Source organism: Tissierella sp. (assembly GCF_031460495.1).
In the GTDB taxonomy this organism is placed as follows: domain Bacteria; phylum Bacillota; class Clostridia; order Tissierellales; family Tissierellaceae; genus JAVKTS01.
Genome location: NZ_JAVKTS010000006.1, coordinates 1 through 57,671 on the forward strand (window position 1 = coordinate 1; position 57,671 = coordinate 57,671).

The following is a 57,671-nucleotide window of genomic DNA, read 5'->3' on the forward strand; positions in this document are numbered from 1 at the left end:
TTTTAATGATTCTACTACTCCTCTTCTAACTTCTAGCTTAGTATTATATGGTGTCATTGAGGATGATACAGCTTTTCTTGTAGCTTGAGCTACCATTTCTGTATCTACCTGATCTTTCATATATACCAAAATCTCAACTAGGTCTTCTTTTTCAAGGTCTTCCTTAAGTTCTAATTCTATTTTGTCTGATGCTTTTTGTATTAGGTCTACTTTTGCTGAACTAAGTTGGTTGTCTTCTGCATAAACAAATGATGTCATATACCCTAATATCATTACCATTGTAATTAGTAGGGATAATCCTTTGTTAATCTTTTTGTTTCTTAACATCAACATTTACCTCCTTAAGTTTTTTAGTAATACTCTTATGATTTTGCACCTCCTTGTTTTTGATTATGTGAAAAGTAAGGCATGGTTACACCCCCTGAAATTATATATATGTCCCCTATCAAAATTTATCCCATAACCTTACTTCTTCCATTTATTAAAATGCTATTAAAAGGTTTAAAAATACTATTATATTTATTATTTTCCAATGATAATTTGCATTTTCCGTAATATTTTTGTCCTAAAGTATAGTAATTTGTCAATATTTTTGAGTAAAACACATTACCCCCAAAGCTTGTCTTTAGGGGTAATGTCTCTATTAGTTTGTTATTTTTCGAAAATCCTTGTTTCTCCAAATATATCATGGTGAATTAATCTAGTTGGTAGAGACTCAATACCTATTTGACGTCCACTATCATCCACTATTGTATTGTTATTAAGTTTGATATAAACTGGGCTTCCAGAATTATACCATTCAATCAGCTTAGATTGAGCATAAGCATCTGTATTTAGATAATCCATATCAAAAGCTTCATCACCTATGATGACTGAATTAACAGGAACTTCTTCCATAGCACCTATTACAGTTACTTTTCCAGCAGCTATTCCATAAGTTTGAACACCCTCTGCATCTACATATATTACTTCTACTTGTAAGTTGGAAGCAACAAATCCACTAGGAACGAACCAAGTAGCTGTATATAGTCCTGCTTCTCCCTCTGGCATTGGGGTTCCAAGGCTATTTGCTCTAAAACTATTTCCTCTTATATTTATTGGAAGTAGAATTCTATAGTATGCAGTACCCCCTGTTGGAGCATTAAAGCTTATATTAAATGATCCACCTGGTGAAAGCTCAACATCAGTTGATGGCTCAATATTTGATATAATAGGCTCTTCTGGATCTGGCTCTTCTCCCGTATCAAAAGGAATATTAGTAGTATTTACAGTTTCGTGCCCAGCCCCATCTCTTAAAGTGAATACAAAACTATTATCTCCATTAACTAAATTCACTGTATGAGTTATTGTTTGGTTAGCAGGCTCAACTATTACAAGTGGATAGTCGTATACATAAATCTGGCTATCACCTAAGAATAACTCAAGATATCCTAAATTATCTCTCATTGTAATTTCTAATTCTGCTGTTTTCTCTTCATTGTCAATACTATTTACACGAACTTCTAGTTCTGGTGCTCTTGTATCAACATAGAATCTTCTAACTAAACTACTAGTTGCTCCAGTTTGAGAAACAGCTTCAACCTTAATTTGTTGATATCCATCTTCAATAGTTACAGTCTTTTCAAACTTAAATGCTGGACCTGTGTATATAACTGTAGATGGATCATCTGGATGATATATAGTTACATTTTCCATAAATTCTACATCAGCTTCCACATTATTCACTAGAACCTTGTCTAGTAAAGATAAGTTTGCAACATAACCACTAAACAATATTTCAGAAGTATCATAGATTTCAAGAAGGCCTGGTTCCAAAATATAAATATATGGATGGGCATTATTTACAACAAAATCTAATGATCCAACATTAAAATTCAGTAATTTATCAGCAGCCTGAACCTTAATATTATAATTTCCAGCAGCTTGGATATATTGTTTTATATCTAACTCGTAGGTCGTCTTTCCTTCCTCTGCATAAACAATATCTTCTATTACAGTGTCATTAACAGTAAAAGTAAATCCATATACACCTATTCCACCATCAGTGGAATTCCATGTGATTTTGTTAGTCTGTGGATTAAATGTCAAATCTGTTACTTCTGGGCCCACAGTATCCACAGTTATTGGAATTCTCTTGGATTGTGTTTCAGCTCCATCATAGTGAATCTTTGCAGTAATTTCATAGAAATAGTCCCCATCTGGTACAACGCGACCATTTATAACTCCATCCCATTCTGCAGCAGAGACCATTCCAACAGGACCGTTATTGCCACCGTTGATATAGTTCTTTCTCTTATATTGTTGCATTAAAATGGTTCGAAGAAGATTCCCTTCACCATCTAATATATTGTAATTAACCGATTCTGCATTTCTCATAAATGACAAGTAAGGCATAATGTTTCCAGTACCTAATATATATCCAGATACAGTTCCTGGATTCATATAAATATGAGGTGTAGTATAGTAATAGCCATCACCTTCAGCAGTCCAATAAAGCATACCTGATGCATTAAAGTATGAAGAGCCTGCTGGGTCAATAAATCTCATACCATCAAGTATCTTTGGTTCTCCCCAATTACCATAGAAACCAAGATATGGTACTGAAAGAGTTGGATTTTCATCATTTAAATCTGTCAAAGTAACAAAGCCTTCAACAAACATATTTCTATAAATAGTAGAATCTGTGCCAATGTCTACTGTTACTTCAAATTCATATTCTCCATTTGCAGGAACAGTTATTGAATCTGGTGCATCTATAGTTGCATCATAAATATAATCTGATACTAAAAGATTTAGTCCTACTGGGTGAATGTAATCTGCTAAAACAGCCACATCTACAGCATAAGTTGCGTCTGTATTTGAATCATTTATAGCTCTAAATCTCATTGTAAATTCTGTATTTTCAAAGTCTTTTAATTCAACTTTAGCTTCATTAGTTGTAGCATCTACTACTCGAACTGGAGTAGATACTGCACCATAAAGATCCATTACCCCTGCACCCTGTCTTCTAGGTGAATATTCAGTGTCATACTGATCAAAAGTTACAATAGCTGTATTCATCAAAAGAACCTTAGCAAGTCTTGTTTGCTCTCCTAAGCTTAATCCACCATAAATGTCATGTTCCTTAATATATTCCATCACAAGAGCAGAACCACCTGATACATGAGGTGCTGCCATGGAAGTACCACTCATTGTTCCGTATTTATCATCATTTAATGTAGAATATATCTTTCCTCCTGGAGCAGTGATTTCAGGCTTTAATTCCAAAGATGGAGTAGTTCCCCATGAAGTAAAGGCTGACATTTGTCCTGCAGTTGGATTTGGAATACTTGCCATTTCATCTGAGAATTCAACTAACTTTTCCTCTAACCCTAATAATTCCATTCCTGCTGTATATCCAACAAATACTGCTGGTATAGTGTGTACATCTGGTGTAGCCATATTGATTAATTCTTCCCCACCAGCTGCATGATTACGCACTATTATACCTATAGCACCTGCATCTTGAGCATTTTGAATCTTATCAACAAATGGTCCAGTGTTACCACCACGAACAACTAAGACTACCTTTCCAGCTACATCAGTTAAGAATTGTGGACTTCCATCTTGCCCATCTACAAATTCTTGAGGTCCTTGTAATGTTGCTAATGGATCAATATTTCCTGCTATTGCCATTGGAGCATGTTTTTCTTCTCCATTTTTAATATAGGATAATTGGTTAGATTTTTGATAAGTATTTTCTATTGAAGCTACTTGTATAGTATTTTTATTCAATCCAGGAGCCCCTACTACACCTATATCTGGATTTTCTGGCCATGGATATCCTGAATTTGTTCCAGTCCATCCATAAGTCATTGAACCAGAGTTTCCTGCTGAAACTGAACATACGATTCCATTATTTGTAGCATTGGTTATAGCAATATCTTCAGCTGATTCAGGCATATAGAAAGAAGCAGTTGAACCTAAACTCATGTTCAGTACATCTGCGCCTAGTCTTATGGCTTCATCAATTGCCACTAAATATATATCACTAAAAGTAGTTGCATATATTGGGTCATTTGAGAATACTTTCATAGCTAGTAATTGGGATTCTGGAGCTACCCCTTTAATTCCACCATTTTCAGTATCTCCATTTGCTCCTGCAGTACCAGCCACATGCATACCATGCATTGAAGCATCTGGACCTAAATCTAATATTTCATTATTTAAATCATAATAGTTATATCCATAAGGAACTTTCTCAGTATAATATCTACCAAGTAAATTCTTGCCTACTAATGATTCAGTTGTAAGTCTTGGAAGAGTTTCTTCGCTTAATACCATATCTCTATGGCTTGGATCAATACCAGTGTCTATAATAGCTACAACAGTACCTTCCCCTTTATAACCCAAATCCCAAGTTGGCAATGATCCAATCATATCATGGGATGTGTCCATGTCAGGTTTTATTTCTGGTCTATTATATTCATTTGATATATAAACCTTGTTAACTTGAGGTAATGATTCGATTACTTTAATATCCTCAAACTTAACCTTACCACTAAATCCGTTAAAAGCAGTATTAAAGCTGTTTATAAACTCCATATCTACTTTTTTGGATAAAATTGCATTTTTAAGACCCTCTTGCTCTTTCATTATTTGGTTTTCAATACTATTTAGTGAAGTCTTTGACATTTCGCCATAGCTCATATTTCTTTCTGTAGCATAGACTATTGATGGATCAGATTTTAATTCTACAATAATCCTTACCTCATCATCATCATTGAAAGATTCCCCTAGCTTATCTTCTAGCTTTACTCTTTCCTCTTCTAATTTTGGTTGGAATTTCTCAATAATACGCTCTAATTCTTTTACCTGAGACATACTTGTGTTTTCCATGTTTTCTGCAAAGGTAAATCCAGGTATTATTAGAGTCAATACAAGTAATAATGCTAAAAATCTACTCATTCTCTTCAAATTACTTCCTCCCTTGATTTTTTATTTTTATACTTTGAAATTGATATATCAACCTATCCTAAGGAAGCCTTAGGATAGGTTAACTTTGGGTTAGTTGTTATGGTCGCACTAGTACTACATCTGTAAATGTGTGCAATATATTGGCACCAGTAGCATCATAGATTCTTATTGTTACTGTGTTATATTGTGCAGGGTCATAGAATATCAATCCAGCTCGCTCATTTAAGTTAACTATTGAAGTTTGTGTTATATTTACAGTACCACCATCATCATCAGATAAGTGATATACTACATCAAACTTAGCAGCACCTTCTACGTTCTGCACTACTACAGACACATTACCAAAGGTAGGTATAAAACCTGGGTGATATGTTGCAGTTATTTGTGCATTTGGATTTTGTGGGTCTTCTTTTTCTACTAAACTAGCCATTGCAGTAGTTAATACTGATAATGCATCATCAACTTCTATTTGAGTTGCGTCTACATTAGCATTCACTTCTATAGCTGTTGTTAAAGCTGCTGAGAATGGTGCCCATGATTCAGGAGTATAATCTTCTTCAAGCTTTTCATTTGCTGTAGCTATTGCTGCTGCTAATTCAGTTTTATCTACTTCTGGGTCTGGGTCCACTGGTTCTACTAATACTAAACCAGTCATTGAAGTTGTCAATTCTGATAATGCACTGTTAACCTGTTCTTGAGTTGCATCTACATTTACATTTACTTCTATTGCTGATGTTAGAGCTACTGAGAATGGAGCCCATGTTTCTTCTGTATAATCATCTTCATTTAAAGCTTGTGCTTCAACTATTTTTGCTACTAGTTCAGTTCTATCTACTTCTGGGTCTTCTGGCTTTAGCTCTAGGTCTGCCATTGCATCTGACAATGCTGATAATGCTTCATCAACTTCTGTTTGTGTTGCATCTTCATCATCTCTGACTTCTTCAGCTGCTACTAAAGCTACTGAGAATGGTGCCCATGATTCAGGAGTATAAGCTTCTTCAACCTTTTCATTGGCTAAAGCTATCTTTGCTATTAAAGCTGATTTGTCTACTTCTGGGTCTGGCTCTTCTATTATTGTTATTCTTCCTAGTGCAAATTCTCTTATCTCATTCTTTGCAATTTTAAATACTACTTCTACTTGAAATTCTTTTCCTAATACCTTTTCAGGTATTGTCCAAGTTCCAGTATATCTACCATCTATTTCAGTCATATCTATTCTATAATTACTAGTTGTTAATGTATCGAGTGAATTTTCAAATGGGAGAAGTACACTAAAATATCCTTCCCCACCAGTAGGTGCATTAAAGCTTACCTCTAATACCTCTCCAGCTCTTAATGTTTGATTTACACTAGGCATAATATTGGTAAGTTTTGGAACCACTGGTTCTTCTACTCCTTCTAAGTTATCCATTGCAGTTGTTAATGCCGATAATGCACCATCAACCTCTTCTTGAGTAGCTTCTGTATCATTATTTACTACTATTGCCTCAACTAAAGCGGCTGAGAATGGTAACCATGATTCAGGAGTATAATCTGCTTCAATTTTAGTATTCGCTTCAGTTACCTTTGCTGCTAATTCTGTTTTATCCACTTCTATTGGATCTGGATCTTCAGGGTCTGTTGGGTCTACTAATACTAAACCAGCCATTGCAGTTGTTAATTTCAACAATGCTGCATCCACTTCTCCCTGTGTAGCTTCTTCATCATTATTTACTACTATTGCTTCACCTAAGGCTATTTCAAATGGTCCCCATGTTTCTGGAGTATAATCTTCTTTATATACATCTTCTGCAACAGTTATTTTTGCACTTAATGCTGATTTGTTTACTATTGTTGGATCTGGATTTTGTGGTTCAGCTGCCTTTATCTCTATAGTATAAGTTGCTGTCTTCCCTCCAACTGTTACTGTCAATATTTGACTAGTTACTGCCACTTTGCTGTCAAATCCTGTTACATTAACTAGAGTTATTGTTTCTATTTTTTTACTACCATTACTGTATGCTCCTTCTATTACTAATCCAGTAATATCAAGACTATCCCCTACTGTATAGACTAACTTAGTTGCAGGAACTTTAATTGATATACTGCTTAATGTAACTGGTGTTGGTGTTGGTGTTGGCGTTGGTGTTACAGTTCCGCCGCCCCCACCACCATATCCACCTGATGAAGTAGAAGGTGCTGAAGTAGTTGTTTTCTCTTCATCTATGGTTATATCTTGGCTAAGTTTAGTAAGATTAGCTATTGATGTACCTTTTTTTATAACAAGGTTTACCTTTCCATCTAATTCCGCTAACTTTATTTGACTTCCTTTTATTAGTTCTATCTTTGCTTGCCTGAAAGTTCTTAATGATTCAACCGTTGTATTTTCCAATACGACTCTTACTAGCCCTTGATGTTTATCTACTAATAACTTATTAATCTTAGAATCTTTAATAACTATACTATTAGCTCCTCCACCCTTGACGCTTACTTCACCCTTTACCACTACATTGTCAAGAGTAATATCTCCTTCTCCTATGCCTTCTGTTAAGTACAAATTCCCTTCTATTGTCATATCTTTCAATACTACGCCTGCTGTATTTACTACAAGATTTGTATTTATGTCTTTACTTAATGTACCACTTACATTAACTATTTCCCCTGAAACACTATGCAAGATCTTTACTACCTCAGCCCTTGTAATCTCAGCCTCTGGTCTAAAAGTTCCATCAGGATATCCATTGATAAATCCAGTTTTCCTTAATCCCCCAATAACTCCTTTAAGTTCTTCAGGTAAAGTTAAACTATCAATAAAATAATCAGATGCAGCTATATCTTCCTCTATATCAAATACAATACCAATTATCCTAGCAACTTCTCCCCTGGTAATATTCTCAACAGCATTTAGTGATACTGCTGGAAGTATATAATTAGCTGCAAGGCCTTTTTGCACCTCTTTGTAATACCAATCTGTGGTACTTACATCAATAAAGGTTACCTCACTTTCATTAGTAAATCCCATTATGCCATTAATGACCTTATAAAATTCAGATTTACTCATGTTGTTAGTAGGTCTAAATGTTCCATCTGGATAACCTGAAATAATCATCTTATCCTTCATGTACTTAATCTCATTCTTCGCCCAATTGCTCTCGTAGTCGTTAGATTGTCCAATTGCAACATTCATACTTGACATAATCAATACAAAAGCAATTAATAGTGATAAAAATCTTCTCATCCAAATACTCCTCCTTAATAAAGTTTTTAGCTTGCTCTTTTTTATATAATAGTCTTAAACTTGTACCCAAGTCTACAAGCGATTTCCGACAGATTACATTCATGTCATCAATTGTCAATAGCCCATTAACTCAATATATTCTTTGATAACTATAGGTAATTATAGCCAACCCCTTGGATTTTATACACTAATCTTTATGCATATAAAGTCTTATTCATTTACTTAAGAAATATGTAGTTTGTAGTTTAAAAACAGAATTATCTGTCAATTTGTTGATTAATTTTTGGTAATATTTTTTATAACTAATTCAAAACTCTACTTTTATTGTGGCTCCCCAGTTGTTTTAAGGGGATTTTGTCTTACAATGAGTTTTCCCGGGAAATATAGTAGATTTTGTTGGATTTAATCATAGTAAAATTTCCCTATGAATTCTATTTATTTAATGTAAGGAGGTGATAGAATGGCAATTCAAACTATAAAGGAAAAGATGACATTAAAACTTGAGCTTGATGGGGGAATCGTAGCTGGAAAGCAAAAAGTTGATTCAAAATCTTTTTCACAAATTAAGACTACAGCTGTAGATGAAGATTTATACAATACAGCTACTGCATTATCTGGTCTGCAAGAAAAAAACTTGCTAAAAGTGAAAAAAATTGAAACAACTGACTTAATTAGTGAGTAGTAAAGGTGATAGGTCCTTCCATCTGTCAGATTAGCAGATGAGGTATCTACCTTTTGGAGAAAGGTGGTGAAAAAATGAATAAGACTAAATTGGAAATGGAGTTTTTAGATGCAGCTAACAAGAAATTTGTAATTAGCTTAGATGACCCTAGATCAGATATCACTCCTGAAGAAGTTGGAGATGCTATGGACACTATAGTTTCTTACAATGTATTCGCTTCCTCTTTGCAAGACTTAGTAGTAGCTAAAGAGGCTAGAATAGTAGCAACAGCAGTAAGCACATTAGAAATATAGTGGGACACAGGGACAGGAGTACTGTCCCTTTTTTAATATTATAAGGTGGTGATAAAGTGGATGAAATATATTCAAGTGTAGCTAATCTTGGTTTTCCTATTGTTATATCAATATACTTATTGGTACGAATAGAAGGAAAACTAAATCAGCTATCAGAGAGTATCATTGAATTATCTAAGACCATAGCAGCCAGTAAATAGACATGAGAAAGGGACAGTTCAGATTACTGTCCCTTTCTCATCTTCTCCAATGCATTGCCCTTTATATTCACTACAGTCCTATAGGATATCCCTAGTTTATCTGCAATATCTTGAATTCCCATATTTTTTATATAATAAAGCGATATTATTTCTCTTTGCCTATCAGTTAGTTTATATAATGCTTTCACTAATTTCTTATTATCTTCTTTAACTATGATAGATTCCAATATATCCTGTTCTTCAGATACTAATAGATCCAGTATCTCTGTTTCTCCATCAGCAATGGTTTCATTTAGACTAGTATGAATCTTTATCTTGTGTTTATCTAAATACAAATATCTAAGCATTGTCTTTACATATCCTAAGAAATATACTCCTTTAGTAGAATCATAATCATTGATACACTCTAATATCTTTATATTTCCATCCTGGATCAAATCCTCATATTCATTTCCCTTGTTAAAATACTTCCTAATGGAACTAAGTATTAAAGGCTGCAATCTTTTAATTATCTTCTCTTTTGCTTCCATATCTCCCACTCTAGCTTTCTCAAATAATTCATTAAACATATATCCATCTCCTTTATACTGGATTCCTCCCAAACTTTATAAATCCAATATATAAAATTATGGAGAATAAGGAAAAATCGGAGTTTACTTAAGTCTTGAAGTTAAATCTCTGGACTATACAAAAGTCCACAAAATTTTAAATGGACTTGCAAAGGAACATCTGTTCTGTTATTATAAGTCTAAGAGTTGAAATAATTTTGGGAATAGAAAAGGAGGTAGCTATGGAGAAAATATTTAATGGAGAACTTATGGCGTTCATACCACAATATGTAGAGGACAGGGGTAACTGTACTATTGTATATAGAAAAAATATGGAGCCAAATATAATTGAAAAAACCTTAAAAACTGTTATTCGCTCAATTGGAAAATACTATATGATAGATTTGAATGAAGCAAAGAAAAGATATAGACTTCTTGTTTCATCACCAAATTTAGTACCTATTCCCTTGAGCAAACAAGATGTATTTGTACCTATTAAGGTTAGAGTACCAATATGCAAAGGAGACGGAGCCTTTGGATATATAAATCTAAGATATATTGACAAGATTAAAAAAGAAAAGAAAAACACAATAGTTCTTCTATCAGATGGAACAAATTTAAAATGTCTAAGTAGCCTAGCTACAGTGAAAAATCATATAAGAAATGGGAATATAGTCAGCAAATGCTATGAGAATAGATCTATGAGGGTTTGTGAAAATGAGGAAATCTATAATGCCATGCTCCCAGCTACAAAAGCTGATATAGCTATGCTTAGACAAGAGTTACAAAGCAAAATCACCTAAAACTTTAGTCTTAGGTGATTTTATTTACTATTTATTTTGCTAGTTCTTCATCATAGTTTAAAATGGTGTTTGAACGACTGTCTGCCAGTTTTGGAACAAATACAGCAAACAGTATTGCTGCAATTATACCAATTACATATGATATAGCATAGCTTTCAGGTGCTAAACCAAACAATCCACCTATTCTAGATTCAAGCCCCAATCCAATACTTTCATGACAGATATACGCCGTTACTATGAATGTGTAGAAAGTACCTGGTAACAAGGTCATAAAATAATTTTTTCCAGCTGTCTTAAGATAAACAGAAATCATAGCAAGAGCAAATACTGCTACTAATTGATTTGTAAATCCAAAGTACCTCCACAGTAGGTTGAATCCACCTGGTGATAGTTTCGCGTACATAAGTATAAATACTGCAGGAATAAATATAATCAAGGATAAGCCTACCCTCTTCTTAGCATCTTTTTGATCTATGTTAAATTGTTCAGCTATCATAAGTCTTAATGCTCTAAATGCAGTATCTCCTGAAGTAATAGGTAATACTATAACTCCTGCTATTGCTATTAATCCACCTATACTTCCCATGAATTCTCTTGATATGATACCTACCATTGATGTAGCACCTGTAGTAAGTGCTGTACCTCTTCCAAATAGTACCATTGCTCCAGCAGCCCATACCATAGCAATCAATCCTTCAATTATCATCGTGGAATAGAATGTGCCGCGGCCTTCCTTCTCTGATTTAACTGTTCTTGATATAAGAGTTGCCTGACTTCCATGGAATCCTGACATTATACCACATGCTACAGTAATGAAGAATACAGGTATAAAGTTTTGTCCTGTTGGATGTTGGAATAATAATCCCTTTGGAAGACTTGTAAAACTTGCTCCTCCATCCATTAAAACTCCAGCAAGAACTCCAATAGCTGAAACAATTAAGACTCCTCCAAATACTGGATATACACGACCTATAATTTGATCTATAGGGAAGATCGTAGATATTATATAATAGCCTAATATGATTGCATAAACGATCCAAATAACACTGCTGTTAACATCCATATCTAGAATATCCCCAACTATTAAATCTCCAGGAGTATAGATAAATACAACTCCTACCAACAGCATAAGTAACCATATGATAACTGTATATACTTTAGTGATGCCATCACCAAGGTATTTCTTAATCATCTTTGGAACCTGAGCTCCTTTGTTTCTCATGGATATCATACCTATGAAATAGTCATGAGTAGCTCCTGCCAGTACACATCCTAAAGGTATTGTAATAAATGCTATAGGTCCAAATAAAATTCCTTGAATTGGTCCTAAGATAGGTCCTGTACCTGCAATGTTAAGTAATTCAATAAGCTTGTTTTTCCAAGGCTTCATTGCTACATAATCTACACCATCTGCCATTGTTACAGCTGGTGTTAGTCTGTCATCTGGAGCAAACACCTTTTCACAGTATCGTCCATAAATTTCACCACCAACAATTAAAATTATTAGTCCAATAATAAATGTTGTCACTATGATCCCTCCTAGCATATTTTGGATAAATCATATCATAATATTCGGAAAATTATCCCTATCTTGGAGTGAAGTGTATATTAAATGGTGTGAAATGTATATAAATGAGAATCAAATCTTTAGTAGTTCCTTTAAATCCTTGATTTTATTTCTACTTACTGATAATACTTCATCTTCAAAATATTTCATTCTCACACAATAGCTGTTGTTAAACCATGGGTATATTTCCATGATATATTTAGTATTCACAAGATAACTTTTTTGTATCCTAAAGAAACCATTGGATTTCAGCTTGTCTTCAAATACCTTCAGTGGAGTATTATCCACATACTTATCATTCATAGTATGGATAATGCAGTTCTTATTTTGAGATTCAATATAGATAATTGAAGAAACATCCACAAGAATTATCTTTCTGTCAATATTTATAGGTATCCTCGTAAGTTTCTTAGCTTTTGCATTTATTTCAAGCTCATGCTTTTTATTATATTTGTCCACCATTAGCTTAACCTTCTCTTCAGAAAAAGGCTTGAGAAGATAATCTAGAGCCTCTACTGCGAAAGCATCTTCAGCATGATTATTATAAGCAGTTGCAAAAACTATTTCCGCCTTAGGAAGTAGCTTTCTTGCTGTGGAAGCAAGGGTGATTCCACTAATATCTCCCAAGTTTATATCTATACATAGTAAGTCAAAGGACTGCTGAGATATCATATTTAAAGCACTTTCACCATTTGAAGCCTCCACAATATCTGCATGAGGCAAAACTTTGCTAATAAGGTATTTCAACTCACTTCTTGCAGGTTTTTCATCATCAATTATAGCTATTTTCATTTTATCAGTCTCCTATCCAGCCTGATATAATCATAGGCTAATTTTTAACTATACTAATATTTACTCTTGTCCCTGATGGAGTAGATACAATATCTAGCCCATTGGAAGATCCATACATATAGCAAAGTCTCTTGTGTACATTTGAAAGACCAATATTATTGTGCCCAGTGGTGTTGTTCTTTAATCCTTGGATAATGTCATCTGATATTCCATGTCCATTATCACTTACAGAAATAAGAAAATCTCTTTCTCTTTCCCTAACTTCGATATCTACCTTACCAATATTCTTGCTCATTGCACCATGGAAAACTGCATTTTCAACTATGGGTTGGACAATTAGACAAGGAACCTTACAATCTAATCCTTCAGGTAACTTTATTGAGATTTCTAACCTTTCATCAAATCTTGCTTTTACCAACTGTAGAAATGCTTTTACATATTCCATTTCTTCATATATACTTACCAGTGCATCCTTAGTCTTTATTGAATTCCTAAAATATGTAGCAAGAGCGATAAGTAGCTCCCTTGCCTCATTTGGTTTTTCTCTTACGAAGGAGCTAATAGTATTTAAAGAGTTAAAAATAAAATGAGGGTTAATTTGTGATTGTAATGCTTTGTACTCAGCCTTTACTAGTAATCCCTTCTGTCTTTCCATATCGGCAAGTTCGTACTGTGTAGAAAGCAATTTACCTAGTCCATCTGCAAATAAAATCTGTGAGTCATATGAAATCCTATACTTTTTCGAAAATATAATCATGGATCCAAATACCTTGTTGCTTTTAATCAAAGGAACAGCTATAGCTATCATATGCTTAAGTGGTTCGTAGAAAATATCCTCCTCTTTAGCATTTTCTGCAACTATTACTTCCTTTTTTTCAAAGACCAATTGGGTAATATCAGGTAAAGGATTTTTATTAGGTAAAAGATTTATATCTCCATTTATGCTAATTATTTCCTCTGTATTGGTAATTACCACTGCAAGATCATTTGAAAAATCCAGAATAATTTCCCCTATATTATTGCAATTTTTCTCATTATATTCACCCGTCTGCAAAATTGGTAAGCATTTGTGAGTTATTTCAAAAGTAAGATTTACCTTTTTCCCAATCTTTTGTTCCTGCTCCGTTATGATGTTTTTAAAAACACCAACAAATAGAACCATTCCTATGGAATTGAATATTGTCATAGGTAAAAATATATTTTTTACCAATAAAAATGCCTCATCAAATGGCCTTGAAATTAACAAAATAATTAACATCTGAAGGCTTTCAACTACAAAAGTGATTAAAAATAATTCTGAACTGTTATATTTATTTTCCTTAATATGTCTTGAGACCATTGCCCCAATTAAACCACCTAAAAATGTAGATATAGTGCAAGCAATAGTTGAAAATCCACTAATGTCTATGATAAATCTATGGATACCTGCAATTGTGCCAGTGACAATCCCAACAAGGGGCCCCCCTATAAAACTACTGGCCATTACACCTATGACTCTAGTATTTGCTATAGCACCACTGATGGCATAACCAGTATAGTTTGATATTATACCTATGGATGAAAAAATGATAATTAACAATAACTGATCCTTTATAGACTCATTTTCATATACGATTATTCTTCGTACAGCCTTAATCCTAGCCAGTACCTGAGCTAATAGGATCAATAATCCAATATTCACCAGCATTGCCTTGAAGATTTCTATATTCATTTTATCACCTTCTTTCTGGGACAGAGGGACAGGAGTTGTGTCCCACTTTCTTATTCCTTGCTTAATATACTAGTTTCTATTGCAATTGTAAGTCCCTTTACAATATAGTCTAAGGACATGCTAGGAGCCATTCCTTTGTTGATTACTTGCTCTGGAATATATGGTATATGGATAAACCCACCTACTATATTGTTATATTTCTTGTCAATATTATAAAGCAAGCTATACATAATATGATTACAGACATAAGTACCAGCTGAATTAGATATTTCACAAGGGATTTTATTTTCCTTTAATTTATTTAATATTGCTTTAATAGGTAAAGTTGAAAAATATCCTACATCTCCACCTTTAACTATGGTCTCGTCAAGAGGTTGATTACCTCCATTATCTGCTATTCCTGCATCATCAATATTGATGGCCACCCTTTCGATACTAATCTTATCTCTCCCACCTGCTTGCCCCACACAAATAACTATATCTGGATCTTCCTTTTCCAAGGCTATCTCCAATATTTCTCTAGACTTTCCAAATACTGTAGGCAATTCTAGTTTAACTATTTTAGCTCCTAATAACTCATCTTTTAGCATCTTTACTGCCTCAAGAGCTGGATTTACCTCTTCTCCTCCAAAGGGCTCAAACCCTGTAACTAATACCTTCATAATATCTCTCCTCTCATTTCTATAATATCCACTTTATAATTTGATTTATCAATTTTTAGATTGAACTTTCTTATTTCATTAAATTCAAAGCTATTATCCTTAACAATAGATTTAATTTCCTTAAATCTATTTTCATATTCCCTATATAATCTATGGGCTTCTTTCAGGGAAATAGCTGTAAAATTAATAGAATCACCCGGCCTCATTTGGGCTAATACGCTTAGGTCTGGAGTAATGACTGTAGCAATCTTAGTATATCCTCCAGTAGTAGCCCTATCAGCCATCATAATAATTGGAAATCCATGACCCGGCACTTGTATTGAACCAAAGACTATACCATCAGAAATAATATCCGCTCCTGAAATATGCTCAATTTGTGGTCCATTTAGTCTATATCCCATTCTATCAGCCTGGGAACTGATGGTATATTTTGAAGATAAAAAAGTCTCAATTCCCTTTTTTGTAAAGTAATCATCCTGAGGACCCATGATTACCCTAATTTCCTTTTCCTTGCCATATAGAGGTATAAATGAAGATGCTAAATAAGAACCTGTATTACTTAACTCCCCATTGCCTAAATTAATCTCATCACCATTTTCCAATTTTCTCCCCTTATATCCACCTAATTTGCCTCTAGTAAAAGTTGATCTGCTAGCCATTATCTCAGGTATATCCAGTCCCCTACTAAAGGATATATAGGATCTAAAACCACTACTTGCAGGAGAGAAGCTAAGAATGTCTCCTTCCTTTACCTTTATACTAGTCCACTTTGGTATTGGCTCTCCGTTGATTCTAGGGCTCATATTTCCCCCAGTAATACTAATGATTTCATCGCAATCAAAGATAATCTCAGGTCCTAAAAAAGTACTCTCAAGAACTGCCGAATCCTCAGGATTTCCCACTAAAATATTTGCAACTCTACTGGCAAAATCATCCATAGATCCAGCTACAGATATACCAAATCCTTCATATCCCCATCTACCCTTATCTTGAACAGTAGTAAAAGTCCCTGATTTAATGATTCTAATCTTTGTCATAGACTTCACCATCCTTAATACTCCTCAAATATTCAACCTCACCAATAGGCACAAATCTCACATAATCCCCTGCCTTTAACAATACTGGAGGATTTTCTGTAGGATTATATAGACTAAGAGGACTCCACCCAATTAGCTGCCACCCTCCAGGACTATCTATTGGATAAATTCCAGTTTGCTTTCCTGCTATACCAACAGAACCAGCAGCTATATTAACTCTTGGTACCTCAAGTCTAGGAGTCTCTATCCTTTCACTCATACCACCTAAATATCCAAATCCTGGGGTAAAGCCTAGCATATAAACAAGATAATCTGTTGAACTGTGTATTTTTATTACATCTTCCACACTAAGATTATTATATTTAGCTACAAATTCAATATCTGGACCATATTTCCCACCATAAATAGTTGGAATCTCTATAATCCTAATATCTGTAGAGCTATAGTTAGCTATATCTTCTTCCATCTCTTTAATAGCATTAATCAATTCACTGTATTTCAATACCATAGGGTCATAGATTATCTGAACTGACCGATAGGTAGGAAGTATCCCTATTATACCCTCCATACCAATATTATCAATAGACTTAACCATGTTACGAACCTTAGTATTAATCTCTGGGCTAATACCATTACCAAATTCAACTATTACAGCCCTATCACCTGCAGGAATATATTTTGTACTTTCATACATCTTATCACCAGCTTCTATATAAATTCTCCAAGCTTCTTAACTTGGATTCCTGACTTAATTAAGTTCTCTTTAATATATCTTACAAAATCAACAGCCATAGGATTATCTCCATGAACACATATAGAATCAGCCACTATAGAAATTTCTTTACCATTAATAGTATCTACTGATCCTTCTAAGACCATCTTTTTAATCCTTTGAAAAGCCTCTTCTTTATCATGGATAAATGCACCGGGCAAGTTTCTATTAACTAAAGTCCCATCATCATTATATCCTCTATCTGCAAATACTTCTTGAGCAACCTTTAGCCCCTTTTCAGCTGCCCGTTTAGCTAAATAACTACCACTTAAAGCAAGAAGGATGATATCTTTGTCCACATCTAGTATTCCGTTGATGATTTCCTCAGCTATTTCTGCTTTCACAGATGCCATATTATAGAAAGCTCCGTGCAGCTTCATATGTTGAACCTTACCACCATTGGCCTTAGCAAAAGCAGATAATGCACCCAATTGATAAATCATATAAGATCTTGCTTCTTTGGGACTAATGTCCATATTTCTCCTACCAAAGCCCATGAAATCAGCATATCCAGGATGAGCACCAATACCTACATTATGATTTATAGCTTCTATGACAGTATGCTCCATGATAAGTGGATCACCAGCATGCCACCCACAGGCAATATTCACAGAACTTACCTGCTGAATAATTTCATCATCCATACCTAAAACATAGGAGCCAAACCCCTCCCCAATGTCAGAGTTTAAGTCTACTACATTCCTCATCACAATCCCTCCATCTGACTTCTTACTGATATTATATCATTTTCTTGGTTTTATGGGTACAAAAAAGGGACAGTAATCACTGTCCCTTTGTCCCACTATATTTCCATATCTAATAAAAATGAACTTAAGCTTTTACCATGCTTGTCTAATGAAAGGCTTCTAGTTACTCCACCACCTAAAGCTTCTTGCATAACAAAGTTTAATGCTCCTAATTGAGGTAGTTCGTATCTAACTACTTCTCCTTTTACTATGTCTTTAAAATGTTTCTTTACTGCTTCAGCAGTGATTTTTTCCTTAACCATTTGAAAATCATCTATATTGTATACAATAAGTGAAAGATTGGAAATATTTCCTTTGTCGCCTGTTCTAGAATGTGCTATATCCCATAATTTCATTTATTTCACCTCCAACATATGGACTTGAATATCTACATCTTTTTTAGGAATTAGTATAGATGCAACTGATATAATCTCAGATACTTTCTTTGTTGCACCGCCACCTCCTGCTGGACCATTTGTATATAAAGTCTCTACTTCTTCTCCAATTTTTGCAGCTATGGCTTTATCTGTAGATCTAGCAGCTACTCTAACTCTTACTTCCTCGTAGGAAGTTGGAGACTTATCTGTATTCCAATAAAGACTATTTGCCCCCATAATATCATATTTAACTTCATCTAATTCTAATCCTCTTAACTTAAGTCTTTCTTTAACTATGTCTAAAGCAAGTAAGCCTCTTTCATAGGCCCCTGGTCCACCATAAGAGATTTCCCCTTCACCTATGAAGCAATCTTTATATCCTATAGATACCTTGTAAGAATCTGTTTTTTCCTTACCTGTTACTCCCTTTACTAAGACAACATCCTTTTCAACTTCCTCAAACTCTACCTTTGAAAAGTCTGCAATTACATCTGGTGTTATATAGTTTGCAGGGTCATGGATTTCATACAAAAGTTGTTCTGTAAGAGTATGTCTTGTTACCTCTCCACCTGAACCTTCTACTTTAGTTATAAAGAAGCTTCCATCCTCTGATACTTCTGCTATTGGGAACCCTAAGTTAGCAAGACCTTTTACATCTTTTTTACCAGGTTCCGCATAGTATCCACCTGTTGCCTGTCCACCACACTCAAGTAAATGTCCTACAGCAGTAGCTTTTCCTAGTAAATCATAATTATCTAAAGACCATCCAAATTCATGGATAAGTGGTGCTATAAATATTGCTGGGTCTGATACTCTACCTGTAATTACCACATCTGCACCCATTTCCAAGGCTTTAACAATTCCCTCTGCCCCTATATATGCATTTGCTGATATAATTTCTCCATCTAATAATTCAAGTTTTTCTCCTGTTTCCCAAACCTTAACATCATTATAAGAATTTATATTGTTACCTACATCGTCTCCAGTTACAGCTGCAATTTTCAGACCTTCAATACCTAAAGATTTAGCTATTTTATATACGGCTTCTGCTCCTGCTTCTGGATTTGCAGCTCCCATATTAGTTATTACTTTTACCTTGTTTTTCCATGCTAAAGGTAGAACATTTTCCATTCTATATTCTAATAATCCGTTATATCCTTTTTGGGGATTCTTTAACTTTTCCTGTTGAGCAATTGCAATTGTTCTTTCTGCTAAACATTCAAAGCTTATATAGTCTAAATTACCTTTTTCTAGAAGCTCTAAGGCTGGTTCTAATCTATCTCCAGCATATCCAGCTCCACTTCCTATTCTTAACTTTTTCATAGTTATCCTCCTTAAATGATAATTGCACCTACTACTATTGAAACTATAAGCATTACTATAGTGATTGTAAATGCATATGGTATTGTTTTCTTTTGATGCTCACCAAAGTCAACTCCTGCAAGACCTACTAGTAGGAAAGTTGCTGGTGTAAGTGGTGATACTGGGAATCCTGTTGTCATTTGTCCTAACATTGCTGCTCTTGCTATACTTGGCACATCAACTCCGAATCCACTTGCTGTAGATGATAATACTGGTAAAACTCCAAAGTAGAATGAATCTGGATCAAACAATAATGATGCAGGCATAGCAATAATTCCTGTAATTACTGCAAAGTATTTAGCTACTGAGTCAGGGATTATAGCAACTAAAGACTCTGACATGGCAGTAATCATTCCTGAACCTTTCATTATTCCTGTAAAAGCTCCTGCTGCAAACAATACAGAAGCCATTAGGATTGCAGATTTAGCATGAGCATCTACCCTTGCTTTTTGAGTTGATACATTTGGATAGTTAATTACCATAGATAATACAAAGGAAATCATAAATACTACCTCTGGTTTAATTCCATAGTTTCCACCAACTATCAAGCCTACTATTGCTAATAATATCAAGCCTACATTCACTATAAATAAATGTGGTCTTAGAAGTGCTTCCTGATCTTCTGTTAATGCTGGTAACTCTACTTTGCCAACATTTACTTTAGTAATTCCAAGTCTTTTCTTCTCTTTATTTCCTAATATAAATGCGAAAACAAATACAGTTGCTAATCCGAAAAGTAATGGTATGATAACTGGTGAAAATAATTCCATTACATTCATCTCAATAGCAGTTGCTGCCCTAATTGTAGGTCCACCCCATGGTACAATATTCATAGTACCAGCTGCTAGAGCTACTATTGTTGCTAATGTTGTTTTACTCATTCCAACCGCGTCGTATACTGGTAATAATGCAGGAATACAGATTAAGAAAGTAACCGCTCCTGAACCATCAAGGTGAACAATCATTGCTAATACAGCTGTTCCTAAAGCTATTTTCACAGGATCTACACCTATTATAGAAAGTATCTTTTGAATTATAGGTCTAAAAGTTCCTGCATCTGTTAAAATTCCAAAGAACAAAATTGAAAAAATAAACATTACTCCTGTCGCTGCTACAGTACCTATACCAGAGGATATAAAACCTCCAATATCTACAACACTAAAATCAGAGAAAAATGATGCTACTGTTCCTACTGCAACTGGTACTCCTATAAGAGCCACCGTTGGTGAAGCCTTTTTGGTCATTACTAAAATCAGCATAATAATAACAGTTAAAAATCCTAATAATGCTAACATCTTATACTACCTCCTTAAAATTTTTATCACCTATACATATAGCAATTTCCGTGCCAAAGTATAAACACCTTGAAATAGCTATTTGAAGAAAAAAGATTTAAAAGTTTTTCTAATATTTTAGAAATACTTTTAAATCTTTTCTTTAATCCATTGTTGATGCATCATTATAGGGTTTCTAGTTTTTTAGAATAATTCTAGATTTTTAGAATCATTCTGCTAACTTATTATATAAAGTTGCTAAAGAAATTCCTAATTTTTCTGCTACCTTTTTCTTTCCATCTGTTGTATCCCCATATTTGCCCAATTCTTTGAGTATTTCTTTTTTCTCAAATTCCTTTACTCTGTGAGATAAACTACTACTTCTATCAATTTCTTCAAACTCATCTAATAGTTCTGGTAGACACTCTATTGTAATTACTCCATCTTTAGCCTTGAAGGCTGAAAATTCAAGTACATTCTTTAGTTCTCTAACATTACCTGGCCATTTATATCTTTTTAATACCTTCATGGTTTCTTGATCTATTGTAATCTGTCTCTTTAGTGTCTTAGAGATTCTATTTAACTCCTCTAAAACTATAGCTGATATATCTTCTACCCTTTCTCTTAGGGGTGGTATTCTTATAGGGTAAACATTTAACCTATAATATAAATCTGCTCTAAATTTACCTTCCTTTATATATTCCTTAAGATTAGCATTTGAAGCGCATATTATTCGTACATCTACAGGAATGTCTGTAACACTGCCTACTGGTCTAATTATCTTTTCCTGTAATGCTCTTAAAAGTTTTGCTTGAAGTGCTATATCCATTTCAGATATTTCATCTAAAAATAGGGTTCCCTTATTGGCAGCTTCAAAAAGTCCCATCTTACCACCTTTCTTAGCTCCAGTGAAAGCCCCTTCCACATATCCAAATAACTCAGAGTCTAGAATTTCTCCCCTAAAATTAGCACAATTAATAGCTATAAATACTTCATTTTTTCTTAAGCTGGCATTGTGTATGGCATTTGCAAATAGTTCCTTACCAGTTCCCGTTTCAGATTGAAGTAACACAGTCATATCTGTTTCTGCTACTTGCATGGCTGAGCTTTTTATTTCTATCATCTGGTCACTAACGCCTGTTATGGAATCAAAGGTATATCTGGCGCTATTAGCCTTATTTATTCTGATTAACCTCTTTTCCATTCGTTTTTCAAGTTGTTCAATTTGCTTTTTAAAATTAATTGCTTCATTTACAAAAGTAACTATGGAAAGCCCACCTATTACTTTTCCTTCTGAAAAGATAGAGTACATGTTTACAAAATATGATTCATCTTCTTCACTTCTTTCCACATGAAGTAAATTTTCTCCCATTTTTACTATTTCAGGCAGTTGTGCATTTGGCCTTATTTTTTTTAATTCTTGCCCTATTAATTCTTCACGGCTTATTCCAAGAAATTTACAATAGGCTGTATTACCAAAAACAATTTTTCCATTTATATCAATTATATTAATTCCTTCTAACATAGAATCTAAAATTACAGTTAGATTTTCATCTATTATAAGCTTATCCATATTTCTCCTCCATCCAACTTCTTACTGATATTATAGCATTTAGTTGGAAAAATTTAAATTATCCTTTATATTCAGCTAATAAAAACATAATAGGCATTCCCTTAGAAGTAAACTTTTCTTCATATTCAGTTCTTATATTGCCTTCAAAATCACTTTTATGCAAATCATATGAGTGATATTTAATGGTAAATCCACTTGATTGAAAATACTTTATAGAATCCTCAAATATTCCTTTATCATCGGTTTTAAACCAGATTTCAGAGTTTAATTTTAAAAACGATTTATATTTTTCTAAAAAGCTAATATGAGTTAGTCTTCTTCTATGTTGACCTCTCTTTGGCCAAGGATTACAAAAATTAATATAGATTCTAGATATTTCATCTTTATCAAATATATTTTTTATAAAATCTATCTCCATAGGTATCAATCGAACATTTTCAATAGGTTTGTCAACTAAACTTGCTTCTTCTACTGTCCTCTTTGCATAAACAAGAATTTCATCCTTTAAATCTATACCTATAAAGTTTTTATCTGGATTGTTTATAGCATTTTCAGTTATAAACTTTCCTGTACCACAGCCTAACTCAAGATAAATAGGATATGTATTGTTAAATTCCTTGTTCCAGTTACCTTTATACTTATTTAAATCCTCAAAGGGATCTGTTATTACAAAGTTTGCGCTTTCTAGTTCTGGTCTAGCCCATTTCTTTTTACGTACTCTCATATTCCCTCCAATAATATATGTCTTTGAACCACAGGGACGGTTCTCGTGGTTTCCCTGCGGTTACATGTCTTTAAGTATTGTCATATTCTTACCTATCCTTTTAGCTCTATAAAGCTCCCTATCAGCATTCTCCATTATATCTGATATTGACTTGAAATCTGATTTTATACCCATTACTCCCCCTACACTTATGGTTACAGGCTTCTTCTCTTCTCCATCCATATAGTAAAGACCCATATCTTCAACTTCTGTACGTAAAAGATTGCCTAGTGCCAAGGCATCATCATAATCTAGAGCAATAGATATATATACAAACTCCTCTCCTCCATATCTCCCAAAAGAATCACCTCTACTATTCTGAATCCTTGTTATACACTCTGCTATCTTTTTTAAACATATATCTCCTTCAGAATGTCCCCAATAATCATTATATTTTTTAAAATTATCTATATCTATCATAAATAAAACTATAGAGTCTTCCTCTGAGGATATCTCTTCTATAATTTTATTAAGATATATATTAATGCTTCTTCTATTTGATATTCCAGTCAATTCGTCTTCATGAGCTTTCTTTTCAAGGACTTTATTAGCTTGTTTTATCTTTTCTATCTCTTTCCTTTGTCTAGTTATCTCTTCTTCAAGCCTATTATTAATCTGCTCAAATTTATCTGCTGACTGAGCATTTTTAAATTCAATATTTAATATTTCCAACTTAGTTCTAATATTTAAACTCATGATTTCTTCGTTTACATTAGAATGTTTCTTGTAAAATTCAATAGCATTTTTATAATCTTCTTTATTCTCATAGTACTCAGAGATAAGCTTATAGGCTTGACAAAGTTTCTTCTTAGCCCCAACCATCTCTGCAACTTCAACTACCTTTTCATAAAAATACAAGGTCCTTTCAGATCTGCTTTCTATGTACAATTGTGCTATATTTATCAATACATCTATTACATAATATTTATTACTTACATCCTCAAGCCTTTTATAGGATTTGAAATAGTATTGTTCAGCTTTTTCAAAGTCTCCTACTGCATAGTAAACCTTTCCTATTTTATTTTCGATTTCTCCTAAGCTTACCATATCATCTCCATCCATAAGTATACTATGACTTTTGATAAATACCTCTAAAGCCATGTCAAATTCATTTTTTTCAAAATGTATATTACCTATATTTCCTAATATAGCGGCATGGCTTAAAGGATAGTTGTTCACTGTAATATGAACTGCTTTATCATAATACTTAATAGCCTCGTCATATATCTCTGATTCTCTATATATCTCTCCAATATTGTTTAAAACACTACTTAATAAATACTCATCCCTTTCAAGTTCCAGAAGCTCACTTGCTTTGAGAAAATACTTTAAGGATTCTTCATATATGGAGCTATAGAAATATGCAATACCAATTAAATTTAATGCCTTTATCTGCCCAGTAATATGGTTTTTATCTTCAAATATTGCAAGTGCTCTATAGGAATAATCAATCATACTGCTACTATCTGATTTTACTCTACTAGCAAGGGATAATCCAATGAGAGCATAGCCCTCCTCAAGTATCAATGAATTTGTCTTGGCTAGATCATAGGCCTCTTTACATATTTCCATAGACTTGTCTGGATTTACAGATACTATACTCTTTGCATAGTTAAGCTTATTATTTATTTCATCGGATACGGTTTTTTTCATCACTATCAATCCCTTAGTTTTATAATTTACTTCTTATTCATCCATATCATAATTATAACTTCATCTAACAAAAAATGACATAATTATTGATAAGAAACATAAAAATTCTTAAGCTTGACTAAGAATATTACTTTTGACTGGTAGTTATTTCACATATTCTCATTTTATTACATTATAAAACTACTGTTTCGTTCCAAGCAATGTTATAATATATCTAAGCCAAGAAATAAAACGGGTAGAAACACTTAATTAAGGGGGTCTTTTCATGGTCGCAAAGGATGAATCATCTAAGAATTGTATTATGCTAGAATTATTAAAGGAAAACTGGGCTCATGGCCGACATGTTGAAACAGAAAGGCTAGATTTCACTAGTATTTATGTGGCAATTGTGGGTGGTACTTTAGCTTTTATAGGTAGTGATTTTAATATACAAACCATGTGGCCTATTTTTTCTTTTTTACTTATTTTTTCATTTTTAGGCTTTCAACTTTCAAAAAAGTGGGGTAATGTATTTGATGCTCATATGAAAAAAGTCCAAGATATATTACTTGAACTTAAGGATGACGAGATAAAAGGAATAGGTTTTGTGGAACTTCCTAGCTTTAATAAAGAAGACTCTAACTTAAAAGGTTGGAAAAAATTCTTTAATGTCATTAAAAACTGGCGAAGAACTAAAAACTTATTTAATATATTTTATATAATAATGATGATTGTATGGTTTACTTTGCTAATTTTATCTTTTGTTAAGAATTTAATATATTAATATGGAGGTTTTGTATTTGAAGTATAAAATGATAGCCCTAGATATCGATGGAACTCTAGTGGATAAAAATGTTAAGGTACATACTAGCACTATTGAAATAATAAAAAGAGCAATACACAAGGGTATAATAGTAACCTTATCAACCGGTAGAATGTACCCATCTGCTAAGGCAATTGCAGACAAGTTTGGCATAGATTATCCCTTAATCGTATACAATGGTGCTGAAATACGCAATCCAAAGGATAATAGCTTTGCTTTTTCTAAGTATCTACCTTTAGATATATCAAAAGAAATTATTTTATTATGCAAAGAAAATAATCTTTATTTACAATTTTATGAAGAAGATTCTATTGTCGTTGAAAAGATAGTAGATGAAACTAGAATAGATCCAGATTTAGCATTTGCAAAATGCAAGGAGGTAGGAGATCTATCAAAGTATACTTTACAGCCCTGTCCTAAAATGATGATAGTAACAGAACCACACAAAACTTCTGAAGTAGAAAGTTTGTTACTAACTAAATTTAAAGATAAAATACATATAACTCGCTCTAAGCCATATTTAATAGAAATAATCCATCCTATGGTTTCAAAAGCCAATGCTTTAGAAACATTGGCAAATAAATTTAATATTAGTCAAGAAGAAGTCATAGCAATCGGAGATGGTGATAATGATATTGAAATGATAAAATGGGCTGGTCTCGGTATATCCGTTGGAAATGCTACTGAAACCCTTAAAAATTATGCAGATTATGTGACTAGACAAGAATATAACCTTGGAGTTGAAGAAGCTATTAATAAGTTCACTTAGACTATATTCACTGGCTACATCTTTTACTGATTGTCCTGTTAATACTAGTTCTGCAATCAGCGGGACAGAGGGACAGGAGTTGTGTCCCACACAACTCCTGTCCCTTTACTTTGTCCCTAATATAATTGCTTTTGATATTTGATGTACTATTTCCTTTCTCTTGTAATCAAATATAGCATTGTCTCCAGAATTATCTATGAATCCTATTTCAATCAGTAGAGCAGGCATCTTAGTTTTTTTCAGCACATAGAAATCAGCTGTCCTTACTCCTCTACTTCTAAATCCACATATTTCTAAATTCTTCTGTATTTCATTAGCCAATTGTCTAGCTCGTATAGATGGATTTGTATAGACAAAGGTTTCCACTCCATTTGCTTCTTCAGGTCTAAAAGCATTTCTATGGAAGGAAATAAAATAATCATAGTTTCCATTGTTGGCATTGATGCATCTTTCTTCTAATCCTACTGTCACATCGGCCCCTCTTATTTCATCTACCTCTAGACCAAATATCCTAAGCCTCTTAGCTATTTCCATTCCAATACTTAAATTGTCCATGGATTCTTTTCTTCCCCTATATACAGCCCCAGGATCCCTACCACCATGACCATAATCAAAACATATTCTAACCATAATATATCCTCCTAATTATTATTTATATAATAAATAGAAGGAGGATGGGAAAATTACTATTGGAAGGTATGCAAAAAGGGACAGTACTCCTGTCCCTCTGTCCCGGTTCTGCTTGATAATATATGCTAAATACCATATAATACTATTATGAAAAATAATCTATGAGGTGCCATTATGTTATTTAACTCTCTACATTTTCTAGCATTTTTTATTCTCGTAACTGTAGTTTATTATTGCCTACCCCACAAGTATAGGTGGGTTTTACTTTTAATTAGCTCCTATTATTTCTATATGGCTTGGAAGCCTGCATATATACTATTAATACTACTATGTACAATAATAAACTATATTGCAGCTTTAATGATAGATAAACTTGAAAGCAAAGACCTTCGAAAGTTCTGGTTGGTTCTAAGTTTGGGTATTAGTTTCGGAGTATTAATTGTTTATAAATACTTTTCTTTCCTCAATGAATCTTTAAGAGGGATCTTTACATACTTTAGCTTTAGCTATCCTCTTGGACATTTTGATATATTACTTCCAATGGGAATTTCCTTTTATACTTTTCAAACCTTGAGTTATACTATAGATGTATATAGGGGAGATATTGAAGCTGAAAAAAACTTTTTTATGCTGTCTTTGTATGTAACCTTTTTCCCACAGCTTGTTGCAGGACCTATTGAACGTTCAGATAGATTATTACCTCAGCTTAAAGAAAAGGTTTCCTTCGATATTGATAGGGTCTTAGATGGTATAAAAATTATGTTATTAGGCTTTTTCAGAAAAATAGTAATAGCAGATAGATTAGCTGTGGCCGTTAATGCAGTATATAACTCTCCAGAGGATTTCTCTGGGATATACTATATTATTGCTACCATATTGTTTGCCTTTCAAATATATTGTGATTTCTCTGGCTACTCGGAAATAGCCCTAGGGGCAGCAAAAGTATTAGGCATAGATTTAATGAAAAACTTTGATAGACCATATTTCTCCAAAAGTATACCAGAGTTCTGGAGAAGGTGGCATATTTCCCTATCCACTTGGTTTAGAGACTATCTATATATACCCTTAGGTGGAAACAGGGTAAGCAAGCCAAGATATTACTTTAACACTATGCTTACATTTTTGCTTAGTGGCCTTTGGCATGGCGCAAGCTGGACCTTTGTTATTTGGGGAGGATTACATGGCATGTATCAAATTGTTGGCAAAATAACTAGGGATACTCGTTCTAAAGCTAAATCAACTTTAAGACTTGAAAAAACTTTCATTTTGAAAATATTCCAAGTTATATTTACCTTCACTCTAGTATGCTTTACATGGATATTCTTTAGAGCAAATACCATTTCTGATGCCATATATATAATAAGAAACTTGTTCTCTGATATAGATATGTGGAAGGATATAAATTATCTATACAGGGTTGCCAATAATATGGGCTTGAATTATTTTGAATTCTTAGTGGGAATAATATCTATAGCATTACTCCTTATAGGGGAATTCCTTGCTAGAAAAAGGCCACTATATATAAGTCTAAGTAAGTCAAATTTTGTAGTAGAAGGTTCATTTTATATAATATTACTATTAATAATACTAACAATGGGGGTATACTTCAATGCAAACCAATTCATATACTTCCAATTCTAATAAAAAAAGATTTGTTTGGGTAAAGCTAATTCTCTTTATAATTCTTTTATCTATTCTCTTACATTATATTGGGAAGTATTTTGAGGATATTAGCAATAAAAATCAAAGTGTAACGGATTATAAAAAAGCTTGGGCAGAATTCTATGAGATAGAAGCCAATACTCTAGATTTAATCTTCATAGGCTCATCACACTCCTACTGTACTTTTGATCCAGAAATAATAGATGCTGCCTTGGGAACTAATAGCTTTAACTTTGGTTCTCCACTACAACATCCGGACTCAAGCTACTATATTTTAAAGGAAGTACTAAAATATCAAAAACCAAAAACCCTAGTCTTTGAAATCTATTGGGATATGATAGATGATGAGTTTGAGTTAAAACAAGCTGATACAGTTATTAAGGCCATAGATAGCAAGGAATTTGAACAGGAATTTGTGAAAGGTGCTTTTCCCTTAAATGAAGTAGTGAAATATCTTTTTAAGCCAGTTAGATATCAGCAAGATGTCTTTAATTATTGGAATAAGGAATTAAAAGAAAGAACAGAAGAAAATATATCTGTCATAGAGGAAGAACAATCAGCTACACCTGGTGTAAGCTATCATAGGTCTAGAGGCTTTATATATTCAGACATAGTCATACCTGAATCTGAATTCTATGAAACCAATCAATTCGTTGGATTTGACGGAGCTAAATGGGAATATGACGAGACACAAAAATCATACATTGAAAAACTAGTCCAGCTTTCCAAGGATGAGGGGATTGAAGTAATATTTGTAACGGCTCCTATAGCTAATGTATCCATGGAATATATTGAAAACTACAAAGCTCTACATCATAAGATTGCTGATTTTGCCAATGAGCTAAATGTTCCCTATAGAGATTATAATATGGTTAATATGGAGAAAAACCTATTTATTAATGAAAACTTTAGAGACGATGCCCACCTTAACTACGGAGGCGTTCAGATATTCATGGAAGATTTTATAGAATGGTATAGAAATATCAACAATTAATTATTACTATAATATATAAGCTTAAGGAGAAGAAATGAAAAAAATCGGAAAATATAAACTTATAATTCTATTCTTAGCATTTTTATTTACAATCCCAATACTAACAGCAATATCAGGAGATACAAATATCTCAACTATAGAAAATAGGACCTTAGCACCTCTTCCTATTTATAGTAAAGAAAATCTCTTCAATGGAGATTATTTTAACCAATGGGAAAATTATATATCTGATCATATAATAAGCAGAGATTCATTTATCAAATCATATACTCTACTGAACATGAATGTCCTAGGCAAACACAGAATAAATGACATAGTCTTAGGTAGTGATGACACCCTATTACCCTATTATACAGATACATTGTCTCAAAACTTAATTCATTATTATAATAATTTGCCTACCATGGCAGAAAGTCTAGGAGAATTAAGTAAGTTTGTAGAAAGCAATGGAGGGGAACTTCTATTTGTTGGTCTACCAAGCCAATCATCCTTCTTTAGAGACAGATATATTAGCTATTTCTCCAACAAAGATAGCTACCTAGATGAAAGTGAATCTAAGCTCTTTAGTGAATTGGATAAAAATGAAGTCAATTATATCAATATGAATGAAATATTTAGAAATGATTATAAAGAAGATTATTATTTAAAAACAGATCATCATTTTAGCTTCAAGGGATCCTTCAAGACCTATGAGGAGATAATCAAAAAAACAAAGAATGATCTTGAGCTTAACATAGAGTCAGAGATTCCTCTAGATAAATTTGATTTAGTCACTTTGGAAAATCCGATCCAGGGTAGTAGAAATAGACAGCTTTATTACCTAAAGGATATAGATGAAAAATTGACAATAGCATATCATAAGAATGAAATAGAATATGAAAAATATGTAAATGGAGGCTTAGATAATAGGCTATATTATGTAAGTGAAGACCCAAGTGTTAGACCTACTTATGGGGTCTATATGAATGGTGATTTTGCTGAGATAAGCATTGATACCAATAGGGAGGAACTACCAAATTTACTTATCTTTGGAGACTCCTTTACAAATGCCCTTGAACCATTATTATATTATCATTTCAATGAGACTAGAATACTAGACCTTAGACATTATACAAAAATGAATTTATATGAATATATAGATCTTCACAAGCCAGATATGGTTATAATGGTAAGGGATGAATTGAACTATGGAAATCTTAATCACAATGGAATCTTTAAATAAAGATAAAAGCCTCCTAGGATTACCAAAATAACATGCTTATTATTTTGGTACAATTATATTTAACAGTGGTATCTTCTGCAAAATCATTACTATAAAATGTGATAAAATAAATGTAATAACACTTACTAAAGGTATGCCTATTATAGGATTAAAGGAAGCAGCATCTATGGCTATTCCGAGAACTCCTGAGGAGATAATGTTTAGTATTAGTAAATGCACTAAATATATTCCAAAGCTAGTCTTGCTTATACTTGAAATTATCCTTTTTATAATCTTATTATCTCCAATAATCCTATGCCAGTTAATATTCTTAAATAATTCAAATATAGCTATGGCTGTAAACATAACATTGGGAGCATAGTTTGAATACAAATGAGGTACAAAGATTCCCCCATTATTCTTAGTTAATATATATGTTCCGTAGATAGTTACTATCAATCCTAGAAAACCAAGAAAATACAATAGCTTTCTTTGCTTTTTAGAAAGACTATATTTACTAAGATAAAAACCTAATAGATAAAAACCTATTCCCCAATGGAAAAAGCTTAAATTAAAAGCTAGAGTGTATTCAGTGAACTTTTGAGAAAATCCTATTATACCATTTGAAATAAACCAAACCACTATAAAGTATACCAGATTGTCCTTCTTCGCATTATTTACATAAGGTCTTAAGATAGGTGTAACTAAATAAAGCCCAAATATCATATATAGATACCATAAGTGAATGTGTACCTTACCCAAGTAAAAATTCTTAAGAAAAGATAAAATCAAGTCTGCATTCCATTGAATATTTAGCCTATTTACCCACAACATATATATGAAACTCCAAGTAATTAAAGGTATGAAAATTTTTGTGAGTCTCTTCCTTAGAAATGGGACTATCTCTTCTTCCCTACTCTTATCTAACATAAGCTGCCCACTAATTAGTATTAATACAGGTACACTCCATCTAGTAGCAGAGTCTATTATATTTCCTATCCACCACCACTTAATTCCATTGGCATTAATATCTACTACAAATGATGCAGAAATATGTAGTAATACAACTGCAAACACTGAAATAACTCTCAAAATATCTATGTACAAAATCCTATTACTTTCTTTAGCCACTATGATGATCACTCCTTATCCAATAACAACATAATCTTAATTTCATAATATCACACAATGTTAAATATAAACACCTCCTATTCTAAAATAGAAGGTGCACTTTCTTTATATACTAGAATGTGAAAGCTGTGATTCTGTTTCGTACTCGCTTTTGCAATAATTTGGTACTATGGTCTTCACATACTCCTTTATATCCTCATCTGTTCCAGTCTTTATTATTCTATTAGCCTCTTCTAAGGATCTTAGAAGTAGTTTGTAATCTGTAAAGGTTGGTTTCCCTATGAATATCTTATCATGCTTAGTAGCAGATATACCTTCCTCATCTAATAATAGCTCTTCAAATAGTTTTTCTCCAGGTCTAAGGCCTGTGATTTCAATAGGCATGTCTATATTTGGTTCGTAACCAGATAGTCTAATCAAATCCTTGGCTAAATCCAATATTCTAACAGGTTCTCCCATATCTAGTACAAATACCTCTCCACCATTTGCCATGGCACCAGCCTGTATGACTAGCTGCACAGCCTCTGGAATAGTCATAAAATATCTAATTACATCTTGGTGGGTTACAGTAACAGGTCCACCTTCAGCTATTTGCTTCTTAAATAAAGGTATTACACTACCATTACTACCCAGCACATTTCCAAATCTTACAGCAACAAAATCTGTATCACTAATATTATTCATAGATTGAATAATCATCTCACAAATTCTTTTACTAGCTCCCATAATATTCGTAGGATTTACAGCCTTGTCAGTAGATATCATTACAAACTTGTCCACTCCAGCTTTATCAGCAGCTTGGGATAAGTTCAATGTGCCAAATACATTATTCTTTATTGCTTCCTTTGGGCTATCTTCCATCAAAGGCACATGCTTATGAGCAGCAGCATGAAATATTACATTAGGTCTTTCTCTGTCCATCAATTCAATAATTCTATCTTTATCTCTAATAGAAGCAATAAAAGTCTTTAGGTTTAAATCCTTATGCTTTCTCAGTAGTTCATTTTGTATATCATATGCACTATTCTCATATATGTCTAGTATGATTAATTTCTTTGGACTAAATTTTGCAATCTGTCTACAAAGCTCAGAACCAATAGATCCTCCACCACCAGTAACTAATACAGTCTTGTTAGTTAAATATGAACTAATTTCTTTTAAATTGGTCTTTATCTCTTCCCTACCTAATAGGTCTTCAATATCTACTTCTCTAATATTCTTGATACTAACCTTGCCATCTATTAACTCAAACATTCCCGGTACAATCTTGAGCTTGCATTTTGTAGTCTTTGATATCTCAACAATTTCCCTTATCTCTTTCTTAGATGCTGATGGCATAGCAATTATAATTTCATCAATTTTATATTTATCTACTATGACTGGAATATCTGACCTTCTACCAACTACAGGTACCCCATTTATCATTTGTCCTTGCTTCTTTTCACTATCATCAATAATAACTACAGGTCTGCTATTTAGCTGGGTATGATTCTTATATTCACGAATCACCATAGCCCCTGCATCTCCAGCACCAATTATCATTATCTTCTTTTGATTGCCATTCTTAAAAAAATCTCCACTAACAGTACTCATAGCTCTAAAGCTAAACCTAATACCTCCAATAAGTACCATATCAAGTAAAGTAGCTAATACATAAATACTTCTCGGCAAATTGGACTGCATAATAAACATATAGCTCAATATAGCAGCATTAGATATTATACTAGCTGCCACAACATTCATTAATTCCTGAATACTAGCATATTTCCAAGCAGATTTATATAGCTTGAAGTATAAGAATACAATTAGTTTAATTATAGTAATGTAAATGAAATGCTCCTTATACATTGTAAAATATGATAAAAATTGATTTTTAGTTATATCCCCTTCAAACCGAATAAATAAGGCTAATATGTATGATAAATTAATAAGTATGGTATCTAGAAATAATAAAACTATAGCTTGTCTTCGCTTCATGACAATTCTCCTTTGAATTGATTATAAATATGTATAACTCATTATAACAAAGTTGGACAAATATTGCTATATGGAAAAGAGATAAGGCCATAGGCATTATCTCTTGGATTTGTCTTTTATCTTCTTTACAACCATCCTAATTTCCTCAACCTTAAATAAATAACAAAGCACCAAATATACCACAACTCCAACACCTACAGCTACTAATAGTGACATCAAATTATATAGAGTCCCACTGCCCAACGCCCCATACATCCCATGATAAATCATATATGCAACTAAGCCCATCACACCTGATGCTAGTCCTGATTTTAATCCGCATACTATATATGACTTGATACCCATAGGTCCAATCTTTTTTCTTAATCCATATATCATTATTATAGTTGCAATGCTAGTAGCTATACTTGTGGCTAATGCTAGTCCTGAATGAGCCATGAACTTAACTAATATAAGATTTAGTACTATATTTAACCCTACAGATAAGGCTCCATTAATCATTGGGGTCTTGGTATCTTGTAGAGAATAGTATACTCTAGTAAGCAATAGGCGAAGTGCCATAGCTACAAGCCCTGTAGAGTAGAATATTAGTGCCTGTGATGTCATGAAAGTTGCCATGGCATCAAATGCACCCCTTTGGAATGCAATCTCTACAATAGGAGTAGCTAATACTATAAGTCCAACAGTAGCTGGTATTGTGATGAGTAAAATAATATTGATACCATATCCCATTATCTTCTTCATAGAATCATAATTATCACTATTTGACTCCTTTGCAAGCATAGGAAAAATTACAGTAGTAATGGCAGTTATAAATACTCCTAATATAAGGTTATTTAATCTATTTGCATAATTTAAAGCTGATATACTTCCAGACACTAAGTCAGAAGCTAATGTTCTATCTATAATGGCATTTAAATCATTTATAGCTACACCTACTAGTACTGGTAAGCTGAGTAAAACAACCTTAGTTATATGCTTATCCTTTAAGTCAAATTTAAAATTATATTTATATCCAGAACTTCGTGCTTCAGGTATTTGTATTAGAAATTGAGATGCTACAGCTATTACTCCTGCTACCATTAGTCCCTTTATTCCAAATGTACTTGATAAGAATAGTAGGAAAAAAATATACACAAAATTAAATGGAAATCCAATTGCTGAGGTAGAAGTAAATTTTTCTTCAGATTGCAGAAATCCAGACATTACACCAATAATTCCACTAAACAAAATCATGGGAAGTCCTATTCTAGTTAACTGAACAGCTAAATCAAATTGCTCTCCTTCAAAGCCTTTAGCTAGCAATTTCACTATAATAGGTGAACCTAACCATCCCAACATTACCAATATAGCCGAAATAACAAATATTACATTAATCATATTATTTGTATGTTCAATTTTACCTTTTTTCCCTTCTTTAGATTCTATCTCCGAAAGAATAGGAATAAAGGTCGTACTAATTGAACTGCTAAGAAATCCAGTTACTAAACTAGTTGCTGTTAGTGCAACAAAAAAGGTATCAGTTTCCATACCAGAACCAAACTTGGATGCAATTAGAACTTCTCTAAGAAACCCTAGGAGTTTACTTCCTAGGGTAAATATTATCATTATTAGTATCGATTTAGCTGCTTTATTTGATTTATTAGTCATATTTGTCCTCCATTGAAAAACAAGTAATATCATATATTATATTTCATAATTGAATAGACTATCTTATATGCAACAATATCTCTTTTAATATTTACTTAAATCTCTCATTTATGAAATTACTAAGACTACTAAACTCATTTTTTAAAAAATAGGGTGCTAGTAACTCCATAAGTTCAAAATCTTCTTCAGAATCTATATCTAATACTGCTGTATCCCTCATCAATATAATATCAACAATTCCGTCAAATGGAGAAGTCTTAAAAACAGCATATAAACTATCTCTTTTAAAACAATATATTGATGCATTCATATCATATACCGATGGAGCTTGCTGCCTTGCAACAAAATCACTATTTATTATCTTTTTGACCTTATTATCTACAACTTCTACCATATTAAAATATGGATTTCTTCTAGAATGTACAACGGAAAAAACAACATCTAAATCAATAGATTCACTACACCTTGATAAAGCATTTTCAATGTCTTCTACTTTTCTTAGTGGAGATGTAATATCTAAATCTATTACATAATCATATTTAATACTATTTAACTCCTCCATATATTTTAATGAATATAATATAACAGGTATCTTAGGTGAATTATCCTGAGCCAATTCAAGTGGTCTTTTTATTCCAATGATTCCTTTTGTTTCAGTGGCAATGGAAAGCAATTCATCACTATCACTATTTACACATATATCTACTTTACAGTTTGCTTTCTTTTCTTTAAATAGAGTTGCTGAAGCAATAGTATAGTTAATCAATGAAGTTCCTAAAAATTCTCTGATATTTTTATTCTTAACCCCTTTTGATCCAGCTCTTCCACATATAGTTATCAATATATTCATCCTATACCCTCCCAGTCGCAAGTCTTAATACATGATATGCTCTGTTAATATTGTTCTCACCATTTTCTTCATATAGTACTTTGTTAATAAAGTATCTCATTTCATTTACATACATATCTTCATTACCAAATTCTATTGTTTGTCTCCCATCTGAAAAATTTATTTTTTTATTAGTAAAATCACCTATTATATCCCCATTTTTAGTTAATATTTCTATACTTCTTCGTGTTTCTCTTCCAAAATAATCTAGATGTAATTCAATTAATTTATCCTTATATTTTGCTATATAAATAGATAAATCTTCACTGTCAATTTCTAAGTGTGAAAATCTTCCTTGAAAATTAAATACTTCTATCGGAAATCCAAAGAGATAAGTAAGGTAATCCCACTCATGTATTAGATCTATGGAAACACCACCACCTAGGTCTTTCTTTGCACTATATACATTCCTATAATCTATATTCGGACGCCAGTTTGGCAAATAACTTGAGCATATTGATCGAACACTATATATCTTCTCATTCTCTATTATTTTCTTTAGTTCAGTAATCACATTAGAATGAACTAGTGGCCTTGCTACATAATATACTCCGTTTGATTTTAGTTTTAAATTATCTACTTCATATTCCTTTTCATCAAATATTGGTTTCTCTATAAACATATGCTTTGTTTTTTCTTCCATTAACTTTATGGTCTGATAATGCAAAGATGTAGGATTAGTTATAAAAGTAATATCAAAATCATTTGGTATTTTTTCCTCATCAGTAATAATTGAAATAATATTTGATTTTAAATAATCATCAATAAAGCTATTGCTAGTTCTAAAGGCATAAATCTCAACATCAATTCCAATTTCATTAGAAATTTCTATGAAGTTTTTTAGATGTCTCTTTCCTATTGATCCAAGGCCAAAAAAACAAACCTTCATTATTAAACACCTTCTATTTTATCAATTAAATTTAGAGTATACATATCATCCTCAAAAGTATATCTGACATATGGGTCTTTATCTTTGACCATATCAATAAAAATTATCAACTCATCTAAATAAGCATCCTCTATTATACTATCAGCATACCTCATATCCCTTATATATTTAGAATATGTATCAATATCTACTATCTTCTTATCTTCAACACTATATCTTTTCAAACTCTCAGGGTTGCCTTCCCAGAATATATGATTATTCTCAGAGTAAATTTCTAAATTTCTGGTAGCTCTTCTAGATACCACATCAACTGAGAGAACTCCTTTATGGCCATTTTCATGTTCACATGAAATTATGTAACTATCAGGATAATCTAACTGTAACGAACTAATATTGTCTCTAATTACATTAAATTTAATTATTTTTCCAAAGGTATTAATAATCCAAGGTAATTCAATAGCTAACAGTTCACGACATCCGTTAGTTCTTTTATCCCCTACAAAAAAATCCTTATAGTTTTCCCATGGGTGCCAATCAGGTAAATATTGCCCCACATGATACCTATAATGATATTTATCATTGGAGCTACTAATTTCATTTTGAATATATTGTATCTCTTTTCTATACATAAATGTCGAAGAAAGAAATAGTTTTAGATTATTTTTATTTGCTAAGTCTATTATCTCTTGATACCTATCAGTTAAAAGATTGATTTCTGTAAACACATTAAGATTATCTTCAAGACATCTAATTATTATGTCAGAATGTGTAATTGGAGATGTACATATTAATGCGCAGTTTGGTTTCTCAATACTAATAGCTTCATCAAGACTTAAATATGTCTTTATATTATATGTTTTTTCTACTTCTATTCGTCTATCTTCTCTACTATCTACCCCTACAATGCTACAATCATCTGAAAAGTTCTTTGTCAATAAATTAATCCTTCTCTTACCCATTGATCCTAATCCAACAACTAATATTTTCAAAGATTACACCTCATTCTTATTAAAAGTATAACAAATTTACTCTATTCCTTTAACCAAAACAAATGCCTCTGCACTATCAACACCTATAGATGCCCCCCTAATTGTACCATATGCCCTAATATTTCTTTCACTTCTTGGAAATGGATGCTCCGATATTTCGCTTTTAAATATTTTAGCAATTTCTATCTTTTTATCAATATAATTAGAAATATCAACAAAATAATTTGGTTTAAAAGTTGACTCAAAAAAAGCAAATTCTGTCTCAGATGGTGTTTCCATCATTAATATTTTTTTAATGAATGGATATCTAAAACTTTTAGTGCAAGAATAACACAAATCAAATATTATTCTATGGTCTGAATGAACATCACTATGATATGGTAGTACAAGGACATTGGGTTTGACTTCATGAAACACCTTGCTGATTTCCTTGATGATTTTTCCTTCTGGGTATGAATCTAGACCAGCAGGTCTTAATTTCAAATTATAATATCCATTTAAATTGAATGATTTTATCATCCTTTCTATTTCAAGTTCACGCTTACGAATTTCATCTTCACCATAACCGTAAGATATATCCATATGGGTTATGTTTAGAATATAAACTTCATTTCCTTCTGCTTTTTTTCTAAGCATAAGTCCTCCAGCACCTAAAGTTTCATCATCTGGATGAGTTGCAACTATAAGATATTTTTCCATATTTCACCTCTAAAATAAATCTATATCACTCATTGTAATATACCAATTATCAAAATCAAATACCATTTCTTCTAACAAATCTGAAATTCTCCTTACTATAAAATGAAAATACTGTCCATTAGGAAAAAAACCAAATTCTTCAAATATTTTCAATAGTTCTTTATCATGAAACCAAGTATTTATAGAAGAAACTCCTTCATCTTTAAATAAATAAAATGATGCATTAAGTAGTTCCCTCATAACCATATCATTAATTGCTAAAATATCAACTATGTCTCCATTAGTTATTGCATTGCTGATATAATTCTTAATTACAACATATCCCAATACTTTATTATCATCGATGTAAGCAAGAGTTTTATATTCATTCACTGGGTTATCAATAAACCTCCAATTTAAATGTTCAGATTTTCTTGTAGTTATAATTTTATATTTATCTATACATCTTGTAAAAAGATCATTAAATCTTTCATCAAACTTTTCAATATATACACAGCAACTATTAAAGTAATACTCCCTACTTAAACTTTTAGATTCTAGCATAGGTATTTCTTTAATTAACTTAAAATCCAATTTTTCAACAAAACCCTTAACTGAGTTTTCATTTGGAACTCCAAAAATTAAATCTAGTTCCTGAGTACAATTAATTAAATCTTTTGCTAAGTTAGTAAATAAACCTCTTCCTCTATATTCTGGATCTATCATCGTTGTCATAGATAAAGCTGAATTATACTTTATTGCATTAATAAATAATGGAACAGGTGATACTGCATAATGTCCAACAATATTGTCTTCTAAGGCAAGGTTGATTAAATTTTCATATATATTTGGATTATCCATATATCTCCACTTCCAATAATCATAGGACATTTTTCTATCGAAAGATCTCTCAAAAAGATGGAGTATAGATTCTTCATCACCTTTAACATACTTCCTAAAGTTTAACACGGCTATCTCCTCCTAACACTCAAGATCATAGAAATCTTTTTCAGAAAAGCTATCCTCAAGCACTCTTTGTTTTATTATGTTAAAAATATTCATTGATGTATTTTCTTTTTCATAAGGATTGTTTATTCCTATTATCCTTGGTCTTTCCATAATATCAGTAAGTTTGTTAAATATATCTTCTTCTGTAGGATTACAATTAATTATAGAGCCACTTTGTATTCTTCCATCTTGTCGTTTTCCAATATTTAATGTATATGTTTTTAAGCTTGGTACTTCAATAATTCCACTAGATGAATTCCCTACAACTGCTTTTACATATTTTACAGCACTTAAATATCTAACTACGCCTAGTGAAAAAAAAGAAATTGATCTTTGAGAATTATTAGAAACATATTCATCAATCATTTCATTAATAATCCTACCACCAGTATCTGAATTGCATTTAGTAAATATTATCCTTAGGTCTTCTATCCTATCAAAAGCTTTTAATATTTCACTAAAATGTTCTTGCGCAAAATGAGACTCTAATGATAGTGGGTGAAATGTAAATAATATTGTCTTATCGTTGATATGAAAATTTAGATTATCTTCTAACTCATCTTTAGATAATAATCTAAGCTCTTTTATATTTTCTATCCCTAAGGATCCTACATTATAGACATTACTAGGATATTCTCCTAATTGTATTACTCTTCTTCTATATGTTTCTGTAGAAGTAAAGTGTAAGAAACTCATTTTAGTAATAGCATGTCTAACCATGTTATCAACTGTACCAGCTCCAGTTTCTCCACCATGAATATGAGCTATTGGAATCCTAGATATCATTGCAACACTAGCTACTGATAACATCTCATATCTATCCCCTAATACTACTACCATATCAGGTTTTAGTCTTTGAAAGGCATCTGCGAACCCAATCATTGCAAGTCCCATTGATTTTGATATACCTACTGATGTATCTGAACTAAGTAAAATCTCTACTTTTTCATCAATCATAAATCCATCTTCTTCTATTTCTTTATAGGTTAATCCAAATTCTGGAGATAAATGCATTCCTGTTGCTATGATTTGAAGTTGCAACTCGTCATCCTCTTTTATCCTTTTTATGAGAGGTCTGAGTAGTCCATATTCTGCCCTTGTTCCTGTGATTAAACATACTTTTTTCATATCTCTATCAACTCGTCTTCTCTATAGTCTCTATTGGATATCTTACCTATTATTTCGTCCCATTTCATAGGTGATATTCCATCACCTGGTCTTTTAATAGCTAGGTTGTTTTCAGAAAAAGTTTCACCTTTTTTTATTTTTCTTTGGGCAACTATACTCTTTCTTGCAATATCTTTGTTTTTCTTTTCAGAATTAGAAGGTTTCTTTATTCCAGCACCTAAAGCCTTTTCAATATTTCTAATAAAATCTACCATAGTCTTTAACTCATCTGGTTCAAGACTTGCTCTATGATCTGGTCCTTCCATATTTTTATCTAAAGTAAAATGTTTTTCAATCACTGTGGCACCTAAAGCAACTGCTGCTATTGGAACTTCTATTCCTAGAGTGTGGTCTGAATATCCTACACTTACTTTAAAGGCATCTCTTATGGTATTCATGGCTTTTAAGTTTACATCTTCCATTGGTGTTGGATACTCAGTATTGCAATGCAGAATAATAATATCATTTGTCCCACTATCTTTTAGTATCTCTAAGGCTGATTCAATTTCTCCAAGTGTTGCCATTCCTGTTGATAATATTACCTTTTTTTTAAGTTCTCCTATCTTCCTTAAATATGGTAAATTGATTATCTCACCTGATGGAATTTTAAATATTTCTAATCCTAGTTTGTCTAATAAATCTATACTTTCTAAATCAAATGGGGATGATAAAAACATAATATTCATTTTTTTACAATGGTTCATTAATTCTTGATGCTTCTCATAATCTAATTCAAGTTTTTTTATCATCATAAATTGATTCTCTTTGTTACCAGTAGTCTCTTCTTGATATTCAGCTTTTCTTGCATCTTTAGTGACTAATTTTTCAGCCTTAAAACTTTGAAATTTAACAGCATCTGCTCCTGCTTCACTAGCTTTATCTATTAGTTTCTTTGCAAGTTCTATACTTCCATTGTGATTTACCCCTGCTTCTGCTATAATAAATACCCTGTCCATTAGATAACCTCCTTGCAAGGATTCCCGTAAGCCTTCATATTAGGGCCTATATTATTTACAACAACGCTACCAGCTCCAATTAAAGTATTCATTCCGATATTAACATTTTGAATTACTGTTGCATTGGTTCCTATGTGTGTATTATCACCAATTATAACTCCACCACTCAAAGCTGCCCCTGGAGCTATATGACAAAAACTACCTATACGGCAGTCATGTTCAATTATAACACCTGAGTTTATTATTGAATGATTCCCTATTTGAGAGTCAATGTTGATTATACACCCTTTGCCTATAAATACGCCTTCTCCAATATCTACATTACTTCCTAAAATTGCATTTTTATCTACTATTTGTGGAAACTTAAATCCAATGTGCGAGGCATATTTCCATAATCTTTTTCTATGCTTTGGATCTCCTATACTGCCTAAAGTAATATGAGCAGCTCTAATTCCTTCATCAAAATATTTCCCAAGCATTTCATCAGTTCCGATTATCTTTATCCCATTAATATAAGTTCCTACTTTTTTACTTACATCGAGAATTCCTATAATATTAAATTTATTTAAATCTTTTATGGTGTCTATAATACTCTTACAATGGCCACCGCCACCTATTAAGATAATATCTTCCATGGCTATAGACCTAACCTTTCAATCATTATATCCATTTCTTTTAACTGCCCCATATCTAGCCATGAACCCTCACTAACCGGGTATATTCCTATCTTTTCACCTTTGTCTATATACTCGTTGATTATATCTGTAATATGGTAGAATGTATTCTCTGGTATATCGTTTAGTACTTCTGGTTCTAATATATACATTCCAGTATTTACTAAGAAGTCATACTCTGGCTTTTCTATCATTTTCTTAACATCACTATCACCATTTATTTGAATGACTCCATAGGGGATTGTATAATGTTTAAGCGAAGTAATTAAAGTTATTTTTGCTTTATGTTCTTTATGATACTTCAGCATATCAGAATAGTTTCCTTCAATTAAGATATCACAGTTACTAAGGAAAAAAGTATCTTTTATTTTATCTCTTAATAAATATAAACTTCCTGCTGTACCTAATGGTTTATCTTCTTCAATATACTCTATAGAATACATCTTTTCTATCTCATTAAAGTATGCCTTTATCATGTTTTTCTTATAATTTACTGCCATGAAAAAATCATTACAACCATATTCATTAAATCTATTTATAATTCTTTCTACTATTGGAATATCTCCTATTGGTATAAGGGGTTTGGGTAGTACTTTCGTATAAGGATCAAGCCTAGTTCCTTTTCCTCCTGCCATTATTACCACTTGATTATTCATCTTATTAAATTTGGATTTCTTATTAATTTTATCATTCCAAAAGATTATATCTATTACTTCTCTTTCTTTATTTAAAACTGGTACAGCTTCTATGCTATATTCTTTTAGAACTTCCTTTGCATTTATCATATCTTCTTCAAATATATATTTTGGTGTTTTTATCATAATCAAACTAACAGGCTCATTTAGATTCCCATTTTTTAATATCCATCTTCTAATATCGCCATCAGTAAGCACGCCTATAAGTTTATTATTTTCAACTACTAACAATATCTTCTTTGCTGTCTCATCCAGTTTTTTTAATGCATCTTTAATCGGCAAGTTTTCATTTATGAATAAATCTTGTACATTCAAAGGGATCACCTTATCCTTTTAATTCTTTCAGTGTCTTGCATACAAACCTTACATCTTCCTCAGTAAGATTTGTACTACATGGAAGATTTAGTATTCTTTCTATATAACATTTTGATTTTTCTATTTTATATGATTGGTTGTTTATATAGGGTTTCTGCTCATGAATTAATCCCCATATTGGTCTTGTTTGAATCTTTCTCTCACTTAATATATTTAGTAATTCGTCCCTACTAAATCCATATTTTTCTTTGTCTATTAATAGCGAATAAAACCAATGATTTGATCTTGTATTTTTATTAAATCCGACAATTGATAACCCTTCAATTTTATTAATTTCTTGTTTGTATAAATTATAGTTTTTTATCTTTACTTCAATAAAATCTTCTAACTGCTCTAGCTGTGCAACTCCTAAAGCTGCTTGTAAATTTGTCATTCTGTAGTTGTATCCTATTTCATCATGAATATAATATAATTCATCGTCTTTTGATTGAGTAGATAAGTATTTTGCTTTATCAGCTAATATATTATCATTAGCTACAAGCATACCGCCACCACCAGTAGTTATTATCTTATTTCCATTGAATGAATATACTCCAAAATCACCTATGGTTCCTGCAAACTTACCTTTGTACTTACCTTCTGTAGAGTATGTCCCTAGAGCTTCAGTTGCATCTTCAACTACCTTTAACTTGTATTTTTCAGCTATCTCCATGACTCTTTCCATATTTACCATGTTCCCAAATATGTGGACTATAACTAAGGATTTAATAATTTTTCCTGTTTTCTTGTTAATTAGTTTATCATTTACTAAATTACATTCTTTTGCACAAAATTCTTCAAGCTTATCTAAATCCATATTTAAGGTATCATCACAATCCATAAATATTGGCTCTGCTCCAAGGTACCTGACTGGATTAACTGCTGCAATAAATGTAAGAGTAGGTACTATCACTTCATCGCCATATCCAACACCAGAAAGTTTTAGTGCAAGGTGTAGTCCTGCTGTACCTGATTGACAAGCAACAGCCTGGTCAACTCCTATATACTCCGATATATCATTTTCAAATTCATTTATATACCCACCACCAGTAGACACCCATTCAGTATCTACAGCTTTGGTTACATATTCTAGTTCCTTGCCTTTTAAATTTGGTACGGAAAGAGGAATAAACCTTTGAGACATACTAAACTTCACCTCCTTTTATTCTCCAAAACCCACTAATAATTTCATCAACATAGTCTCGATTTTTTGGTTTTATTATTATATTTGGTGATTTTCCAAAAACAATGCAATTACTAGGAATAATTTCATCTTTAATGGTAGTACCTGTTGATATTAGAACATTATTTCCAATGTTTGTGTCTCCTAGGATAGTCACATTGGAATACAAAATTACATTTTTACCTATCACAGGATACTTTCCTTTATTTCCCCCTACAGTGCAACCCTGGTATAAAAAGAAACCATTACTGTACTTAGCTCTCCCTAATACACTCCCTAAAGGATGCTCTACTCCGAAGTATTCTGGTAATTCAATTTCATAATACCAATCTATAGAGTGTAAGATTTTGTTTAAATAATAAATCTTATTTGCTAATATGGAATTATCTCCCCTATGGTATATTGTATTCGATAAATAATACAAGAATATTGCGTATTGTCCCGAATGATAGTGGGAAAAGTATGATTGCATTCCATCATGATAATACTTATTCTTTGTTATATCAAAACATTTCTTAACCCTTACCAACGCTTCATCTAAATAAGGTGAAATATCATCATTTCCTCCCAATATATTTGTAATTTGTCTATTGACATGATTAATTAGTTCCTGATTATTTAGTTCTATTTTCATACCATTTACTCCTATAGGTTATAAATATCAATTTTGTATTTATCTAAATTGCTTTTTATCCATTCTATTGTTTCTATCAATCCTTGCTCTAAACTATACTTTGGTTCCCAGCTTGTTAATCTTTTAATTTTTTCATTGGAGCCAAGTAATCTATTCACCTCTGATTTCTCAGGTCTCAATCTCTCTTCTTCACATATTATTCTTGCATTAGGGTTAATTTGATTAATCATCTCTTGTGCAAGTTGACCTATTGATATTTCTTCTTGTGTAGCTATATTTATTTCTTCCCCTATTGTATTCTTAGACCTAGCTATTTCAATAAAACCTTGTACTGTATCTTTAACATAATTAAAATCCCTTGTAGGAGTTAATGACCCTAATTTTAATTCTTCCTTCCCTGCCAATAACTGCGTGATTATTGTAGGTATAACCGCCCTAGCCGATTGCCTTGGACCATAAGTATTAAACGGTCTAACTATTGTAATAGGCATATCAAAGCTTCTATAAAAGGACTCAGCTATTCTGTCAGCACCGATTTTTGTTGCTGAATAAGGAGATTGTCCTTGAAATGGGTGGTTTTCATCTATAGGGACATACTGTGCTGTGCCATATACTTCTGATGTTGAAGTAACTAATATTCTACTAGTCTCTAAATCCCTTGCAGCTTGGAGTACATTTAGTGTACCTTTTATGTTTGTGTCTACATAGGAGTCTGGTGAATGATAGCTAAATGGTATTGCAATTAAAGCTGCTAAATGATAGACTTCGTCTATTCCTTTCATAGATTCCTTAACTCCATTTGGATCTCTAATGTCCCCTGTAAATACATCTATTTCATTTAATATCTCTTTAGGTAGCGTATCAAGCCATCCCCATGAGTTAAAGGAGTTATAGTATGCAAAGGCTCTAACTTTATGTCCTTCTCTTATTAACTCTTCTGTTAAGTGGCTTCCTATAAATCCATCTGCTCCTGTTACTAATATATTTTTCATTAAATCACTCCAATCATTATTCTTCCAAATTAAATATTAGATATCAAATCTGCTATATTTTCTACTGAATTTTTTGGTATAACCATACACTTTCTTCCTTTTTTTAACCTATTGCTTAGTTCACTATTCTTATCTAATAATTTTTTGATTGTGTATTCTAGATTTTTTATATGATTAATTTCAACTGAGCAATTATATTTTGAATAATCTAATCCATATTCCCTATTAGTTAAGTTAATCGTTATTAAAGGTTTATCCATTGCTACTACTTGTAAACCTACTGTTGAAAAAAAAGTCATAGCAATATCTGAGAAATATAGTACTGCAGCTAGATCTATATTCTTATCAAAAATAAAATTCTTTGGTAAATCTTTAATATAGTCTAAATAATAATCAGTACTTTCACTAGGATGAAGTTTATAAAAATACAAATTATCATTATTTGATTTTGCATGTCTTATCATTTCTTTTATTACTATATCTCTACCGTCTATATTTAATTGTGAAAACATAGAAATAATATTTTTATGTTTCTTTATTTTATATCTTTGATTAAATAATCTCAAATTACTGTTATCAGGCACTATTTCGATATTAGGTTGACCAGTAACTATAATATCCTCTTCATGCAAGTGTTTATTATTATTGAGTATATTCCTTTTAACCATTTCATTCATAACCGCAACTTTAGCTCTGTAAGGTATTATATCATCTTCTCCCAATAAATCAATAACCCTTACAACAGGAATGTTTAGCTCATCAGCTACTATTCCAGCAGCCTTTTCAGTTCTTTGACCACATGTCAAAAATACTACATCAGGTTGCTCTTGTTTAACAATTTGTTTTATTGTATGATATGGAAAAAAAATCTGCCTTCCACCTTTTTCAAACATTTCCTCTGCAATTTCTAGTGTTTTATTTTGAAGTTTAAGATCATATATGTTCATACCAATATATGCAATTAATTCTTCTTTATCCAGTCCGGATTTTTCATTATAGCTATTATCTATTAACCTAGACCCAATTTCTAAAATCTCATCTTTATCTTTAAATATATCTATATAATCCTTTACTCCTTTATATGTGATATTATTATCTCTTAATGTAAATACGCTAGTTGTTAGTGCCAATACTTGGACATCTATATTTCTATTCATTAGTTCCTTAATAACCTTTACTGCTATTTGAACATGTCCTCCACCATAAGTTACACATAGAATTTTCTTCATATTACTCATTCCTTATGCCTATTCTTAAGAAGTTTTACAGTATTTTGTATCATTTCTTTTGCATAGTCTATTCCAACTTCTTCCCATGGGTAATGTCCTTCACCATTTCTAGACACTGAAACTTCATTTACTTCTAATATATAGATGTTTTTCTTGCTATCTACAATTAGATCATATCTAGGAACACCTACTAACTCCATCTTTTTAGTTATTTCTGTTGTTATGTATGCAATATTATTTATTAAATTCTTATCTAAAAGTTCAAATCTATCATATTTTTCATCTAAACTAGTGAAATTTCTTAGTTTTGCTACAGCTATTTTACTTATATCTCTCATTTTCAAAGCGTCAGTAAGTGGTACGTATGTTTCTCCATCCGATACTATAGGTATTGTATACTCTACTCCGTCAATAAATGACTCTACTATAGCTCTGCTACCATTCAATAAATTTTCATCTACAAGTTGATATAGGTGCTCCTTAGTAAGTGCTTTTGCAGTTTTAACAGAATCATCTTCAGATTTTACTACACATGGTAAAGACATATCTATTCTATTCAATTGTTCTAAGTCATTAATTATAAAATAGTCTGGAGTCTTAAATCCAATTTTTCTAATAAAATCATATGTTAATATTTTATTTTTCCCATATTCTGCCTTATACGGGTTTATTGATGTGACTATACCTAAATCATATACTGACTTAGCAATATCATGAGCTAAGGCATGCCCAGTCCCCAGTAGTAAACAATCTGCGTTATGTTTAATAATATTTACTATCTTCTCTTTTTCTACTAAATCTATTAAATAATTCTCGTCTGCTGCACCATACCCGCGATTAGTTTCATCTCCACATATAAGAATTGAGTAATATCCTAATTTCTTACATGTACTTACTAATATATCTCCGCTTGAACCACCAATAATAGCAATTTTAGTTTTTCCAACCATTATTACTCCCCCTATAATACATTTTTTATCAGTTTTATTCTATTATTTAAACTATCTAAAATAACAAGTAAATTGTTTGAAATACTATAGTCTGCATCCCAAGGTGCTATCATACTATTTATATCATTACCTAAATTATTTCCTATTGTTTTTATGATTCTATGCGTATTTATGTCAACAATTTCTACTTTATGATTCCCTCGATTCACAACAAGCATGAAGTCGTCTCTAACTATCTTAGCTCGTACTATGTTATTGTTATGTATTGATAATACTTCATCAAATTGATTCTCTATTAAATCATACTTTTGTACCCTATTATTTGACGAATCTGCTAATATTAAATTATCTTTCCAAATATTTAGTCTTATAAATGAAGTCTTATAATCAGATTTTACTTCCCCTATAGCATCGCCTCTATCAGCAATTATTCCTTTATATGAGAGAGTCTTTTTATCAAACTCATGTATCTTAGAGTTACTAATATCGGCAACAAATATCCTATCACCATATACTGCTACACTAGAAGGTATAATTTCAACTTCACCATTTTTAGGTATTTGATTTAAGTACTCACCTTCTGAAGTTAATATTTGGACTCTTTTATTCTTACTATCAGATATATATAAAAGTTCATTTGAATCAATAAATATGTCATTAGGATAATTAAACTCACCATTCTTCGTTCCTAATCTGCCTATCCTTTTAATAAATTCTCCATTACTTTCAAAAATTGCAATACTATGATTTAAATAGTCAGCAACATAAAATAGTTTTTCATCCTTACTGAAGATAATTGCAGCTGGTCTTAATACTATGTTTTCTTGATAGCTTCCTATCACCTTATCTAAAACTAAGCCCCTATTATAAATCTTCAGCCTATGATTCCAAGTATCTGTTAAATACAACTTTCCCTTTTTATCAAAATCAAATCCAAATATATAATTAAACCCATCTTCACCCAATCCATATTTCCCAAATTGGTCTACATATAGTCCATCCTTTGTAAATATTTGTATCCTATGATTATATATATCACCAACATATAATAAATTATCATGTATTAAAATCCTCCATGGAATTTTAAATTCACCATTATTACTTCCTTCTCTTCCTATTTCCCATACTAACTCTAATCTTTTGTTAAAACATCTAATTTTATTATCTTGTGTATCAGATACATATATGTTTCCTTCTTCATCTACATCACATACTCCATATGAAATCATTCCCGAAAGACTATATTTTCTTAAATAGATCCCCTCAGAATCAAAAACCTTGATGCATTTTTCAAAACAATCAACTGCATTAATATTATTATCATTATCTATAAATAAGCTTTGAGGATTACTACTTCTACCATCACCATTAAAAATTCCGCCATTGCCAAACATAGATTCACCATAGCAATTTTTACCGAATTCAAATCTATAATTACCATCAAAATCAAATACGATTATTCTATAGTTTCCCCCATCAGCTATATAAACTAAATCATTATATATCAATAAATCATATGGAAATAGTAAGTTTATTTTTTTTCCATTATCATATAGAGGTAGTTCTCCACCCTCTCCAAACAAATCATATTTATATAATTTAGATGTCAACCTATCTATAACAAAAAAATAGCCATTGCCTACCTTTATGCTGTAAGGTAAAATATATTTATCTTTTTCATTTATTTGATTACCTATAATTTTAATTTCTGGTTCTACCATTAATTTACACCTTCTTTTTTAATTATTTGGCTAAATGTAGTTATTATAATTGATATATCCATCCTCAAGCTTTGATTATCAACATATTTTTCATCATAATGCATCCTTCTATCTAGAGTGATATGACTTCTTCCATTTACTTGTGATAGGCCTGTAATTCCAGGAGCAGTCATTAATCTCTTCTCTATATGTTCTTTAGGAAAAATTTCCATATCTCCAGGTACATCAGGCCTAGGCCCCACTATACTCATATTTCCAATCAAAACATTGAATAACTGCGGTAGCTCATCAATACTTGTTTTTCTCAAAATTTTGCCAACTTTTGTTATCCGATTATCTCCAGATTTCGTGCTTGTAGGTCCTATTCTATCAGCATTTGAAACCATCGTCCTAAACTTATAAATATAAAATTCCTTGCTGTTTTTTCCTACTCGTTTTTGCTTGTATAATATAGTCCCAGAAGAATCTAATTTAATAATCAATCCGACTAAAACAAATACTGGAATTAATAATATCACTGCTGGAATAGTTAATAGTAAATCTAGAGTTCGTTTCCCATGGTTTCTATAAAAACTTTTTTTAACTGTTTTTTTTACTTGTGTATTTGTCTGCAACCTTTTGCACCTTCTCCTTAACTAATTTTTTGTTTTTATTAAATTCCTTATCAGTCCAAGTACTCATCAGTAGTTCATATTCTCGTATTTTATTAATTTCTTCAATTAACTTAAAATTCTTCTCTTTATCCGTATTATTAATCTCATTTCTGAAAGTTCTAGATAAAATCACCATCTTTGATCCTAATCTATAATGCTCTGCTATTATAAGCTCAGCTGGAATATCTCCTTCCCCTATCTTAGCTATACCCCCAAATCCAAACTTAATATTTTTTAATTTAACTTTTGAAGCAATATATTCAACTATTCCACCTGATAAAACTTCAAACATAAAATCAACACCTAGGCATAAATGTAAATCATTTAAACCAATGTGAATTTCATCTATACCATTCACTTCCAATATGTCATCAATTCTAACCATTGCTTGAGAAGTTTCAAGTAACAAACATGTTCTTGCTCTACCATTTACACAATTAATAAATTTTTCTACTTCTTCTTTACTTGTAAACATAGGCAACATGATAATATCTGCACCTTGATTTATACATTCATCAACTTCTTCTTGTGTCTTCTCATAATAAGGGTTTATTCTTACTAAAACCTTACTTTTAACTACTGTGCTTTTTATTCTCCCTACATCTTTGATGCTATGATTTCCTATATGAGTATCTAGATGACCTTGTCGTTCCAATTTCCCATTTCTTTCAAGATCAATAAAAATTCTATCAATCCCCGCCTGCTCTGCTTCTAGGACTGTATCAAAATCATTAGTTATTAGCATTAAATCAAGCATATTAAATCCTCCTAATTTATATAGTATAGAATGAGTATAATAAGTGGTGGTACTCCCATTAACCCAGTAGAAAATCCAAATAGTAGCCCATACATTGATATATTGATTCCTAGTATTAATGGTAAAATCTTGTTTTTCTTATAGATTTGTTTCTTAATAAATAAAAAATTCATAATTAAGAATATAGTGATTAAAGCAATAAATATTATTGTTTGAAACTGTGATAAAATAAAAAATCTACCAACCCCATGGTTTAACATATTGATTAAACCTTTAAATCCTCCACCAAAATAATTAACATTTCTAATAAACATAATAGTGGCATATTCAAATACTATATATAACAAAGGCGATAATATTAACAATGAAAATATTTGTTTCCTTATAGAAGGTGGATTGTCAATTAGTCTATAATAGTAAACATATAACATAACCATTATATAGATTAAACTAACCATAAGTGTCCCACTACTAACTGTTGTTAAGACAAATGCACCAGCCAAAAAGATTATTTTTGAGATATTAAGCTTTATACCTTTAGTATAAATCGAAATAAAAATATCTGTTATCATCAAGAATCCTAAATAAGCAAAAACTAATCTTCCATTCATTAAAAAAGCCAATAGTGTTACAGGAAACATACATAACATGTTTAATACTTCAATCAAATATCTGTGCTTGTTTTCTTTAAGTTTCTTCAATGAATTCATCATTGTTAAGAATATAATATTAAACATAGTTATCACATAATATGAAAACCCCAAATCTAAATCCATTTCAAATACTTGTGACAATATATATCCTGGGTAAGCAACTAAAAGTCTCACTGCATGAGGGTGTCCACTTTTGAACCAAACTAGTAGACTCTTATCAATATCTAACAAAGCTCTTGCTTGAGGTATAAAAGAAAACTTAATAATATTTTCTTTTACACATATATATAATACTAAAAAGTAAATAAAAGACACAAATTTGGTAAATATACTCTTGCTAGGATAAACATATATAATTATTAGGTTTGCAATGAATATACTTATTGCTAGTCTATGTGCACCTGAATCATTTACTATTAGTAGGGTCATTAATAATATTAAAGATGTGATTACAGTAGCTTTAATTAAATTTTTACTAATTCTTAGTTTTTTAATTTTGTTAGTCTTAATTACTATATTCATTTGACACATCCTATCCAAAAAACCTAACTATTCTATCTCCAACATACCCGATTTCCTCAAGTCTTTCCCTAATACGATCTTCATATGTATAGCTAGTGATAACTATAGCATCATAGTCATATTTCCCTATATCAAACCTTGTGATAATTCTATATCCAAATAGTTCCGTATCCTCTTTATGTTCATCATCATCAATAATTCCTATTATGTTCAATTTGTAATTTTGTCTGTCTCTTATAACACTAAGGATAGTTTTAGCCACTTCACCTGCTCCATATAGTAGTATCTTTATGCATCCTTTATTTTCTAAGTCTTCTAAAAATTTTTCTACATTTTCTTTAGCTATCTTATACAACCTTAATAGTTCATGCAAATAAGTTATTATCAAATAGTTTTTTCTTTTAATTCCTTCATAAGTTATTTTATACTTTATTGTCTTTGGAGATATATAGTCTCTGAGTATATATCCATTACTTTCCAAGTCAGTTATATACACATTAATCATAGAAGGAGCTGACCCAACTACCTCAGCAAGTTCTTTTTGTGTGGTGTCTTCATTGTTTTCTATGTACTGGAGTATGGTAAGTTCTTTTAGTTCTGCTGTTGGAGTAAAAAATTTGATATTTGAAATAATTTGATCCACCCCCATTGTTTAATTTATTCATTCGTTCATTGAATGATTTAATTATAGCATAAGAAAGTAAGCATTACAATAAAAAAGGATGCACCTTTTAATAATACTCAAAGGTGTATCCTAGTGTTACTTATCTCCTGTATATTACTAAATCTTTAATGTCAATATACCCAGTGTCATTACCATTATGTTGCATTATAATATGTTGAGCCCCGCTAATTACATCATCATCCGTAATAAATTCAAATGTGTGAGTTTGCCAATCATCAGTTATCGATATTTGTAAATGACTGCCTTGATTAGGGTCTGCTGATCCATTCGACCATGCATATAAATTAAATGTTTCTGGCTTAGTAGTACCTCTGGCCTTTAGTTCCACTACATAAGTAGTATTTGGTTCTAAATCTAGTGGATAAACATATTTAAACCCAAACATTTCTCCTTCATTAGTTATCCTGATAAAGGTATCATCACCTTCAGTCATGTAATCATGCCCAATCTTTGAACCTTCAGAAGAATATGTTTGTAGCATATCTATATTCCCATCATGATTAATATCCAAATCAAAGTAATACGCAAAGTGTAACCTTAACCCCTTATTTGCTATTTCTTGAAGTTCATCTAAGTTTTCATACATGAATTGCACTTCCCCTATAGATTGTACTAGTTCATTATTTATAACCATTGGCTTGTATGCGTTTTCATTCACTCTCTTTATATTTTCTTTTACCCCAAGAGCTTGTGCTAATAAGTTTTTTGCTTTTTTATCTTCTCCTTGGGATAGATAATGGTCCACTACTGCTCTATATCCTACAATCTTTTGAGTATAAATTCCAGTCTTCATAGGTTGAAGTTCTACAGATTTATCCAACTGTGCTATTCCTTTATCTACTTCTCCTATTGAAAAATTAAAGTTTGCAGCATTGACATATGCAAATGAGTCATATGGTGATATCTCTATATAACTATCAACTAGGTTTATAGCCTTTTTCACATATTCAATATCATTAGTTTCTCTATATTTGCCTATATAACAAGATGCTAAGTCCATCTTGTAAGTGCCTTCATATCTATCATACTTAACTACCTTTTCAAAATTATCAATTGTCCCATCTAAGTCATTATTTGCAAAAGCAGTAGCACCCTCTATTTTATACTTTTGGCTATATAAAATCAAAGAATGATTTAATATTAATATTCCTGCTATTAATACAATGCCATATATATATGACTTTGAGCTTATTTTATTTAATCTACTTACTATTCTGTCTATCTTAGTATTAATTATATCAAGATTACTAACCAAAATACCCATTATAGTCCAAAATATTATAGTATAGGATGGTAGAGACATATCAAAGTCAACAACAGCATGTAGTAGCATAGCAATAATTGTAACTGCCAGACCTACTAAAGTAGTTTTCTTAGTTACATCTTCTGATCTTCTATAAGTAGAAAATAAGTAAATGCTCATAAATACTATCATTGTGATAAATAACAATATTCCAATAGTACCTATCTCTATCCACATCTGCAACAAATAATTATGTGCTAGAGCTGTTGAATATGGATAAGATTGGTATATTTGGTACATAGAAAGCCATCCCCCTCCACCTGCACCTAATATAGGATTTTTGCCTAATACTTTTAACCCATCTTTATTAAAAATCATCCTAGCAACGAAACTATTTTCTCCAGCACTTATAGTCTGTATTCTACTCACAAAAGCTTCATTTATATATTTATATTTCAAAGGTATTTTCTTAATAATAGATGTTGTATTAGAATCAATAATATTAGCATCTAAGAATTCAACCTTGGTATTCTTGTATATATTTTGAAAATGAATTTGAATACCTACTGAATCTTCAAGAGTAGTGAAATCTATTTTTATATTTCTTTCACCTATATCTATCAAGTTTTGAACTATTGGTGATTTCAGTTGACCCTTATCATTCATATTATATATGATGATTTTACCTACATATGGTGATTCACTATTATTTTCTCCAATGTAACTTACTTCTAAGCTGTAGTTCACATTGGGTAGTGTCGCATATATATTTCTAAAAATAGTTGTAGTCTTATCCTCTGTTGTTACATTTTCCATTACTAAAGTTGTAGTCGCATTAATTACATAAACTACTCCTGCACAAAGTACAGCCCCTATAAAAATTAAAGATATCAGTAGTTTTTTTGTTGACATTTCCCTTAATTTTTTATCTAGTAGTGAAATAAAGAATACCATCATCCCAGTACCTAGTATAGTTAAAATAAACATAATCCAAAGTTTATTTGTTGGATTTTTTATTCTACTATTGAATATAAAGGCTACTGGTATAGAAAGAACTACCGATGAAACCATATATAGTATAGATTCCATCTTTCTTACATTTGGCAAAATGATAAAATAAATAGCAACAACTAGAGGGAAGATTAACCAAGTTGCACGCGATGATGTAAGTATTAAAGAAAATACAAAAGTTGCCAGTGTCAACCCATAAATGCCTTTTAATATTTTGTTCTCCTCATTGATTAATGCTGTCATAGCAATAAAATATAGGGCAACTACATATGCTGCTAATGTATTTGGGTATTGGAATGTGGAGCTGAGCCTCCCGTAGATCATTGCACCAGTATATTCCCATGTCCCTATGGCTGTGCCTATACCAATTATAGATACTAACATTCCACCTAACAGAATTATATTGATAATACTTTTCTCATATTTTTTATTATTTGAAATATTTTTTGCCATAATAAATATGATGAAGTATGCTAAATATCTAGAGAATTCAATAACAGCTTCCCTTTTGTCTACTCCATAAGTAATTGATAATAAATACATTAATACTACTCCCATAAATAAATAATCTATAGGAGTAGATAATAATTTAAAGTCTCTCTCTTTAGATTTATATAATGCCCAAACTATAAATAAGGCATATATCCCTATTAAAGATGGTAATAGTTCTTCCTCAAAGTATAGCCCCCTAAACATAAGGGGTATTGTAATTGCCAGTCCAAATAATATCATAAATATCATTGACCAATTCTGTTTTTCTGTGTTTTTAACTATTGTATTTTTAGACAATTTGTAATCACCACTATCCTTTAATCATTATATCTGATTTTCTATTAGTTTCCTCACTAGTAGCTTGCCAATATTCCTTAAAGAAAGCTACAAATACTCCCACCATTAGACCCAATACTAAAGATATAGCAAGATTCAATGCTTTCCTTGGTCCTACTGGTCTTGTAGTTGGGTATGCTGAGGAAATAACACTGATACTTAATTCCCCTAACTTGGCTGTTTCTGCTACTTTTAGCTCTTCATATTTTCCTACAAAGGATTCGTAGGTTTTTTGAGTTATTTCAACTTTTTGTTTTACTATCTTTTCCCTATATTGCTTGTCTTGATATTCCACTTGAAGAACTTCTATATGATTTTGCAAATCTGCTATTTGCTCCTCTATACTAGTCATTCTTCCTTCTGTTTCAGCTAAATCAATTTTCATTACTTTATTACTATCATCAAAGGATATATTGAAATTCTCTCCTAAGTTTGGTTTTACTATCATGCTACCTTTGTTATTTGAGGATTTTCCACTTTCTTCAATAGCCTTAGTAAGCCCATCTC

Annotated in this window: 51 protein-coding genes (1 of these 51 running past the window's edge); 9 read left to right on the top strand and 42 right to left on the bottom strand. The window is 31.8% G+C overall.

Annotation, left to right across the window (positions count from 1 at the left end; translation table 11 throughout):
* The 3 genes from RIN63_RS13080 to RIN63_RS13090 form a co-directional block, all read right to left on the bottom strand.
* Positions 1-327, bottom strand: a 327-nt coding sequence (locus RIN63_RS13080; RefSeq protein WP_310445185.1) for a hypothetical protein, incomplete at its 3' end; no start/stop codon positions are given.
* A 324-nt stretch (positions 328-651) separates the two neighbouring features.
* A complete protein-coding gene (locus RIN63_RS13085; RefSeq protein WP_310445304.1) occupies positions 652-4,947 on the bottom strand; it encodes a S8 family serine peptidase in 4,296 nt (1,431 codons plus the stop codon).
* A gap of 106 nt (positions 4,948-5,053) precedes the next feature.
* Entirely contained in the window at positions 5,054-8,173 is a 3,120-nt protein-coding gene (locus tag RIN63_RS13090; protein ID WP_310445186.1) for an S-layer homology domain-containing protein, read from the bottom strand.
* Positions 8,174-8,633: 460 nt separating this feature from the next.
* On the opposite strand from RIN63_RS13090, the gene RIN63_RS13095 reads away from it, so the two are divergent.
* The 3 genes from RIN63_RS13095 to RIN63_RS13105 all read left to right on the top strand — a co-directional run bounded on the left by RIN63_RS13095 (position 8,634) and on the right by RIN63_RS13105 (position 9,348).
* On the top strand, positions 8,634-8,855 hold the full coding sequence (locus tag RIN63_RS13095) for a DUF1659 domain-containing protein (RefSeq protein WP_310445187.1): 222 nt from the start codon (positions 8,634-8,636) through the stop codon (positions 8,853-8,855).
* Positions 8,856-8,929: 74 nt separating this feature from the next.
* Complete coding sequence (locus RIN63_RS13100; protein ID WP_310445188.1) at positions 8,930-9,148, top strand: DUF2922 domain-containing protein; 219 nt, start codon at positions 8,930-8,932, stop codon at positions 9,146-9,148.
* A 56-nt stretch (positions 9,149-9,204) separates the two neighbouring features.
* Positions 9,205-9,348, top strand: a complete 144-nt coding sequence (locus RIN63_RS13105; RefSeq protein WP_310445189.1) for a YvrJ family protein — start codon at positions 9,205-9,207, stop codon at positions 9,346-9,348.
* A 23-nt stretch (positions 9,349-9,371) separates the two neighbouring features.
* On the opposite strand, the gene RIN63_RS13110 is transcribed toward RIN63_RS13105, so the two are convergent.
* Complete coding sequence (locus RIN63_RS13110) at positions 9,372-9,917, bottom strand: sigma-70 family RNA polymerase sigma factor (RefSeq protein ID WP_310445190.1); 546 nt, start codon at positions 9,915-9,917, stop codon at positions 9,372-9,374.
* Between the two features lie 221 nt (positions 9,918-10,138).
* Here RIN63_RS13110 and RIN63_RS13115 point away from each other — a divergent pair, with 221 nt between their 5' ends.
* The gene (locus RIN63_RS13115; RefSeq protein ID WP_310445191.1) at positions 10,139-10,699 is read left to right on the top strand and encodes a competence protein ComK; all 561 of its coding nucleotides are present in this window, start codon (positions 10,139-10,141) and stop codon (positions 10,697-10,699) included.
* A gap of 31 nt (positions 10,700-10,730) precedes the next feature.
* Here the strand turns inward: RIN63_RS13115 and RIN63_RS13120 are convergent, their stop codons facing one another.
* The 13 genes from RIN63_RS13120 to RIN63_RS13180 form a co-directional block, all read right to left on the bottom strand.
* On the bottom strand, positions 10,731-12,227 hold the full coding sequence (locus RIN63_RS13120) for a carbon starvation CstA family protein (protein ID WP_310445192.1): 1,497 nt from the start codon (positions 12,225-12,227) through the stop codon (positions 10,731-10,733).
* Between the two features lie 111 nt (positions 12,228-12,338).
* Positions 12,339-13,058 carry a LytTR family DNA-binding domain-containing protein gene (locus tag RIN63_RS13125; protein WP_310445193.1) on the bottom strand — a complete coding sequence of 240 codons (720 nt, stop codon included), beginning with the start codon at positions 13,056-13,058 and terminating at the stop codon, positions 12,339-12,341.
* Between the two features lie 37 nt (positions 13,059-13,095).
* Complete coding sequence (locus RIN63_RS13130) at positions 13,096-14,769, bottom strand: LytS/YhcK type 5TM receptor domain-containing protein (protein ID WP_310445194.1); 1,674 nt, start codon at positions 14,767-14,769, stop codon at positions 13,096-13,098.
* A 50-nt stretch (positions 14,770-14,819) separates the two neighbouring features.
* Positions 14,820-15,431, bottom strand: a complete 612-nt coding sequence (pcp, locus tag RIN63_RS13135; RefSeq protein ID WP_310445195.1) for a pyroglutamyl-peptidase I — start codon at positions 15,429-15,431, stop codon at positions 14,820-14,822.
* Complete coding sequence (locus tag RIN63_RS13140) at positions 15,428-16,468, bottom strand: biotin-dependent carboxyltransferase family protein (protein ID WP_310445196.1); 1,041 nt, start codon at positions 16,466-16,468, stop codon at positions 15,428-15,430. Before RIN63_RS13140 ends, pcp begins: the two co-directional genes overlap by 4 nt.
* Positions 16,455-17,162, bottom strand: a complete 708-nt coding sequence (pxpB, locus tag RIN63_RS13145) for a 5-oxoprolinase subunit PxpB (RefSeq protein ID WP_310445197.1) — start codon at positions 17,160-17,162, stop codon at positions 16,455-16,457. The genes RIN63_RS13140 and pxpB overlap by 14 nt, the downstream gene beginning before the upstream one ends.
* Positions 17,163-17,176: 14 nt before the next feature.
* On the bottom strand, positions 17,177-17,947 hold the full coding sequence (locus tag RIN63_RS13150) for a 5-oxoprolinase subunit PxpA (RefSeq protein ID WP_310445198.1): 771 nt from the start codon (positions 17,945-17,947) through the stop codon (positions 17,177-17,179).
* Positions 17,948-18,042: 95 nt separating this feature from the next.
* Complete coding sequence (locus RIN63_RS13155) at positions 18,043-18,342, bottom strand: hypothetical protein (RefSeq protein WP_310445199.1); 300 nt, start codon at positions 18,340-18,342, stop codon at positions 18,043-18,045.
* Positions 18,343-19,686, bottom strand: coding sequence for an acyclic terpene utilization AtuA family protein (locus RIN63_RS13160; RefSeq protein WP_310445200.1), 1,344 nt, complete (start codon positions 19,684-19,686; stop codon positions 18,343-18,345).
* An 11-nt stretch (positions 19,687-19,697) separates the two neighbouring features.
* On the bottom strand, positions 19,698-21,020 hold the full coding sequence (locus tag RIN63_RS13165) for a citrate:proton symporter (protein ID WP_310445201.1): 1,323 nt from the start codon (positions 21,018-21,020) through the stop codon (positions 19,698-19,700).
* Between the two features lie 208 nt (positions 21,021-21,228).
* Positions 21,229-22,572 (bottom strand): sigma 54-interacting transcriptional regulator, encoded by a 1,344-nt coding sequence (locus RIN63_RS13170; protein WP_310445202.1) that lies wholly within the window; start codon positions 22,570-22,572, stop codon positions 21,229-21,231.
* A 58-nt stretch (positions 22,573-22,630) separates the two neighbouring features.
* The gene (gene trmB, locus RIN63_RS13175; RefSeq protein WP_310445203.1) at positions 22,631-23,296 is read right to left on the bottom strand and encodes a tRNA (guanosine(46)-N7)-methyltransferase TrmB; all 666 of its coding nucleotides are present in this window, start codon (positions 23,294-23,296) and stop codon (positions 22,631-22,633) included.
* Between the two features lie 60 nt (positions 23,297-23,356).
* The gene (locus tag RIN63_RS13180) at positions 23,357-24,988 is read right to left on the bottom strand and encodes a diguanylate cyclase (RefSeq protein WP_310445204.1); all 1,632 of its coding nucleotides are present in this window, start codon (positions 24,986-24,988) and stop codon (positions 23,357-23,359) included.
* 265 nt (positions 24,989-25,253) lie between these two features.
* Here RIN63_RS13180 and RIN63_RS13185 point away from each other — a divergent pair, with 265 nt between their 5' ends.
* Both RIN63_RS13185 and RIN63_RS13190 read left to right on the top strand, forming a co-directional pair.
* The gene (locus RIN63_RS13185; RefSeq protein WP_310445205.1) at positions 25,254-25,751 is read left to right on the top strand and encodes a hypothetical protein; all 498 of its coding nucleotides are present in this window, start codon (positions 25,254-25,256) and stop codon (positions 25,749-25,751) included.
* A gap of 16 nt (positions 25,752-25,767) precedes the next feature.
* Positions 25,768-26,559 (top strand): Cof-type HAD-IIB family hydrolase, encoded by a 792-nt coding sequence (locus RIN63_RS13190; RefSeq protein ID WP_310445206.1) that lies wholly within the window; start codon positions 25,768-25,770, stop codon positions 26,557-26,559.
* A gap of 105 nt (positions 26,560-26,664) precedes the next feature.
* Here RIN63_RS13190 and RIN63_RS13195 read toward each other — a convergent pair whose 3' ends face one another.
* Positions 26,665-27,189 carry an N-acetylmuramoyl-L-alanine amidase gene (locus RIN63_RS13195; protein WP_310445207.1) on the bottom strand — a complete coding sequence of 175 codons (525 nt, stop codon included), beginning with the start codon at positions 27,187-27,189 and terminating at the stop codon, positions 26,665-26,667.
* A 291-nt stretch (positions 27,190-27,480) separates the two neighbouring features.
* Here RIN63_RS13195 and RIN63_RS13200 point away from each other — a divergent pair, with 291 nt between their 5' ends.
* From RIN63_RS13200 to RIN63_RS13210, 3 genes are read left to right on the top strand one after another with little or no spacing between them, the layout of a single operon-like run.
* A complete protein-coding gene (locus tag RIN63_RS13200; protein WP_310445208.1) occupies positions 27,481-28,830 on the top strand; it encodes an MBOAT family O-acyltransferase in 1,350 nt (449 codons plus the stop codon).
* Positions 28,799-29,845 (top strand): DUF1574 family protein, encoded by a 1,047-nt coding sequence (locus RIN63_RS13205; RefSeq protein WP_310445209.1) that lies wholly within the window; start codon positions 28,799-28,801, stop codon positions 29,843-29,845. The genes RIN63_RS13200 and RIN63_RS13205 overlap by 32 nt, the downstream gene beginning before the upstream one ends.
* 34 nt (positions 29,846-29,879) lie before the next feature.
* Complete coding sequence (locus RIN63_RS13210) at positions 29,880-31,067, top strand: DHHW family protein (RefSeq protein ID WP_310445210.1); 1,188 nt, start codon at positions 29,880-29,882, stop codon at positions 31,065-31,067.
* Between the two features lie 39 nt (positions 31,068-31,106).
* On the opposite strand, the gene RIN63_RS13215 is transcribed toward RIN63_RS13210, so the two are convergent.
* The 24 genes from RIN63_RS13215 to RIN63_RS13330 all read right to left on the bottom strand — a co-directional run.
* Positions 31,107-32,177 (bottom strand): acyltransferase family protein, encoded by a 1,071-nt coding sequence (locus tag RIN63_RS13215; RefSeq protein ID WP_310445211.1) that lies wholly within the window; start codon positions 32,175-32,177, stop codon positions 31,107-31,109.
* 105 nt (positions 32,178-32,282) lie between these two features.
* Complete coding sequence (locus tag RIN63_RS13220) at positions 32,283-34,154, bottom strand: nucleoside-diphosphate sugar epimerase/dehydratase (RefSeq protein WP_310445212.1); 1,872 nt, start codon at positions 34,152-34,154, stop codon at positions 32,283-32,285.
* A 96-nt stretch (positions 34,155-34,250) separates the two neighbouring features.
* A complete protein-coding gene (gene murJ / locus RIN63_RS13225; RefSeq protein ID WP_310445213.1) occupies positions 34,251-35,804 on the bottom strand; it encodes a murein biosynthesis integral membrane protein MurJ in 1,554 nt (517 codons plus the stop codon).
* 91 nt (positions 35,805-35,895) lie between these two features.
* Positions 35,896-36,654, bottom strand: a complete 759-nt coding sequence (locus RIN63_RS13230; RefSeq protein WP_310445214.1) for an acylneuraminate cytidylyltransferase family protein — start codon at positions 36,652-36,654, stop codon at positions 35,896-35,898.
* A 1-nt stretch (position 36,655) separates the two neighbouring features.
* A complete protein-coding gene (locus RIN63_RS13235; protein WP_310445215.1) occupies positions 36,656-37,582 on the bottom strand; it encodes a Gfo/Idh/MocA family oxidoreductase in 927 nt (308 codons plus the stop codon).
* A gap of 2 nt (positions 37,583-37,584) precedes the next feature.
* Entirely contained in the window at positions 37,585-38,571 is a 987-nt protein-coding gene (locus RIN63_RS13240) for a Gfo/Idh/MocA family oxidoreductase (protein WP_310445216.1), read from the bottom strand.
* Between the two features lie 36 nt (positions 38,572-38,607).
* A complete protein-coding gene (locus tag RIN63_RS13245) occupies positions 38,608-39,270 on the bottom strand; it encodes a PIG-L family deacetylase (RefSeq protein ID WP_310445217.1) in 663 nt (220 codons plus the stop codon).
* A gap of 9 nt (positions 39,271-39,279) precedes the next feature.
* Complete coding sequence (locus RIN63_RS13250; RefSeq protein WP_310445218.1) at positions 39,280-40,218, bottom strand: GNAT family N-acetyltransferase; 939 nt, start codon at positions 40,216-40,218, stop codon at positions 39,280-39,282.
* Positions 40,219-40,230: 12 nt separating this feature from the next.
* A complete protein-coding gene (gene neuC / locus RIN63_RS13255) occupies positions 40,231-41,385 on the bottom strand; it encodes a UDP-N-acetylglucosamine 2-epimerase (RefSeq protein ID WP_310445219.1) in 1,155 nt (384 codons plus the stop codon).
* Positions 41,382-42,380 (bottom strand): N-acetylneuraminate synthase, encoded by a 999-nt coding sequence (neuB, locus tag RIN63_RS13260; protein ID WP_310445220.1) that lies wholly within the window; start codon positions 42,378-42,380, stop codon positions 41,382-41,384. Before neuB ends, neuC begins: the two co-directional genes overlap by 4 nt.
* The gene (locus RIN63_RS13265; protein WP_310445221.1) at positions 42,380-43,015 is read right to left on the bottom strand and encodes an acetyltransferase; all 636 of its coding nucleotides are present in this window, start codon (positions 43,013-43,015) and stop codon (positions 42,380-42,382) included. Before RIN63_RS13265 ends, neuB begins: the two co-directional genes overlap by 1 nt.
* 2 nt (positions 43,016-43,017) lie before the next feature.
* Positions 43,018-44,064 carry a nucleotidyltransferase family protein gene (locus RIN63_RS13270; protein WP_310445222.1) on the bottom strand — a complete coding sequence of 349 codons (1,047 nt, stop codon included), beginning with the start codon at positions 44,062-44,064 and terminating at the stop codon, positions 43,018-43,020.
* A 10-nt stretch (positions 44,065-44,074) separates the two neighbouring features.
* On the bottom strand, positions 44,075-45,247 hold the full coding sequence (locus RIN63_RS13275) for a LegC family aminotransferase (RefSeq protein WP_310445223.1): 1,173 nt from the start codon (positions 45,245-45,247) through the stop codon (positions 44,075-44,077).
* A 1-nt stretch (position 45,248) separates the two neighbouring features.
* Positions 45,249-45,920 carry a hypothetical protein gene (locus RIN63_RS13280; protein ID WP_310445224.1) on the bottom strand — a complete coding sequence of 224 codons (672 nt, stop codon included), beginning with the start codon at positions 45,918-45,920 and terminating at the stop codon, positions 45,249-45,251.
* A gap of 11 nt (positions 45,921-45,931) precedes the next feature.
* A complete protein-coding gene (locus RIN63_RS13285) occupies positions 45,932-46,912 on the bottom strand; it encodes an NAD-dependent 4,6-dehydratase LegB (protein ID WP_310445225.1) in 981 nt (326 codons plus the stop codon).
* 29 nt (positions 46,913-46,941) lie between these two features.
* Complete coding sequence (locus RIN63_RS13290) at positions 46,942-48,141, bottom strand: hypothetical protein (RefSeq protein ID WP_310445226.1); 1,200 nt, start codon at positions 48,139-48,141, stop codon at positions 46,942-46,944.
* 5 nt (positions 48,142-48,146) lie between these two features.
* Entirely contained in the window at positions 48,147-49,091 is a 945-nt protein-coding gene (locus RIN63_RS13295; protein ID WP_310445227.1) for an ATP-grasp domain-containing protein, read from the bottom strand.
* 11 nt (positions 49,092-49,102) lie between these two features.
* Positions 49,103-50,812 carry an NHL repeat-containing protein gene (locus RIN63_RS13300; protein ID WP_310445228.1) on the bottom strand — a complete coding sequence of 570 codons (1,710 nt, stop codon included), beginning with the start codon at positions 50,810-50,812 and terminating at the stop codon, positions 49,103-49,105.
* Entirely contained in the window at positions 50,812-51,426 is a 615-nt protein-coding gene (locus tag RIN63_RS13305) for a sugar transferase (protein ID WP_310445229.1), read from the bottom strand. Before RIN63_RS13305 ends, RIN63_RS13300 begins: the two co-directional genes overlap by 1 nt.
* Positions 51,392-52,222, bottom strand: coding sequence for an aldolase/citrate lyase family protein (locus tag RIN63_RS13310; protein ID WP_310445230.1), 831 nt, complete (start codon positions 52,220-52,222; stop codon positions 51,392-51,394). Before RIN63_RS13310 ends, RIN63_RS13305 begins: the two co-directional genes overlap by 35 nt.
* 11 nt (positions 52,223-52,233) lie before the next feature.
* Positions 52,234-53,397: a hypothetical protein gene (locus RIN63_RS13315; protein ID WP_310445231.1), complete on the bottom strand. Its 1,164-nt coding sequence runs from the start codon at positions 53,395-53,397 to the stop codon at positions 52,234-52,236.
* Positions 53,398-53,407: 10 nt separating this feature from the next.
* Positions 53,408-54,040, bottom strand: coding sequence for a winged helix-turn-helix transcriptional regulator (locus RIN63_RS13320; protein ID WP_310445232.1), 633 nt, complete (start codon positions 54,038-54,040; stop codon positions 53,408-53,410).
* A gap of 121 nt (positions 54,041-54,161) precedes the next feature.
* A complete protein-coding gene (locus RIN63_RS13325) occupies positions 54,162-57,125 on the bottom strand; it encodes an O-antigen ligase family protein (RefSeq protein ID WP_310445233.1) in 2,964 nt (987 codons plus the stop codon).
* 13 nt (positions 57,126-57,138) lie between these two features.
* Positions 57,139-57,671 carry the 3' portion of a Wzz/FepE/Etk N-terminal domain-containing protein gene (locus RIN63_RS13330; protein WP_310445234.1) on the bottom strand. The gene runs 700 nt beyond the window's last position, so the window shows 533 of its 1,233 coding nt (coding positions 701-1,233); the start codon falls outside the window, past its right edge; the stop codon is at positions 57,139-57,141.

What these genes read in the sequence shown, in the direction of transcription:
- RIN63_RS13245 (WP_310445217.1), bottom strand. Translation starts at nt 39,270, where the DNA reads ATGGAAAAATATCTTATAGTTGCAACTCATCCAGATGATGAAACTTTA.
- RIN63_RS13170 (WP_310445202.1), bottom strand. Translation starts at nt 22,572, where the DNA reads ATGGATAAGCTTATAATAGATGAAAATCTAACTGTAATTTTAGATTCT.
- RIN63_RS13275 (WP_310445223.1), bottom strand. Translation starts at nt 45,247, where the DNA reads ATGTCTCAAAGGTTTATTCCTCTTTCCGTACCAAATTTAAAAGGCAAG.
- RIN63_RS13235 (WP_310445215.1), bottom strand. Translation starts at nt 37,582, where the DNA reads ATGAAGGTTTGTTTTTTTGGCCTTGGATCAATAGGAAAGAGACATCTA.
- RIN63_RS13290 (WP_310445226.1), bottom strand. Translation starts at nt 48,141, where the DNA reads ATGAAGAAAATTCTATGTGTAACTTATGGTGGAGGACATGTTCAAATA.
- RIN63_RS13100 (WP_310445188.1), top strand. Translation starts at nt 8,930, where the DNA reads ATGAATAAGACTAAATTGGAAATGGAGTTTTTAGATGCAGCTAACAAG.
- RIN63_RS13265 (WP_310445221.1), bottom strand. Translation starts at nt 43,015, where the DNA reads ATGGAAGATATTATCTTAATAGGTGGCGGTGGCCATTGTAAGAGTATT.
- RIN63_RS13195 (WP_310445207.1), bottom strand. Translation starts at nt 27,189, where the DNA reads ATGGTTAGAATATGTTTTGATTATGGTCATGGTGGTAGGGATCCTGGG.
- murJ (WP_310445213.1), bottom strand. Translation starts at nt 35,804, where the DNA reads ATGACTAATAAATCAAATAAAGCAGCTAAATCGATACTAATAATGATA.
- RIN63_RS13230 (WP_310445214.1), bottom strand. Translation starts at nt 36,654, where the DNA reads ATGAATATATTGATAACTATATGTGGAAGAGCTGGATCAAAAGGGGTT.
- trmB (WP_310445203.1), bottom strand. Translation starts at nt 23,296, where the DNA reads ATGAGAGTACGTAAAAAGAAATGGGCTAGACCAGAACTAGAAAGCGCA.
- RIN63_RS13160 (WP_310445200.1), bottom strand. Translation starts at nt 19,686, where the DNA reads ATGAAAAAGTTAAGAATAGGAAGTGGAGCTGGATATGCTGGAGATAGA.
- RIN63_RS13210 (WP_310445210.1), top strand. Translation starts at nt 29,880, where the DNA reads ATGAAAAAAATCGGAAAATATAAACTTATAATTCTATTCTTAGCATTT.
- RIN63_RS13315 (WP_310445231.1), bottom strand. Translation starts at nt 53,397, where the DNA reads ATGAATATAGTAATTAAGACTAACAAAATTAAAAAACTAAGAATTAGT.
- RIN63_RS13300 (WP_310445228.1), bottom strand. Translation starts at nt 50,812, where the DNA reads ATGGTAGAACCAGAAATTAAAATTATAGGTAATCAAATAAATGAAAAA.
- RIN63_RS13130 (WP_310445194.1), bottom strand. Translation starts at nt 14,769, where the DNA reads ATGAATATAGAAATCTTCAAGGCAATGCTGGTGAATATTGGATTATTG.
- pxpB (WP_310445197.1), bottom strand. Translation starts at nt 17,162, where the DNA reads ATGTATGAAAGTACAAAATATATTCCTGCAGGTGATAGGGCTGTAATA.
- RIN63_RS13180 (WP_310445204.1), bottom strand. Translation starts at nt 24,988, where the DNA reads ATGAAAAAAACCGTATCCGATGAAATAAATAATAAGCTTAACTATGCA.
- RIN63_RS13150 (WP_310445198.1), bottom strand. Translation starts at nt 17,947, where the DNA reads ATGAGGAATGTAGTAGACTTAAACTCTGACATTGGGGAGGGGTTTGGC.
- RIN63_RS13155 (WP_310445199.1), bottom strand. Translation starts at nt 18,342, where the DNA reads ATGAAATTATGGGATATAGCACATTCTAGAACAGGCGACAAAGGAAAT.
- RIN63_RS13185 (WP_310445205.1), top strand. Translation starts at nt 25,254, where the DNA reads ATGGTCGCAAAGGATGAATCATCTAAGAATTGTATTATGCTAGAATTA.
- RIN63_RS13095 (WP_310445187.1), top strand. Translation starts at nt 8,634, where the DNA reads ATGGCAATTCAAACTATAAAGGAAAAGATGACATTAAAACTTGAGCTT.
- RIN63_RS13110 (WP_310445190.1), bottom strand. Translation starts at nt 9,917, where the DNA reads ATGTTTAATGAATTATTTGAGAAAGCTAGAGTGGGAGATATGGAAGCA.
- RIN63_RS13280 (WP_310445224.1), bottom strand. Translation starts at nt 45,920, where the DNA reads ATGAAAATAGAACTAAATAATCAGGAACTAATTAATCATGTCAATAGA.
- RIN63_RS13295 (WP_310445227.1), bottom strand. Translation starts at nt 49,091, where the DNA reads ATGGTTGGAAAAACTAAAATTGCTATTATTGGTGGTTCAAGCGGAGAT.
- RIN63_RS13125 (WP_310445193.1), bottom strand. Translation starts at nt 13,058, where the DNA reads ATGAAAATAGCTATAATTGATGATGAAAAACCTGCAAGAAGTGAGTTG.
- RIN63_RS13285 (WP_310445225.1), bottom strand. Translation starts at nt 46,912, where the DNA reads ATGAAAAATATATTAGTAACAGGAGCAGATGGATTTATAGGAAGCCAC.
- RIN63_RS13115 (WP_310445191.1), top strand. Translation starts at nt 10,139, where the DNA reads ATGGAGAAAATATTTAATGGAGAACTTATGGCGTTCATACCACAATAT.
- RIN63_RS13220 (WP_310445212.1), bottom strand. Translation starts at nt 34,154, where the DNA reads ATGAAGCGAAGACAAGCTATAGTTTTATTATTTCTAGATACCATACTT.
- RIN63_RS13085 (WP_310445304.1), bottom strand. Translation starts at nt 4,947, where the DNA reads ATGAGTAGATTTTTAGCATTATTACTTGTATTGACTCTAATAATACCT.
- pcp (WP_310445195.1), bottom strand. Translation starts at nt 15,431, where the DNA reads ATGAAGGTATTAGTTACAGGGTTTGAGCCCTTTGGAGGAGAAGAGGTA.
- RIN63_RS13165 (WP_310445201.1), bottom strand. Translation starts at nt 21,020, where the DNA reads ATGTTAGCATTATTAGGATTTTTAACTGTTATTATTATGCTGATTTTA.
- RIN63_RS13200 (WP_310445208.1), top strand. Translation starts at nt 27,481, where the DNA reads ATGGCTTGGAAGCCTGCATATATACTATTAATACTACTATGTACAATA.
- neuB (WP_310445220.1), bottom strand. Translation starts at nt 42,380, where the DNA reads ATGGACAGGGTATTTATTATAGCAGAAGCAGGGGTAAATCACAATGGA.
- RIN63_RS13310 (WP_310445230.1), bottom strand. Translation starts at nt 52,222, where the DNA reads ATGCTTGATTTAATGCTAATAACTAATGATTTTGATACAGTCCTAGAA.
- RIN63_RS13205 (WP_310445209.1), top strand. Translation starts at nt 28,799, where the DNA reads ATGCAAACCAATTCATATACTTCCAATTCTAATAAAAAAAGATTTGTT.
- RIN63_RS13090 (WP_310445186.1), bottom strand. Translation starts at nt 8,173, where the DNA reads ATGAGAAGATTTTTATCACTATTAATTGCTTTTGTATTGATTATGTCA.
- neuC (WP_310445219.1), bottom strand. Translation starts at nt 41,385, where the DNA reads ATGAAAAAAGTATGTTTAATCACAGGAACAAGGGCAGAATATGGACTA.
- RIN63_RS13140 (WP_310445196.1), bottom strand. Translation starts at nt 16,468, where the DNA reads ATGACAAAGATTAGAATCATTAAATCAGGGACTTTTACTACTGTTCAA.